Source organism: Kitasatospora sp. NPDC028055 (assembly GCF_040637885.1).
GTDB lineage: Bacteria > Actinomycetota > Actinomycetes > Streptomycetales > Streptomycetaceae > Kitasatospora.
Genome location: NZ_JBEZXE010000007.1, coordinates 170,281 through 227,541, shown reverse-complemented (window position 1 = coordinate 227,541; position 57,261 = coordinate 170,281). Strand labels below are relative to the sequence as shown.

Annotated in this window: 48 protein-coding genes, 3 tRNA genes and 1 pseudogene (2 of these 52 cut by a window edge); 40 read left to right on the top strand and 12 right to left on the bottom strand. The window is 73.5% G+C overall.

Annotation, left to right across the window (positions count from 1 at the left end):
• The 10 genes from AB0F71_RS11835 to AB0F71_RS11790 form a co-directional block, all read left to right on the top strand.
• Positions 1–219 carry the 3' end of a GGDEF domain-containing protein gene (locus AB0F71_RS11835; RefSeq protein ID WP_360231263.1) on the top strand. The gene continues 687 nt to the left of window position 1, outside the view, so the window shows 219 of its 906 coding nt (coding positions 688–906); the start codon falls outside the window, past its left edge; the stop codon is at positions 217–219.
• A 51-nt stretch (positions 220–270) separates the two neighbouring features.
• On the top strand, positions 271–1,191 hold the full coding sequence (galU, locus tag AB0F71_RS11830) for a UTP--glucose-1-phosphate uridylyltransferase GalU (protein WP_270144670.1): 921 nt from the start codon (positions 271–273) through the stop codon (positions 1,189–1,191).
• A 27-nt stretch (positions 1,192–1,218) separates the two neighbouring features.
• A complete protein-coding gene (gene glp / locus AB0F71_RS11825; protein WP_360231260.1) occupies positions 1,219–2,553 on the top strand; it encodes a gephyrin-like molybdotransferase Glp in 1,335 nt (444 codons plus the stop codon).
• Between the two features lie 100 nt (positions 2,554–2,653).
• Positions 2,654–3,154, top strand: coding sequence for a cyclic pyranopterin monophosphate synthase MoaC (gene moaC, locus AB0F71_RS11820; RefSeq protein ID WP_360231257.1), 501 nt, complete (start codon positions 2,654–2,656; stop codon positions 3,152–3,154).
• Positions 3,151–3,669 (top strand): MogA/MoaB family molybdenum cofactor biosynthesis protein, encoded by a 519-nt coding sequence (locus AB0F71_RS11815; RefSeq protein ID WP_360231254.1) that lies wholly within the window; start codon positions 3,151–3,153, stop codon positions 3,667–3,669. Before moaC ends, AB0F71_RS11815 begins: the two co-directional genes overlap by 4 nt.
• Complete coding sequence (locus AB0F71_RS11810; RefSeq protein ID WP_360231315.1) at positions 3,666–4,292, top strand: GNAT family protein; 627 nt, start codon at positions 3,666–3,668, stop codon at positions 4,290–4,292. The genes AB0F71_RS11815 and AB0F71_RS11810 overlap by 4 nt, the downstream gene beginning before the upstream one ends.
• Before the next feature lie 150 nt (positions 4,293–4,442).
• Entirely contained in the window at positions 4,443–5,465 is a 1,023-nt protein-coding gene (locus AB0F71_RS11805) for a hypothetical protein (protein WP_360231251.1), read from the top strand.
• Positions 5,466–5,538: 73 nt separating this feature from the next.
• Positions 5,539–5,612, top strand: a tRNA-Ala gene (locus AB0F71_RS11800).
• 255 nt (positions 5,613–5,867) lie between these two features.
• Entirely contained in the window at positions 5,868–7,214 is a 1,347-nt protein-coding gene (locus AB0F71_RS11795) for a glycosyltransferase 87 family protein (RefSeq protein ID WP_360231248.1), read from the top strand.
• A 40-nt stretch (positions 7,215–7,254) separates the two neighbouring features.
• On the top strand, positions 7,255–8,877 hold the full coding sequence (locus AB0F71_RS11790) for a DUF2079 domain-containing protein (RefSeq protein WP_360231245.1): 1,623 nt from the start codon (positions 7,255–7,257) through the stop codon (positions 8,875–8,877).
• Here AB0F71_RS11790 and AB0F71_RS11785 read toward each other — a convergent pair.
• The 3 genes from AB0F71_RS11785 to AB0F71_RS11775 form a co-directional block, all read right to left on the bottom strand.
• Positions 8,867–9,331 carry a universal stress protein gene (locus AB0F71_RS11785; RefSeq protein ID WP_360231242.1) on the bottom strand — a complete coding sequence of 155 codons (465 nt, stop codon included), beginning with the start codon at positions 9,329–9,331 and terminating at the stop codon, positions 8,867–8,869. The two genes, AB0F71_RS11790 and AB0F71_RS11785, sit on opposite strands and share 11 nt — an antisense overlap.
• Before the next feature lie 82 nt (positions 9,332–9,413).
• Positions 9,414–10,283, bottom strand: a complete 870-nt coding sequence (locus AB0F71_RS11780) for a peptidase (protein WP_360231239.1) — start codon at positions 10,281–10,283, stop codon at positions 9,414–9,416.
• Positions 10,284–10,285: 2 nt separating this feature from the next.
• Positions 10,286–11,608 carry a VWA domain-containing protein gene (locus tag AB0F71_RS11775; RefSeq protein WP_360231236.1) on the bottom strand — a complete coding sequence of 441 codons (1,323 nt, stop codon included), beginning with the start codon at positions 11,606–11,608 and terminating at the stop codon, positions 10,286–10,288.
• 174 nt (positions 11,609–11,782) lie between these two features.
• Here AB0F71_RS11775 and AB0F71_RS11770 point away from each other — a divergent pair, with 174 nt between their 5' ends.
• The 6 genes from AB0F71_RS11770 to AB0F71_RS11745 all read left to right on the top strand — a co-directional run bounded on the left by AB0F71_RS11770 (position 11,783) and on the right by AB0F71_RS11745 (position 19,654).
• Positions 11,783–12,625, top strand: coding sequence for an ATP-binding cassette domain-containing protein (locus tag AB0F71_RS11770; RefSeq protein WP_360231233.1), 843 nt, complete (start codon positions 11,783–11,785; stop codon positions 12,623–12,625).
• Positions 12,625–13,308 (top strand): ABC transporter, encoded by a 684-nt coding sequence (locus AB0F71_RS11765; protein ID WP_360231230.1) that lies wholly within the window; start codon positions 12,625–12,627, stop codon positions 13,306–13,308. Before AB0F71_RS11770 ends, AB0F71_RS11765 begins: the two co-directional genes overlap by 1 nt.
• Before the next feature lie 165 nt (positions 13,309–13,473).
• Positions 13,474–14,859: an FtsW/RodA/SpoVE family cell cycle protein gene (locus tag AB0F71_RS11760; RefSeq protein WP_360231227.1), complete on the top strand. Its 1,386-nt coding sequence runs from the start codon at positions 13,474–13,476 to the stop codon at positions 14,857–14,859.
• Positions 14,859–16,367, top strand: coding sequence for a penicillin-binding transpeptidase domain-containing protein (locus AB0F71_RS11755; RefSeq protein WP_360231225.1), 1,509 nt, complete (start codon positions 14,859–14,861; stop codon positions 16,365–16,367). The genes AB0F71_RS11760 and AB0F71_RS11755 overlap by 1 nt, the downstream gene beginning before the upstream one ends.
• A 246-nt stretch (positions 16,368–16,613) precedes the next feature.
• Entirely contained in the window at positions 16,614–18,101 is a 1,488-nt protein-coding gene (locus tag AB0F71_RS11750) for an amino acid permease (RefSeq protein ID WP_360231222.1), read from the top strand.
• 143 nt (positions 18,102–18,244) lie between these two features.
• Complete coding sequence (locus AB0F71_RS11745; protein WP_360231219.1) at positions 18,245–19,654, top strand: glycosyltransferase 87 family protein; 1,410 nt, start codon at positions 18,245–18,247, stop codon at positions 19,652–19,654.
• Positions 19,655–19,724: 70 nt separating this feature from the next.
• Here the strand turns inward: AB0F71_RS11745 and AB0F71_RS11740 are convergent, their stop codons facing one another.
• A complete protein-coding gene (locus AB0F71_RS11740) occupies positions 19,725–21,485 on the bottom strand; it encodes a penicillin-binding transpeptidase domain-containing protein (protein ID WP_360231216.1) in 1,761 nt (586 codons plus the stop codon).
• 213 nt (positions 21,486–21,698) lie between these two features.
• Positions 21,699–23,522, bottom strand: coding sequence for a phospholipid carrier-dependent glycosyltransferase (locus tag AB0F71_RS11735; RefSeq protein ID WP_360231213.1), 1,824 nt, complete (start codon positions 23,520–23,522; stop codon positions 21,699–21,701).
• Between the two features lie 105 nt (positions 23,523–23,627).
• Here AB0F71_RS11735 and rsmI point away from each other — a divergent pair, with 105 nt between their 5' ends.
• The 7 genes from rsmI to AB0F71_RS11700 all read left to right on the top strand — a co-directional run bounded on the left by rsmI (position 23,628) and on the right by AB0F71_RS11700 (position 31,684).
• Positions 23,628–24,497: a 16S rRNA (cytidine(1402)-2'-O)-methyltransferase gene (rsmI, locus tag AB0F71_RS11730; RefSeq protein ID WP_360231210.1), complete on the top strand. Its 870-nt coding sequence runs from the start codon at positions 23,628–23,630 to the stop codon at positions 24,495–24,497.
• Between the two features lie 235 nt (positions 24,498–24,732).
• Positions 24,733–25,158, top strand: a complete 426-nt coding sequence (locus AB0F71_RS11725; protein ID WP_360231207.1) for a hypothetical protein — start codon at positions 24,733–24,735, stop codon at positions 25,156–25,158.
• 165 nt (positions 25,159–25,323) lie between these two features.
• On the top strand, positions 25,324–26,943 hold the full coding sequence (gene metG, locus AB0F71_RS11720) for a methionine--tRNA ligase (RefSeq protein ID WP_360231204.1): 1,620 nt from the start codon (positions 25,324–25,326) through the stop codon (positions 26,941–26,943).
• Entirely contained in the window at positions 26,943–27,821 is an 879-nt protein-coding gene (locus AB0F71_RS11715; protein ID WP_360231201.1) for a TatD family hydrolase, read from the top strand. The genes metG and AB0F71_RS11715 overlap by 1 nt, the downstream gene beginning before the upstream one ends.
• Positions 27,822–27,921: 100 nt before the next feature.
• Positions 27,922–28,812 carry a 16S rRNA (adenine(1518)-N(6)/adenine(1519)-N(6))-dimethyltransferase RsmA gene (rsmA, locus tag AB0F71_RS11710; protein WP_360231198.1) on the top strand — a complete coding sequence of 297 codons (891 nt, stop codon included), beginning with the start codon at positions 27,922–27,924 and terminating at the stop codon, positions 28,810–28,812.
• Entirely contained in the window at positions 28,809–29,723 is a 915-nt protein-coding gene (locus AB0F71_RS11705) for a 4-(cytidine 5'-diphospho)-2-C-methyl-D-erythritol kinase (RefSeq protein WP_360231196.1), read from the top strand. Before rsmA ends, AB0F71_RS11705 begins: the two co-directional genes overlap by 4 nt.
• Positions 29,724–29,869: 146 nt before the next feature.
• Positions 29,870–31,684, top strand: coding sequence for an ABC-F family ATP-binding cassette domain-containing protein (locus AB0F71_RS11700; protein ID WP_360231195.1), 1,815 nt, complete (start codon positions 29,870–29,872; stop codon positions 31,682–31,684).
• 65 nt (positions 31,685–31,749) lie between these two features.
• Here the strand turns inward: AB0F71_RS11700 and AB0F71_RS11695 are convergent, their stop codons facing one another.
• The gene (locus tag AB0F71_RS11695) at positions 31,750–33,603 is read right to left on the bottom strand and encodes an FUSC family protein (RefSeq protein ID WP_360231192.1); all 1,854 of its coding nucleotides are present in this window, start codon (positions 33,601–33,603) and stop codon (positions 31,750–31,752) included.
• Positions 33,604–33,925: 322 nt separating this feature from the next.
• Between AB0F71_RS11695 and AB0F71_RS11690 the strand changes: the two genes are divergently transcribed.
• From AB0F71_RS11690 to AB0F71_RS11675, 4 genes are all read left to right on the top strand, one after another.
• Positions 33,926–34,516, top strand: a complete 591-nt coding sequence (locus AB0F71_RS11690; RefSeq protein WP_360231189.1) for a hypothetical protein — start codon at positions 33,926–33,928, stop codon at positions 34,514–34,516.
• A 45-nt stretch (positions 34,517–34,561) separates the two neighbouring features.
• Positions 34,562–36,229, top strand: coding sequence for a WXG100 family type VII secretion target (locus tag AB0F71_RS11685; protein ID WP_360231186.1), 1,668 nt, complete (start codon positions 34,562–34,564; stop codon positions 36,227–36,229).
• A gap of 238 nt (positions 36,230–36,467) precedes the next feature.
• Positions 36,468–37,610 carry a type VII secretion-associated serine protease mycosin gene (gene mycP, locus AB0F71_RS11680; protein WP_360231312.1) on the top strand — a complete coding sequence of 381 codons (1,143 nt, stop codon included), beginning with the start codon at positions 36,468–36,470 and terminating at the stop codon, positions 37,608–37,610.
• A gap of 154 nt (positions 37,611–37,764) precedes the next feature.
• Positions 37,765–39,099 (top strand): MFS transporter, encoded by a 1,335-nt coding sequence (locus tag AB0F71_RS11675; RefSeq protein WP_360231183.1) that lies wholly within the window; start codon positions 37,765–37,767, stop codon positions 39,097–39,099.
• Between the two features lie 19 nt (positions 39,100–39,118).
• Here AB0F71_RS11675 and AB0F71_RS11670 read toward each other — a convergent pair whose 3' ends face one another.
• A complete protein-coding gene (locus AB0F71_RS11670) occupies positions 39,119–39,715 on the bottom strand; it encodes a flavodoxin family protein (protein WP_360231180.1) in 597 nt (198 codons plus the stop codon).
• Positions 39,716–39,866: 151 nt separating this feature from the next.
• Here AB0F71_RS11670 and AB0F71_RS11665 point away from each other — a divergent pair, with 151 nt between their 5' ends.
• From AB0F71_RS11665 to AB0F71_RS11645, 5 genes are all read left to right on the top strand, one after another.
• Entirely contained in the window at positions 39,867–40,349 is a 483-nt protein-coding gene (locus tag AB0F71_RS11665) for a helix-turn-helix domain-containing protein (protein WP_360231177.1), read from the top strand.
• 98 nt (positions 40,350–40,447) lie between these two features.
• Positions 40,448–40,523: transfer RNA gene (locus AB0F71_RS11660), tRNA-Thr, on the top strand.
• Positions 40,524–40,711: 188 nt separating this feature from the next.
• Positions 40,712–41,380 (top strand): response regulator transcription factor, encoded by a 669-nt coding sequence (locus AB0F71_RS11655; RefSeq protein WP_360231174.1) that lies wholly within the window; start codon positions 40,712–40,714, stop codon positions 41,378–41,380.
• A gap of 198 nt (positions 41,381–41,578) precedes the next feature.
• Entirely contained in the window at positions 41,579–42,541 is a 963-nt protein-coding gene (gene galE, locus AB0F71_RS11650) for a UDP-glucose 4-epimerase GalE (RefSeq protein ID WP_360231171.1), read from the top strand.
• Between the two features lie 367 nt (positions 42,542–42,908).
• The gene (locus AB0F71_RS11645; protein WP_360231168.1) at positions 42,909–43,862 is read left to right on the top strand and encodes a response regulator transcription factor; all 954 of its coding nucleotides are present in this window, start codon (positions 42,909–42,911) and stop codon (positions 43,860–43,862) included.
• 78 nt (positions 43,863–43,940) lie between these two features.
• On the opposite strand, the gene AB0F71_RS11640 is transcribed toward AB0F71_RS11645, so the two are convergent.
• On the bottom strand, positions 43,941–44,438 hold the full coding sequence (locus AB0F71_RS11640; protein WP_360231165.1) for a MarR family transcriptional regulator: 498 nt from the start codon (positions 44,436–44,438) through the stop codon (positions 43,941–43,943).
• 110 nt (positions 44,439–44,548) lie between these two features.
• Between AB0F71_RS11640 and AB0F71_RS11635 the strand changes: the two genes are divergently transcribed.
• Positions 44,549–45,340: a methyltransferase domain-containing protein gene (locus tag AB0F71_RS11635; RefSeq protein WP_360231162.1), complete on the top strand. Its 792-nt coding sequence runs from the start codon at positions 44,549–44,551 to the stop codon at positions 45,338–45,340.
• A gap of 66 nt (positions 45,341–45,406) precedes the next feature.
• Here AB0F71_RS11635 and AB0F71_RS11630 read toward each other — a convergent pair whose 3' ends face one another.
• Positions 45,407–46,009 (bottom strand): TetR/AcrR family transcriptional regulator, encoded by a 603-nt coding sequence (locus tag AB0F71_RS11630; protein ID WP_360231309.1) that lies wholly within the window; start codon positions 46,007–46,009, stop codon positions 45,407–45,409.
• Between the two features lie 230 nt (positions 46,010–46,239).
• A complete protein-coding gene (locus AB0F71_RS11625; protein WP_360231159.1) occupies positions 46,240–47,241 on the bottom strand; it encodes a fatty acid desaturase in 1,002 nt (333 codons plus the stop codon).
• 267 nt (positions 47,242–47,508) lie between these two features.
• On the opposite strand from AB0F71_RS11625, the gene AB0F71_RS11620 reads away from it, so the two are divergent.
• From AB0F71_RS11620 to AB0F71_RS11595, 6 genes are all read left to right on the top strand, one after another.
• Positions 47,509–47,579: transfer RNA gene (locus tag AB0F71_RS11620), tRNA-Gln, on the top strand.
• A 153-nt stretch (positions 47,580–47,732) separates the two neighbouring features.
• Entirely contained in the window at positions 47,733–49,187 is a 1,455-nt protein-coding gene (gene glmU / locus AB0F71_RS11615) for a bifunctional UDP-N-acetylglucosamine diphosphorylase/glucosamine-1-phosphate N-acetyltransferase GlmU (RefSeq protein WP_360231156.1), read from the top strand.
• 203 nt (positions 49,188–49,390) lie between these two features.
• On the top strand, positions 49,391–50,368 hold the full coding sequence (locus AB0F71_RS11610) for a ribose-phosphate diphosphokinase (protein WP_360231153.1): 978 nt from the start codon (positions 49,391–49,393) through the stop codon (positions 50,366–50,368).
• Positions 50,369–50,680: 312 nt separating this feature from the next.
• Positions 50,681–51,271, top strand: a complete 591-nt coding sequence (locus tag AB0F71_RS11605) for a 50S ribosomal protein L25/general stress protein Ctc (protein WP_360231150.1) — start codon at positions 50,681–50,683, stop codon at positions 51,269–51,271.
• A 112-nt stretch (positions 51,272–51,383) separates the two neighbouring features.
• On the top strand, positions 51,384–51,962 hold the full coding sequence (gene pth, locus AB0F71_RS11600; RefSeq protein WP_355670028.1) for an aminoacyl-tRNA hydrolase: 579 nt from the start codon (positions 51,384–51,386) through the stop codon (positions 51,960–51,962).
• 155 nt (positions 51,963–52,117) lie between these two features.
• Complete coding sequence (locus AB0F71_RS11595; RefSeq protein ID WP_360231147.1) at positions 52,118–52,441, top strand: hypothetical protein; 324 nt, start codon at positions 52,118–52,120, stop codon at positions 52,439–52,441.
• Positions 52,442–52,593: 152 nt separating this feature from the next.
• On the opposite strand, the gene ppc is transcribed toward AB0F71_RS11595, so the two are convergent.
• Positions 52,594–55,389 (bottom strand): phosphoenolpyruvate carboxylase, encoded by a 2,796-nt coding sequence (ppc, locus tag AB0F71_RS11590; protein WP_360231144.1) that lies wholly within the window; start codon positions 55,387–55,389, stop codon positions 52,594–52,596.
• Between the two features lie 260 nt (positions 55,390–55,649).
• On the opposite strand from ppc, the gene AB0F71_RS11585 reads away from it, so the two are divergent.
• Positions 55,650–56,957, top strand: a complete 1,308-nt coding sequence (locus tag AB0F71_RS11585; RefSeq protein WP_360231141.1) for a histidine kinase — start codon at positions 55,650–55,652, stop codon at positions 56,955–56,957.
• An 81-nt stretch (positions 56,958–57,038) separates the two neighbouring features.
• On the opposite strand, the pseudogene AB0F71_RS11580 reads toward AB0F71_RS11585, so the two are convergent.
• Positions 57,039–57,261, bottom strand: a pseudogene (locus AB0F71_RS11580) (SUKH-3 domain-containing protein) (its annotated part continues 269 nt past the right edge of the window); the annotation flags it as partial.

Below are 57,261 nucleotides of genomic sequence, written 5' to 3'. Positions count from 1 at the left end.
GCCGGCGGCGACTGCTGGCGGCTCGCGCCGGGCCCCGGCCGCCCCGCCGGGCCCCGTGAGCAGCCCCCTTCCGCACCGGAGCGGGCGCCGACTCCCGAACGTGACCGTTCGGAAAAGCCGGGTAGTCTGTCCGCCTGTACCGGAGGGGACCCCCTGGCCCAGCCGGTCGCTTCCCATACGCCTGCCACCGTGGCCGTGCCCCGGGACGTGCTGTCCTAGCCGCCCGACCGCGCTCGGCCGGGCGAAAACGTGCCTGAGTAAGGTAAACGCATGACGACGACCACCTCCCGAATTCCGGTAACCAAGGCCGTGGTACCCGCGGCCGGACTGGGCACCCGCTTCCTCCCGGCGACCAAGGCCACCCCTAAGGAGATGCTGCCCGTCGTCGACAAGCCGGCCATCCAGTACGTCGTCGAGGAGGCCTCCGCCGCCGGCCTCTCCGACATACTGATGGTCACCGGCCGCAACAAGCGCGCGCTGGAGGACCACTTCGACCGCGCCTACGAGCTGGAGGAGCTGCTCGTCCGCAAGGGCGACGAGGACCGCCTGCGCCGGGTCCGCGAGTCCGTCGAGCTGGCCAACATGCACTACGTCCGCCAGGGCGACCCGAAGGGCCTCGGCCACGCCGTCTCCGTCGCGGAGCAGCACGTCGCCGGCCAGCCCTTCGCCGTCCTGCTCGGCGACGACCTGATCGACCCGCGCGACCCGCTGCTCGCCCGCATGATCGAGGTGCAGCAGGAGCTCGGCGGCTCGGTCGTCGCCCTCATGGAGGTCGACCCCTCCCAGATCCACCTCTACGGCTGCGCGGCCGTCAAGGCCAACGGCTTCGGCGAGGACGTCTTCCAGGTGACCGACCTGGTCGAGAAGCCCGAGCCGGGCGAGGCGCCCTCCAACTACGCCGTCATCGGCCGCTACGTCCTCGACCCGCTGGTCTTCGACGTGCTGCGCGAGACCCCGCCCGGCCGCGGCGGCGAGATCCAGCTCACCGACGCCCTGCGCGAGCTGACCACCCGCGACGCCGAGGCCGGCGGCCAGGTGCACGGCGTGCTCTTCAAGGGCCGCCGCTACGACACCGGCGACCGCGCCGACTACCTGCGCGCTATCGTCCGACTGGCCGCCGAACGCGAGGACCTGGGCCCGGAGTTCCGCTCCTGGCTGCGGGAGTTCGTCGGTTCCGAGCTGCAGGACTGACCGCACGACACAGAGAGCGAGCCGCCGATGACCGGGTCCACGGAGCACACCACCACCCCCGCAGCCTGCTGCGACGGGTCCGCGGACCGGGCACCGGCGGCTCCTCGCTTCTGGACGGTGGACGAGCACCGCGCCGATGTCCTGGCCGCGGTCGGCCCGCTGCCCGCGATCGAGCTCCAGCTGCTCGACGCCCAGGGCTGCCGGCTGGAGGAGGACGTGGTCGCCGAGGGCGACCTGCCGCCCTTCGACAACAGCTCGATGGACGGCTACGCCGTCCGCACCGCCGACACCCAGGGCGCCACCGAGGAGTACCCCTCGGTGCTCGCCGTGGTCGGCGACATCGCCGCGGGCGCGGGCGAACTGCCCAGGGTCGGGCCCGGCCGGGCCGCCCGGATCATGACCGGCGCCCCGGTGCCGCCCGGCGCCCAGGCGGTCGCCCCGGTCGAGTGGACCGACGGCGGCACCGGCACCGGGACGGCCGCCGCCGCGATGACCGCGCCGGTGCCGGACGAGGAGGTCCGGGTGCTGCGCCCGGTCGCCGAGGGCGCCCACATCCGCCGCCGCGGCAGCGACGTCGCCGCCGGCGCCACCGTCCTGGAGGCCGGCACCCGGCTCGGCCCCACCCAGCTCGGCCTGCTCGCCGCGATCGGCCGGGCCACCGTGAAGGTCCGCCCGCGCCCCCGGGTCGTGGTGCTCTCCACCGGCAGCGAGCTGGTCCAGCCCGGCGAGCCGGTCGGGCCCGGGCAGATCTCCGACTCCAACAGCTTCACCCTCACCGCGGCCGCCCAGGAGGCCGGCGCCATCGCCTACCGGGTCGGCGCCGTCCCGGACGACGCCGACCGGCTGCGCGCCGTGCTGGAGGAGCAGCTCGGCCGGGCCGACCTGATCGTCACCAGCGGCGGGGTCAGCGTCGGCGCGTACGACGTGGTCAAGGAGGTCTTCGAGTCCTACGGGGGAGTCGACTTCCGCAGGCTGCGGATGCAGCCCGGCAAGCCGCAGGGCTTCGGCCGGATCGGCGGCGCGGCCGGGGTGCCGCTGCTCGCCCTGCCGGGCAACCCGGTGAGCGCCTACATCTCCTTCGAGCTCTTCGTCCGCCCGGTGATCCGCACCATGCTGGGCGCGAGCGACGTCCACCGTCCGGTGGTGCGCGCGCTCTGCCCGTCCGCGCTTCGCTCCCCGGCCGGGCGCCGGCAGTTCCTGCGCGGCCGCTACGCGGCGGACGGCACCGTACGGCCGGTGGGCGCCGCCGACTCGCACCTGGTGGGGGCGCTGGCCCGGGCGAACTGCCTGATCACCGTTCCCGAGGAGGTCACCGAGCTGCCCGCCGGCAGCGAGGTCGACGTGGTGCTGCTGGAGTCCTGAGCGCCGCGGGGCGGCGGGTCTGCAGCGCCCGGAGGCGAGCGGGGTGCGGCAGAGCGGTACGGTAGCGCGGTATTCGACCTGCGCGCCCCTGGAGTTACCCGTGACGACACCGAATCCCGGCGACCGCCTCACCCACGTCGACGACCGGGGCGCCGCCCGGATGGTCGACGTCTCGGAGAAGGCCACCACCGCGCGCACCGCCGTCGCGGCCGGGCGGGTCAGGGTCTCGCCGCGGGTGGTGGCGCTGCTGCGCGGCGAGGGCGTGCCCAAGGGGGACGCCCTCGCGGTGGCCCGGATCGCCGGGATCATGGGCGCCAAGCGGACCCCGGACCTGATCCCGCTCTGCCACCCGATCGCGGTCTCCGGCGTCGAGGTCGACCTCACCGTCGGGGACGACGCGGTCGAGATCACCGCAACCGTGCGGACCGCCGACCGCACCGGTGTCGAGATGGAGGCGCTGACCTCGGTGACGGTCGCCGCGCTGACCGTGATCGACATGGTCAAGGCGGTCGACAAGGGCGCGAGCATCGAGTCCGTCCGGGTGCTGAGCAAGACCGGCGGCAAGAGCGGCGACTGGTTCGCGCCGGAGGCCGGCGCATGAGCACCCGGCGCATGAAGGCGCTCGCCGTGACCGTCTCCAACCGGGCCTCGGCCGGGGTGTACGAGGACAGGGGCGGCCCGCTGCTGGTGGCGGGCCTGACCGCGATGGGCTTCACCGTCGACGGCCCGCGGGTCGTGCCGGACGGCGAGCCGGTCGAGACCGTCCTGCGCGAGGCCGTCGCCGCCGGCTACGACGTGGTGCTGACCACCGGCGGCACCGGCATCTCGCCGATGGACCTCACCCCCGAGATGACCGCCCGGGTGATCGACCGGCAGGTCCCCGGCATCGCCGAGGCGGTCCGCGCGTACGGCCGCGACAAGGTGCCGACCGCGGCGCTCTCCCGCGGGCTGTCCGGGCTCGCCGGACGTACCCTGATCGTCAACCTGCCGGGCTCGACCGGGGGCGTCAAGGACGGTCTGGCCGTCCTGGAGCCGCTGCTCGCGCACGCCGTCGACCAGCTCGGCGGCGGGGACCACCCCCGGCCCGACGCACCAGCTTCCGGGAGAGCGCACTGAACGCCGGCTGGCCGGTAGAACTCCACGAGGGGGAGGTCGTGCTGCGCCCGATCCGGGCCCGCGACCAGCGCGAGTGGCAGGAGGTGAGCCGCCGCAACCGGGACTGGCTGCGGCGCTGGGAGGCCACCGTGCCGCCCGGTCCGGCCGGCCAGGCCGCCGGGCCCCGCCCGACCTACCGGCAGATGGTCCGCTTCCTGCGCGGCGAGGCCTCGGCGGGCCGGATGCTGCCCTTCGTGGTGCTCCACAAGGGCCAGCTGGTCGGCCAGTTGACCGTCGGCGGGATCACCTGGGGCTCGATGTGCTCGGCCAACGTCGGCTACTGGATCGACGAGGCGGTGGCCGGCCGGGGCATCATGCCGACGGCCGTGGCGCTTTCGGTGGACCACTGCTTCCGCACCCTCGGACTGCACCGGATCGAGGTCTGCATCCGCCCGGAGAACGGTCCGAGCCGGCGGGTGGTGGAAAAGCTCGGCTTCCGTCCGGAGGGAATGCGCCCGCGCTATCTCCACATCGACGGGGACTGGCGGGACCACCTGGTCTACGCCCTGACCGCCGAGGAGGTTCCGGAAGGGATGCTGGAGCGCTGGCGGGCGATCAGTTCCGGCCACGAACCGCTTAATTGAATATTTGTTCGAAAGAAATATCGATATGGCATCGGCGCGGTGGCGGACCGTCACAAACACCGGCAAAATAGTCGGAGAATCAGCTTGATCACACGACACGCCGCGCCAAATTGCTGCCGGGCCTTCCCCGTCGCCCGTACGGTGTGAATCGTGAGCAGTAGCGGCCTTATCTACGCCGTCATCGTAGGGGCCTGGGCCGCCTATCTGGTGCCGATGTGGCTCCGCAGGCAGGACGAACTCAACGAGGCGCGCCCGACGGAACGCTTCAGCACCGCCATCCGCCTGCTGGCCGGGCGTTCGGCGCTGGAGCGACGGGCAGCCCGGGCCCTGGGTGACGAATCGCGTGACGACGAGCACAGCAACGACGGCCCCCCGGAGCGGGACGCGGCCGACTCCGGCGACCCCGCGGTGCGGGAGCCCGAGCCACCGGTGGAGCGGCCGGCCGAACGGCCGGCCCCGGCGCGGCAGGTCGGATCCGAGCGCCGGGCGCTGCTGCTGGCCCGTCGGCGCCGGATGGTCACCGCCCTCTTCCTGGCCTTCGCGCTCGGCGCGGTGGTCGCCGCGGTGGCGGGCCTGGCCTTCCTCTGGGTCCCGGCCGTGCCGGCGGTCCTCCTCACCCTCTACATCGGCCACCTGCGCAAGCTGGAGCGCCAGCGGTACGAGGTGAAGCTGGACCGCAACCGGGCCGCCCAGGCGGCCGAGCGGCTGCGCCAGCGCGAGCGCCGGCGTGCCGAGGCCCCGGCGGACGACCGGCCGACGGTCGAGGCGCCCGCCCCGGACGACGCCGACCAGGCCGCGCCCGCCGAGCACCGCCCCGGCCGCCGTCCGCACCTGCGGCTGGCCGCCGACCCGGAGCAGGCCACCGTCGCGGTGCCCTCCGCCCCCGCGGTGGCCTCCGCCTCCGCGGTGGCCGAGGCGACCGAGCACGAGGAGTGGGTCGACGGCATGCGCGAGCGCGGTGCGGCCGGCCCTGACTCCTGGGAGCCGGTGCCGGTCCCGCTGCCGACCTACGTCACCGCGCCGGTCGCCCCCCGGGTCTCCCGTGGCCTGGACCTCTCGGCCCCCGGCACCTGGACCGCGGGCCGGCCCGCCGAGTCCCGCAACACCCCGCTGTTCGACCAGTACGCCGAAGCCCCGGCTCCGGAGTCCCGCCCCCGCGCGGCCAACGAATGACCGCCGTGACCGCCCCCCGACCAGGGGGGTGGTCACGGACCCCCTCCGAAAGGTGCTAGAGTTTCTTCTCGTTGGGGCTGTGGCGCAGTCCGGTAGCGCACCTCGTTCGCATCGAGGGGGTCAGGGGTTCGAATCCCCTCAGCTCCACCCAACGGACCGGTTCCGACCGGTCGGGCAGATCCCGCCGGGAGTTCAACTCCCGGCGGGATTTCGCGTTTTGACGCTCCGGAAGCCCCCGGAAGCCCCGGTGACCCGCGCCGTGACCGAGCTCACAGCGCCCTTGCCGGGCGGAATTCGTTGTGCTTGCGGGCCCGGGGGACTCTTAGAGGGGTCGGTTATGGTGGGTGGGCCCAGACGGTGACGAGGGAACGATCTGGTCTATCTCAACGGGGTGCCATCGCGGTGCGCGAGTTCGGTCTGACACGGTGGACGCGACAGGCGGACCCGGAGGGGCCCGACGGCGGCCCGGCGAGCGGAGGACCGAACCCCTGGACCATCGCGGCGGCCTGCGTGGCCGTGGTGTCGGTGGCGGCCTTCGTCCTCCAGCGGCACCTGCACGGGGCGAACATGGTCGACATGCTCGTCTACCGGGCCGAGGGCCAGGCCGTGGTCAACGGCGACGACCTGTACGCGATGCGCCTGCCCGGCTGGGACCTCCCGGCCACCTACCCGCCGTTCGCCGCGATGCTGTTCGTGCCGAGCACCTGGTTCGACGTGAGCCCGCTGCGGATCCTGGTGACGCTCGGCAACTACGCGCTGCTCGGCCTGGCCGTGCACCTGTCGCTCAAGCTGGCGGGCTGGCCCGCCCGGCGGTACCGGACGGCGGCCACGGTCCTCGCCGCCGGCCTCGCGGTCTGGCTGGAGCCGGTCTACACCACCTTCCAGTACGGCCAGGTCAACCTGGGCATCCTCTGCCTGGTGCTGTGGGACCTCACCCGCCCGGACCGTAGCCGGGCCAAGGGCGTGGGCATCGGTCTCGCCACCGCGATCAAGATCACCCCGGGGCTGTTCACCGTCTACCTGTTCCTGACCGGCCGGACCAGGGCCGCCCTGGTCTCCATCGGCACCTTCCTGGCGGCCGGCCTGGTCGGCTGGGCCGTGCTGCCGGACGCCTCGTACGGGTTCTGGACCACGTACCTGTGGGACCCGAGCCGGGTCGGCGTCACCGTGCTGGTCGACAACCAGTCGCTGCGTGGGGCCGTCTGCCGGCTGCTCGACGTCAACGACCCCGGCACGGTCGGGCTGATCGCCTCCGGGCTGGTCGCCGCGCTCGGGCTCGGGGTGGCCGTGCTCGCCGGACGCTCCGCCCGGGTGCTGCGCCGGGCCGACGCCTGGGGCGGCGTCTGCGCCGCCCTCACCGCGCTGCTGGTCTCGCCGATCAGCTGGACCCACCACTGGGTCTGGTGCCTCCCGCTGATCGCCCTGCTGGCCGCCGAGGCCCGGAGCACCGGCCGCCGGGTGCTGCTCGGCGTGACGCTGGCGGTGTTCCTCTCCCACGTGATGTGGGCCGTGCCGCACCGCTGGGGCCGCGGCGTCGCCTGGTACTGGCAGCTGCCCGGCTCGATCTACCCGCCGCTGGCGCTCGCCGTCCTGGTCGCGATCGGCCTGCGGCTGTACCGGGCCCGGAGCCAGGCCGTGGACGCCTCGGCCGGTGCCTGGGCGCTGCTCGGCGCCAGGCTCGACCACGACCATAACCACGACCACGCCCGCGACGACGACCGCGACCCCGCCCTGAGCAACCGGACCTGACGGACCGGGCCTCACGGACCAGAGACGGACCAGAGCCGACGTGACCACCGAGACCGCGACCCCGCCGACGACCCGGGCCGCCGTACCCGCCGCCGCCCGCCGGGCCGCGGCCGTCCTGGGCCCGCCCGCCCGGCGCACCGTGCTGCTCAGCCTGCTGTGCTTCGCGGTGATGTGCGCCATCGGGATGCAGGGCTGGCTCTCCGTCTCGCTCGGCGGCTTCGACCTCGGCATCTTCGACCAGGGCGTGCGCGGCTACGCCCACTTCGGGCTGCCCGTCTCGACGTTGAAGTCCTACCACCACGAGTTCCCGCCCGGGTTCTCGCTGCTCGGCGACCACTTCTCCCCGGTCCTGGCACTGCTCGCGCCGCTGTACTGGATCTGGGACGACCCGCGCTCGCTGATCATCGGGCAGGCGCTGCTGTTCGCGCTCGGGGTGCCGCTGATCCGCCGGATCACCGCGCACTCCTTCGCCGCCGCCGAGCCGCGCACCGCCCGTCGGGCCGCCGACCTGGCCGGGCTGGTCTACGCGCTCGGCTGGCCGCTGCTGGTCGCCTCCCGGGTCGGCTTCCACGAGGTGGCCTTCGCCGTCCCGCTGACCCTGCTGATGCTGGAGCGCGGCCTGGCCCGCCGCTACGGCACGGTGGTGCTCGCCGCGGTGCTGCTGTGCTGCACCAAGGAGGACCTCGGCCTGCTGGTCGGCGCGTACGGGCTGGTGCTGCTGCTGCGCACCCGCCGTACCGGGGACCGGGCGGGGCGGCTCACCGGACTGGGGCTGCTGCTCGGCGGGCCGCTCGCCTCGGCGGTGGCGATCAAGTGGCTGATCCCGGCGATGGGCGGCGAGCCGGGCTACTACTGGAACTACAAGGCGCTCGGCGACGACGGCGGCCAGGCGGTCGGCAACCTGCTGCACAACCCCTTCCTGCTGGTGCAGACCGCCTTCGACCAGCCGTTGAAGCCGCTGCTGCTGCTCTGGCTGTTCGGCACCGTGTTCCTGCTGCCGCTGCGCTCGGCCACCGTGCTGTGCATGCTGCCGCTGCTGGCCGAACGGATCCTCTCCAGCAACCCCAACCACTGGTCGATCGCCCGGCACTACGACTCGATGCTCTGGCCGGTCCTGCTGACCGCGAGCATCGAGGTGCTGGGCCGGCTCAGCAGCGCCGAGCGGCCCGAGCGGACCCGGCGCCGGGCCCGGCTGCTGGGCCTCGGCACGGTCGGGGTGGCGCTGGTGGCGGCGGTGCCGATCGGGCTGCTGCAACTGGCCGTGCCGTCCTCCTGGGAGCCCAGGGCGAGCGAGGCCGCGCTGGTCCGGGCGGCCGCGCTGATCCCGGACGGTGCCTCGGTGGAGGCCGACAACCAGATCGCGCCGCGGCTGACCGCCCGGACGGACGTGGTGCTGGTGGACGGGACGCCGCGCGGGCGCGAGTACGTGCTGACCCGCGCCGACAAGCGGTCCTTCCCGTTCAAGACCGACAAGGAGCAGGCCGACCGGATCCAGCTGCTGCTGGCGCACGGGTACCGGCAGCTCTGGGCCGAGGACGGGGTGGTGCTGCTGCACCGCGAGGGCGACCAGCCGATCCCGGGCGAGCACGTGCCGGGGCCGGGCAGCAAGCCCGTCCAGGACGAGGTGCCGTCCGACGTGGGGCACAACCTGTTCAAGGGCTGATCCGCGCACCGTCCGCCCGGGCGGTGCGTTCGCCGTCCGCCCGGACGACGGCGACCGGGCAGGGCGCGTGGTGCAGGCAGTACTGGGCGACGGTGCCCAGCGGGGCGTCCGGCGGGGTGGAGTGGCCGCGGTTGCCGAGGACGAGCAGGGCGGCCCCGGCCGCGGCGGCGACCAGGGCGGGTCCGGGCGGTCCGGCCCTGAGCCGGCGGCTCAGCGTGAGCCCGCAGTCGGCGGCCGCCTCGTCGAGGATCTCCGCGGCGCGGCGCTCCGGTTCGAAGCCGTCCAGGGCGGGCGGCACCAGGCCGTGCTCGCCGAACAGGCAGGGGAAGTCCCAGACCGCCACCGCCTCCAGCGGGCCGCCGGTGCGGCGGGCCAGGCGGGCCGCCCAGCGGACCGCGGCGCGGGCGGGGGCGGAACCGTCCACGCCGACCACGATCCGGCCGCGCGGCTGCACCTTTCGATCGTAGACGCGTGCGAGGGCCGGCCGGAAGGTGTCCGGCCGGCCCTCGACGGGTGGGGCCACGGGCGGGGTGGGGCTACCGGCGCTCGGCGTGGTCGCCGTGCTGGTGGTACGAGCCCTGGTGCGGGACGGGGCCGTGGTGGCCGGGGCGGTGGCCGCGCGGGTGCCGGGTCAGGTGGTAGCCGAGGACGCCGGCCAGGGCGGCCAGGAAGCCGCCGCCGATGGTCCAGTACCAGCGGCTGTTCCAGCCGGAGAACCAGCCGGTGTACCAGTGCTCCTTCTCGGCGACCGGGGCCGCGGCCCGGGCCGTGCTCGCGCCGCCGCCGACCGGCGGGACCAGCGGGGCCTTGAGCTCGCCGCCCTCGGGCTGGGCGTTGTCGGCGTTGCCCTTGGCGGCGACGTGCAGGTGGGTGGTGGCGGCCAGGCCGAGGTCGGTCTGCGGGGCGTCGGTGACCGAGAGCCGGACGTAGTAGGTGCCGGGCAGCGGGTCGCCGGACCACGGCTCGGCCCAGGTGCGGACCTCGCGCAGGGTGCAGTTCAGCGCCAGCGAGGTGGTGCTCTGGTCGCCGGTGGCGTTCTGGGTGCCGGCGGTGCAGGCCTGGCGGCGGCGCAGCCCGTCGAAGACCTCGACGCTCCAGGTCTGCGGGCCGTGCCGGTCGGCGGCCGGGGCCAGGTTGACGGTCAGGCTGACCGTCGGGGTCTGGCCCTCGGAGGCGCCGAACGCCCAGTAGAGGTAGTCACCGGTGGAGACGGCGACGTCGGCGTCCTGGCCGGGGGAGAGGTTGACCGCGGTCAGGAAGGAGGTGCCGGCCTTGGTGGCCGGGGCCGGGGTGCCGCTCGCGGTAGCCGTCGGGGACGGCGAGGCGGCGGAGGCGGCCGGGGCGCCCAGCGCGAGGGCGGGCAGCAGGGCGAGGGCGGCGAGGGCGCCGCGGATCGTGGTACGCATGATCAGTTCTCCCGCCAGACGGCGATCCGCCAGCGGGCGATCCAGCCGGCGACCAGGCCGAAGAAGAGGCCGGCCAGGGTGAGGGTGAGCAGCAGGATCCAGCCGCGGCCGAGGCCCATCGCGGCGCCCTCGGGGGCGGGCGAGGCGGAGGCGAGGTCCACGGTGAGTTCCAGCGGCATGCCGGGGTCGGCCTGGACGCCGGCCTGCGGGGCCAGCGAGTTGCTGACCACCAGGCAGACGGTGGTGTCCGGCCTGTCCTTGGCGGAGGTGGTCGGGCTGGCGGTGACGTAGCCCTTGGAGTCGTCGGTGGACCAGCGCAGGCCGGTGGAGATCACGTCGGTGCGGGCGCTGCCGGCGTCGGTGCCGCGGACCAGTTCCTGGCCGGTGGCGCTGGTGGCCTGGAGCAGGACGCCGTAGTCCCGGGCCACCGCGCGGTCGAGGCCCACGCTGACCGAGGCGCGCAGCTCCTGGCCGGACTTGACCGGGACCTTGTAGACGCGGTGCTCGGAGAACTTCTCCCGGTCGCTGTAGACGCCGGGGGTGAGCACCGGGGCGCTCTCGCACTTGTCGGTGCCGGCGGTCTTGGACGGGGTCACCGTGTAGGTGTCATTGGAGCGGTCGACCAGCTGCTTCACCTTGTCGGTGAGCTGCTGCGGGGTGCGGACGTCGGTGTAGGTGCCGCCGGTGGCGTTGGCGATGCAGAGCAGCTGCTGGCGGGTCTTCTCGTCGTGCGCCAGGCCGAGGGTGTCGACCACCAGGTGAATGCCCTGGGAGGCGAGTTCGCGGGCGACGTCGCACGGGTCGGGCGGGGTGCAGGTGTCCTCGCCGTCGGTGATCAGGACGATCCGGCGGGTGGCGTCGCCCTTGCCGAGGTCCTGGGCCGCGCCGCGCAGGGCGAGGCCCATCGGGGTCCAGCCGGTGGGGCGCAGGGTGGCGACCGCGGTCTTGGCCTCGACCTTGTTGGTCTTCCCGACCGGGAAGAGCTGCTTGGTGTCCTGGCAGCCGATGTTCTTGTCGTTGCCGGGGTAGGTGGCGCCGAGGGTGCGGATGCCGAACTCGGTCTCCGCGGGCAGGGCGTCGATCACCTCGTTCAGCGAGTTCTGGGCCACCGAGATGCGGCTCTTGCCCTGGATGTCGGCGGTGTTCATGGAGCCGCTGACGTCCAGGATCAGGTCGACCTTGGGGGCCTCCTTCGGGGCGGGGGAGGCGCCGGCTGAGGGTTCGTCGGCGTGGGCGGGCAGGCCGAGGAGCAGCGAGGCGCCCGTTATCGCCAGGGCGGCCAGCAGGCTGCCGAGCCTGGTCTTCGGTCGTCGTCCGGTATTCACCCGGCCGATCCTAGGGATCATCAGTTCGTCAAGGCCAAACGGGACCGGACGGTGCACCCCGCCCGCCCCGGTGTGAACTCCGGCGTGCGGGGAGGGGTTTGCCGGGCGCGGAGCTGACGGCGGCCTTACCCGTGCCGGATAGCCTGCGGGGGAGGGGACGGAGGCGGGGTGCGGATGGAGCTGACCGCGGTCGGCAAGCGGTACGGGCGGGGCGGGCGGTGGATCCTGCGGGACGTCGGACTGGCCGTCGGGCCGGGGGAGTTGGTGCGGATCGCCGGGGCGAACGGGAGCGGCAAGTCGACCCTGCTGCGGCTGGTGGCCGGGATCGAGCGGCCGAGCGCCGGCCGGGTGGTGCGGCCCGGGGCGGCGGCGTACGTGCCGGAGCGCTTCCCGCCGGCGTTGCCGTTCGACGCCGCTTCGTACCTGCTGCGGGTGGGCCGGGTGCACGGGCTGTCGGCGGGGGAGGCGCGGCGGCGGGCGGGGGAGTGGCTGGACCGGTTCGGCATCGCGGACCGGGCGGGCACCCCGTTGAGCCGGCTGTCCAAGGGCACCTGTCAGAAGGTGGCGGTGGTGCAGGCGCTGATCGCCGAGGCCCGGGTGCTGCTGCTGGACGAGGCGTGGACCGGGCTGGACCCGCAGGCGCGGGCGGTGCTGGACGACGCGGCCGCCGAGCGGGCGGCGGCGGGCGGCACGGTGCTGTTCGTGGACCACGACCCGGCCCGGCTGGCCGGGCGGACCAGCGCCGCCTACCGGGTGGGCGCGGACGGCGGGCTGCGGCCGGCCGAGGAGGCGGCGCCGGTGGTGGACGGCGGCCCGGTGGTGGAGGTCGAGGTGGACCTCCCGGACGGCGCCCCGCTGCCGGAGCGGCTGCCCGGCGCGCCGGTGGTGACCGCGCTGGGTGGCACGGCGGTGCGGCTGGAGGTGCCGGCCGGGCACTCGGACGCCCTGCTGCGCGGGCTGCTGCTGGGCCGTCCGGGGCTGCGGGTGCTGGCGGTGCGCCGGCGGGAGGAGGGGTGATGAGGCAGGTCGGGGCGCTGACCCGGTACCACCTGGAGCTGCTGGTGCGCTCGCACGCCTGGCTGCCGCCGTTCCTGGCGTTCGCGCTGGTGCTGGTGGTCGGGGTGACGCCGGGTGATCCGCTGCTGGGCGGGCTCGGGTTCGGGGCGGGGCTGCTGGTGCCGGTGAGCGCCTGGTACGTGCGCGGTGTGCTGACCGCCGAGCCGCCGGCCTCGCGGGCCTGCCTGGTCGCGGTGGCGGGCCCGGTGCGGGTGCACCTGGGGGCGCTGCTGGCGGCGTTGACGGTGGGGCTGGTGCTGGCGGTGGGCGAGGTGGCGGCGGTGTGGTGGGCGGGCGGCGCGGTGGCCGACCCGGGGGCGGGGCGGGAGCCGGGCGTCGGCCGGGCGCTGCTGGCCGGGCTGGCGGCCTCGGTGGTCTGCGTGCTGCTGGGGACGCTGGCCGGGGTGCTGGGCAACCGCCCGGTGCTGGTCCGCTCGCCGTACGGGATCCTGGTGGCGCTGGGGCTGGCCGCGGCGATGCTGGTGCTCCCGGGTTCGCCGGCCAACGCGGCGGTGCGCGGGGTGGTGACGGCGGCCCGGACCGGGCAGGTGGCCGTGCCCTGGGGTGAACTGCTGTGCTCCGTCGTGTTGTTGGCCGCGGTCGGGGCCGGGGCGGCGGTGCTGGCCGGGCGGCGGCCGGAGTGAGCTGCGGCGGGTGCGGTCGCGGCAAAGGCGGACACACCGTGGCGAAGAGCCGATAAATATGGATAGCGCTCGTTAGGGTGACGAACCGGGGCACCGGTGTCCGGACCCGGTCGGCCCCTTCGACTCCCGCCTCCCCCAGGACGGTCCGTGGCGACACCCTCCGCCGTGACGAGATCCGCGGCCCGGCCGGTTCGGCCGGTGCGGCCCCGGCGCACCACCGAGCTGGTGCTGGTGCTGGCCGCCGTCCTGACCGCCGTGTTCGGCTACGTCGAGGTCGGGGTGAACCTCGACGGCGAGGCGCCCGCCGACGCCGCCCAGTACGGGGCGGCGCTCGGCGTGCTCGCCCTGGTGGCGCACGGCGCGGTCCGCCAGCGGGCCCGGTACGCGGACCCGCTGCTGCTGCCGATCGCGGTGCTGCTGAACGGGATCGGCCTGGTGGTGATCTACCGCCTGGACCGGGCCACCCCCGGCCGGGAGGCCGCCTCCGCCCAGCTGCTCTGGTCGGCCCTGGGGGTGGGGCTGTTCACCGCCGTGCTGCTGCTGGTGCGCGACCACCGGCGGCTGCGCCGCTACGCCCACGTCGGGGCGCTGCTGGCGCTGGTCCTGCTGGTGCTGCCGATCCTCTTCCGGCCGGTGTACGGCTCGCGGATCTGGATCGTGCTCGGGCCGCTCTCCTTCCAGCCGGGGGAGTTCGCCAAGGTCCTGCTGGCGGTGTTCTTCGCCGCCTACCTGGCGGTGCACCGGGACGCGCTGGCGCTCACCGGCCGCCGGGTCTGGCGCTGGCAGCTGCCGCGCGGGCGGGTGCTCGGGCCGGTGCTGCTGATCTGGGCGGCCTTCGTCGGGGTGCTGGTGCTGGAGACCGACCTCGGGACGGCCCTGCTGTACTTCGGGCTGTTCGTGGTGATGCTCTACGTGGCCACCGCGCGCACCGGCTGGATCGCGATCGGGCTGGTCCTGGCGGCGGTCGGCGCGGTGACGGTGGGCTGGCTGTCGCCGCACGTGCACAGCCGGGTGGTGGACTGGCTGGACCCGCTGGGATCGATCGCGGCGGGCCGGGGCGCCAACCAGATCGCCCAGTCGCTGTTCGCCTTCGCCTGGGGCGGTGAGCTGGGCACCGGGCTGGGCGAGGGGCACTCGGTGCTGATCGGCTTCGCCGCCAAGTCGGACTTCATCCTCGCCACCATCGGCGAGGAGCTCGGGCTGACCGGGCTGATCGCGGTGTTCCTGCTGTACGCGGTGCTGGTCTCGCGCGGCTTCAAGGCCGGCATCGCGCTGCGCGACCCGTTCGGGCGGCTGCTGGCGATCGGGCTGGCCGCGATCGTCGGCCTCCAGGTGTTCGTGGTGGCGGGCGGGGTGCTGGCGCTGATCCCGCTGACCGGGATGACGATGCCGTTCATCGCCCAGGGGGGTTCGTCGGTGGTGACCAACTGGATCATCGTGGCGCTGCTGGTGCGGATGAGCGACGACGCCCGGCGGCCGGTGCCGGTGCCCGTATCGGTGCCGGTGCCCGTGCCCGGGGTGGCGTCCGGGCCCGGGCCGGAGGTGCGGTGATGGTCGGCCCCGGGGCGCGGGGCAACGGACCGCAGGGGCTGCCCGGGATCTCGGTCACCGGTCGCCGGGCGGCCACCTTCTGCCTGCTGCTGGTCGTGGCGCTGTGCGTGCAGGCCACCCGGGTGCAGGTCTTCGAGGCCCGGGACCTCGACCGCAACAGCGCCAACCAGCGGCTGGTCATCGAGCGCTACGCCCAGCCGCGCGGGGACATCCTGGTCGGCGGGCAGCCGGTGACCGGCTCCGGGCCGACCGGCGGCCGGTACGCCTACAAGCGCACCTACACCGACGGAACGACGTACGCCGCCGTCACCGGTTTCGCCTCCCAGGCGTACGGCAACAGCCAGCTGGAGGGCACCGAGGACGGCCTGCTGAACGGCACCGACGGCCGGCTGACCGGCTGGTCGCTCCGGGACGCGCTCACCCGCCGGCGCAGCCCCGGCGGGAACGTCCTCACCACGATCGACCGGGCCGCCCAGCAGGCCGCGGTGCGCGGGCTCGGCGACCAGAAGGGCGCGGTGGTCGCGATCGAGCCGGCCACCGGGCGGATCCTGGCGCTGGCCAGCACCCCCTCCTACGACCCGGGTGACTTCGCCGGCTCGGCGGGTGCCGACCAGACGGCCTGGAACCGCCTGCAGACCGACCCCGACCGGCCGATGCTCAACCGGGCGCTGCGCCAGACCTACCCGCCGGGCTCGACCTTCAAGGTGGTCACCGCCGCCGCGGCGCTGGCGGCCGGGGTGGTGACCGACCCGGACGCGCCGACCGACGCGCCCTTCCCGTACGTGCTGCCGGGGACGACCACACCGCTGGTGAACGACAGCGCGGCCTGCGACCGGCCCGGGCTGTCGCTGGACGCGGCGATGACCGCCAGCTGCAACAGCGTGCTGGGCCACCTGGGGGTGCGGACCGGGCTGGAGAAGCTGGTGGCGACGGCCGAGGGCTTCGGCTTCAACGACCCGAGGCTGGACGTGCCGGTGCGCCCGGCCCGGTCCAACGTCGACACCGCGATGGACCCGGCGCAGCTGGCGCTCTCCTCGATCGGGCAGTTCGACACCGCGGCCACCCCGCTGGTGATGGCGATGGTCGCGGCCGGGGTCGCCAACGACGGGACGGTGATGCGGCCACGGCTGGTGGACCGGCTGACCAGGAGCGACGGCACCGAGGTCGAGGTGCGCGGGCCGGCCGTGTACCGGCAGGCGCTGACCCCGGCGGTGGCCGGGCAGCTGCGGAAGCTGATGACGGACGTGGTGGAGAACGGTACGGGCGGCAACGCCCGGATCCCCGGGGCGGTGGTCGGCGGCAAGACCGGTACCGCCCAGCACGGGGTGGACAACAGCGGGACGCCGTACGCCTGGTTCATCTCCTGGGCCAGGCCGGCCGCTTCGACCGCCGTGCCGCCGGTCGCGGTCGCGGTGGTGGTGGCGGACAGTGACGCCACGGACGTCACGGGTGGCGCGCTGGCGGCCCCGATCGCCCGCTCGGTGATGCGGGCGGTGCTCGACCGCTGACCCGGACAGGGGCGCTGACCTGGCCTTTTAATCGATGTCCGGAAGATCCGCCGCGTGCGAAGTGTCCGGTTTGTGAGCTCTGATGCGCCGATTCGTACAATGCGCCGATCAGTATTGTTTGTTTGCGACACTGGTGTCTTTGCCGGGTACTGTCCCATGTTTGTTCGGTTGGTCCCGACGGCACCCCCCAGTGCCCAGAGTGACCGGCCACTAGGACACCCTCCCCCGCCTAGAAGGACAGCAGTTTTGGCCAGCAACACCCTCGGTGCGCGTCTGCTGCGCCGCAAGCCCGTCTCGACCCTGATCGCCGAGAGCGAGGGCCACGGCCTTCCGGCCGGCGCACCCGAGGAAGGCGGCCGCTCCGGCATCCACCTGCGCCGCTCGATCGGGCTCTGGCAGCTGTCCGCGATCGGCATCGGCGCGACCATCGGCACCGGCATCTTCTTCGTGCTCCGGGATGCCGTCCCGGCGGCCGGGCCGGCCGTCATCCTGTCCTTCGTGGTCGCCGCGGTCACCGCCGGGCTCACCGCGCTCTGCTACGCCGAGATGGCCTCCGCGATCCCGGTCTCCGGCTCCTCGTACTCCTACGCCTACGCCACCCTCGGCGAGGGCGTCGCCTTCGGCGTGGGCATCTGCCTGCTGATGGAGTACGGCGTCTCGGCCTCGGCGATCGCGGTCAGCTGGGCCGAGTACCTGAACAAGTTCCTCGACCTGGCCTTCGGGTTCAGGATCCCCGAGCAGCTCTCCGGCGCCCCCGGCGGCGGGCACTGGTTCAACCTGCCGGCGCTGCTGCTGGTCGCCATGGTCTGCTTCCTGCTGGTCCGCGGGGTCAGCGAGTCGGCGAAGGTCAACGCGGCCATGGTCGGGATCAAGATCCTCATCCTGGTGCTGTTCGTCGGCGTCGCGCTGACCGGCTTCCACTCCGGCAACCTGACCCCGTTCCTGCCGCTCGGCATCGGCGGCGTGCAGACGGCCGCCTCCAGCATCTTCTTCTCCTTCATCGGCCTGGACGCCGTGTCCACCGCCGGTGAGGAGGTCAAGAACCCGCGCCGCACCCTGCCGCTGGCGATCATCATCTCGCTGGTCGTGGTGACCCTGATCTACATCCTGGTCGCCCTGGCCGGCATCGGTGCCCAGCCGTGGACCAAGTTCGACGGCCAGGAGGCCGGGCTCGCCCAGATCATGCAGGACATCACCGGCCAGGGCTGGCCCGCGATGATCTTCGCGGTCGGCGCGATCATCTCGATCTTCAGCGTCACTCTCGTGGTGATCTACGGCCAGACCCGCATCCTGTACTCGATGGGCCGCGACGGCATGCTGCCCAAGCGCTTCGCCCAGCTCTCCCCGCGCACCGGCACCCCGGTCTGGAACACCCTGGTGGTCGGTGTCGGCGTGGGCGCGCTGGCCGCGTTCATCCCGCTGAACGTCCTGGCCGACATCACCAGCCTGGGCACCCTGATCGCCTTCTCGGTGGTCTCGATCGGCGTGATCGTGCTGCGCCGCACCCAGCCCGACCTGCCGCGCGGCTTCAAGGTCCCCGGTTACCCGGTCGTCCCGCTGCTCAGCGTCGGCTTCTGCGTCTACCTGATCACCGGCCTGCACGCCGACACCTTCCGGGCCGGGGCGATCGCCCTCGCCGTCGCCGTGGTCGTCTACTTCGGCTACAGCGTCAAGCACTCCCGGCTGGAGCGCGCCGAGCGGCCGGCCGTCCCGAGCGAGGCCGGCACCGGCTGACCAGGGCGTCGGCCGCCGGGCCGTTATCCAATCGTGAAGGGCCGCCGCGTGGTACGACACCCGGCGGCCCTACGCGCGTAGCGTGCCGATCCGCGCCCGCGGCGGTGGCGACAGGGCCCGGTTCGCCGCCATAACCTTCCACCATGGTGAGCACCCGCACGCCCGGCTTCTCCCGCCCGCGCGGCCGCTTCACCGGCCGCGCCAGAACGCCGGCCCCGACCATCGACGCCGAACCTCCGGCCAGACCCGGACGGCCGCCGGCGGGCTTCACGAGCCGCCCGTTCCCCCGTCAGCGTGGTGAGAGCACCTTCCCGCCCACGCCCGTTCGGTGGAATCCCGCCCGGCTCGCCGCGCTGCGCTGGGTGCAACTGCTCGGCTGTCTGATCGCGGCCGGCTGGGCCGCGGCCTTCCCGCTCGTCTCCGACCTGGCCAACCAGCGGCTGTGGGGCCTCGTCGCGGCCCCCGCCTACGTGGTGGCCGGACTGCTCTGCCTCACCCTGCCGCGCCGCTTCGCGGCCGAGGCCGCCGCCGTGGTCGCCCTGCTCGGGGCCGTGCTGGCGCCGCTCGGGCTGCTCGCGGTGACCGGCCGCCACCAGTCCGAGGTGATGGTGGTCGAACGCTCGGCCCACCTGATGCTCACCACCGGTGACGTCTACCTCCCGCACCCGGTGGTGGTCACCGACTACAACCCCTACCTCCCGGCGATGTCCCTGTTCGGGCTGCCGCGCCAGCTGCTCGGCAGCTCCACCGCCTTCGCCCGGGTCGCCGGGGACGCCCGGATCTGGTTCGCCCTCACCTTCGTGGTCTGCCTGCTGGCCGCCTGGCGGCTGCTCCGGCCCACCCGCGACCGGGCGCCGCTGCTGCCGCTGGCCGTCCTCACCGCCTCGCCGCTGATAGCGCTGGCCCTGGTGGTCGGCGGCGTCGACCTGCCGCTGATCGGGGTCTGCTGCCTGGCCATGGCGCTCGCCGAGCGGGACCGCACCGTCGCGGCCGGGCTGGTGCTCGCCCTCGCCTGCAGCCTCAAGTGGACCGCCTGGCCCGCCCTGCCGGTGGCCGTCCTGCTGCTGTGGCGGCTGTACGGCCGGCGGCCCGCCGCCCGGACCGCGCTGATCGGGGCCGGGGCGAGCGCGGCGGTGCTGCTGCCGTCCGTCCTGGCCCAGCCGCAGGCGCTGCGCGACCAGGTGGTGCGCTTCCCGCTCGGGATGACCGCGATCCGCACCCCTGCGGGCAGTCCGCTGCCCGGCAAGGTGCTGGCCGGCTTCGGGCCGACCGGGCACAGCGTCTCACTGGCGCTGATGACCCTCGCCCTGGTCGGGGTGGCGATCTGGCTGGTGGCCCGGCCGCCGGTCTCCGCGATCGCCGCCGCCGACCTGCTGGCGGCCGGGCTGGCGATCGCCTTCACGCTCGCCCCGGCCGGGCGGTTCGGGTACCTGGCGCTGCCCGCCGTCCTGGTGATCTGGCCCCGGCTGGCGGCCCGGCGCTGGAGCAGCCGGCGCCCGGTGCCGCCCAGGCCCGCGCCGGAGGCGCCGGCGCCCGCCCTGCCGAGGAGCTGAGCGGGGCCCGGACGCACGGGAGCCCGCCACGTCGTCCGTGGCGGGCTCCGCGCGTACCGGCCTCAGGCGGTCACTTGTTGCCGGACTTGAGCAGCGAGGCCACGGCCGGGCCGGCCGCGTCCACGCCGTGGCCGCCGCCCTGGACCTCGGCGGCGACCGCGAGGTTGCCGCGGAAGGCGGTGAACCAGCTGTTGGTGGTGGACGCGCCCTGGACCTCGGCGGAGCCGGTCTTGGCCCCCGCGTTGTCGGTGATCCCGGCCATCACCTGGCTGGCCGTGCCGCTGACGGCGGTGGCGTTCATCATCGCGCGCAGCTTGGCGGCGACGTCCGGCGAGATCTGCCGGGCCGCCTGCTGCTGGGGCAGGCCGGCGACCAGGATCGGCTGCTTGAACGCGCCGCTCTGGACGGTCGCCGTGATCGAGGCGATGGCCAGCGGGTTCATCTGGACCTTGCCCTGGCCGATGTAGTTCATCGCCTGCTCGTCCTTGCTGCCCGGGGTCGCCGGGATCTTGCCGTCGGCGTTCGGCAGGCCGGTCTTCCACTCCAGGCCGATGCCGTACACGTCCTTGGCGGTGCCGGACAGCGTCTCGGGCTTGAGGCTGGTCAGGCCCTGGTTGATGAAGGCGGTGTTGCAGGACACCATGAAGTCCTTCTGGAGCGTGTAGTCCGGGAAGGCGCCGGGGAAGTCGTTCGGGATCGCCACCGGGTTGCTGCTCTTCTCCGGGCAGGCCACGTTGCTGTCCGGGGTGAGCCCGGCCTCCAGCAGGGCCGTCGAGGTGACGATCTTCATCGTCGAACCGGGGGCGAGCAGGCCGGTGAAGGCCCGGTTCTGGCCGGTGGCCGGGGCGTTGGCGAAGGCCAGCACCTGGCCGGTGCTGGGCTCGACGGCCACGATGGAGCCCTGCTTGCCGCCCAGGTCGGTCATCGCCTTCTCGGCGGCGGCCTGGAGGGTGTTGTCGATGGTCACCTTGAACGGCTTGCCGGGCTTGGGCTCGACGATGGTGAACAGCTTGTCCGCGGCGGTCTTGCCGGCCGGGTCGGTGATCACCACGGCGCTGCCCGCGTCCTGGTCCTTGTTCGGGTCCGGCGGCAGCAGCTTGCGGGCGTTGTCCTGGAGGGTGGCCATCAGCGCCGGGGTGAGCGAGGCGCCCTGCAGCGCCTTGCCGTTGCGGTCCACCACGGTGGACGGCGGGGCGAAGACCTGCTGGGTGGCGATGGTCTCGTTGCCGGACAGGTGCGGGTGGATCACCGAGGGCGCCCAGTGCACGGCCGGGGTGTTGTCGCTCATCTTCACGACGCCGAGGAAGCCGTTGTAGTCCCAGACCCGGCTGGTGCCGGCGAACTCGGCGCGGGCCTTGAAGCCCATCAGCACGCCGGTCGGCCCGGAGGCGGTGGCGGACGGCGATTCGGTGGCGCCCGCGCTGGCGCCCGCCGACGGGGTCGCCGAGGCCGCGCCGGTCGGCTTGGCCGGGGTCGGGGTGCCGGTCGCCGAGGCGAAGGCCTGCGGGGTGGCCGGGCCGGCCGGGGTCAGGGTCAGCGCGCTCGGCTTCACCTGGTCCTTGAAGGCCGTCAGCGCCGTGGTGGCCGCGGCCGGGTCGTCGGTCAGCGAGGCCGCCTTGGCGATGTCGCCGGAGGCCCAGGCCGCCAGGAAGTCCTTCGCACCGTTCGCCGCCTGGTCGGCCGTGGGCGGCTCGGCGACCACCGTGCGGGGCTTCTTGTCGCCGGACGCGGAGTCCGACCCGCCCATCAGGCTGTAGGCCCCGTAGCCACCGCCGGCGAGGACGGCGATGGACACGCCGGTGATGATGCCGATCTTCGCGCCACTGCGCATGGTGCAAATCCCCCAGGGGTCTCGCGGCCGGGCGCAACCGGCGGGGCCGGAAACGCGGTACTCCCCCCACCCTAGGCAGGGCGGATCGGTGCGCCGACGGAACCCCGGGGACTTGTGACGGATCTGGTACGTGTCGTGGACCGGGTACGGACGGTTCGGGGGGAGGGTGTGCGCGCGCTCCCCGGACGCTTCCCCCGCTGGTCGCGGGGGGTCTCAGATCCAGCTGTTGAACCACATCCGGGCACGCCAGTCGCTCAGCGGGATGGTCTGCCCGGTGAACAGCGGATAGAAGTACAGGAAGTTCCAGATGATCAGCAGCACCAGCAGCCCGGCCGCGGCCGAGCCGATGATCCGGCGGTCCCGGGAGGCGCCGGCCGGCCCGATCAGCGCGCCGATCAGCATCGTCACGGCGAGCACCAGGAACGGGACGAAGACCACCGCGTAGAAGAGGAAGATCGTCCGCTGCTGGTAGAGGAACCACGGCAGGTAGCCGGCGGCCAGGCCGCACAGCAGCGCGCCGGCCCGCCAGTCCCGGCGGAAGGCCCAGAGCCACAGGCAGTAGACCAGCGCCAGCAGGGCCGTCCACCAGAGCAGCGGGGTGCCGATGCCCAGCACCTCGCGGGCGCAGTCGGCGACGGTGCAGCCGTTCTGGCCGAGCTTGGGGGACTCGTAGTAGAAGGACACCGGGCGGCCCAGCACCAGCCAGGACCACGGGTTCGACTGGTAGGTGTGCGGGTCGGTCAGGTGGGTGTGGAACTCGTAGACCGTCGAGTGGTAGTGCCACAGGGCCCGCAGGCCCTCGGGTATCCACGGGTAGTCGGTGGAGCGGCCGACCGCCCAGTCCCGGCCCCAGCCGCCCTGGCCGGGCGCGTTGCTGCTGGCGAACCAGCCCCACCAGGACGCCACGTACACCGCCACCGAGACCACGACGACCGACACGAACGCCGGCACCACGTCCCGGGCCAGCACCGCCAGGTACGGGCGCGGGGCGCCGGCCAGCCGGCGGGCGCCGACGTCCCACAGCACGGTCATCAGGCCGAACGCGGCCGCGACGTACAGGCCGCTCCACTTGGTGGCGCAGGTCAGGCCGACGCAGACGCCGGCCGCGATCCGGTACGGGCGCCAGCCCAGGTTGAGCCGCTGGGCGAGCAGCGCGTCTTCGACCCCGCCGAGCCTCGCCGCGAGCCGGGCCCTTGTGCGGTCCCGGTCCAGGACCAGGAAGCCGAAGGCGGCGAGGATCCAGAACATCACCACCAGGTCGAGCAGGGCGGTCCGGCTGAGCACCAGGTGCAGGCCGTCCACCGAGAGCAGCAGGCCGGCCACGCAGCCCAGCAGGGTGGAGCGGAACATCCGGCGGGCGATCCGGGCCAGCATCAGCACCGACAGGGTGCCGAGCAGGGCCACCGCGAACCGCCAGCCGAAGGGGTTCATGCCGAACAGCTGCTCGCCCGCGCCGATGATCCACTTGCCCACCGGCGGGTGCACCACGTACGACGGCGTCGGGCGGTACGGCACGGCCGCGCCCGGCGTCATGATCGTCGTGTTGGCGTCCTCCGGCCAGTTGATCTCGTAGCCGCCGTGCCAGAGCGCGTAGGCGTCCTTGGCGTAGTACGTCTCGTCGAAGATGATCGCGTGCGGCTGGCCGAGGCCGGTGAACCGCAGCAGCCCGGCGAACACCGCGACCGCGACCGGGCCCAGCCAGCCGGACCAGCGGCACAGGAAGTACCAGAGGCCCTGCGGCAGCCGCAGACCCAGCCGCAGCAGCAGCGGGGACTGCGCGACGTCGGGCCGGGTCACCCCGGGGCCGTCCGGCATCGGCGGGACGAGGCGTTCGGTGAGCGTGCCGCTCGGGCGGGCCCGGTAGCCGAAGGCGGCCAGGCGCTCCCGCCAGCCCGTGGGGGCCCAGGGGGACTCCGGTGGGCGGGGCGACTCCGGTGAGCGGGAGGACTCCGGTGGGCGGGGGGACGGCAGGTCGGCACCGCCCCGTGCGGAGTGGTCCTTCACCGTGGGCGTCTGCGCCGCCGTGTCGCCGTTCATCCGCCACATCGTAGGGGCGGTCCTCGTACGTGTGACCGGTCCCTCGGAAGCTGACCGAATCGTCACCAAACGCCCCGGCGGCCCGGAGCTGCGAGGATGGGGCCCGTGACAGGAGTACTCGTTCTCGCAGGCACACCCATCGGCGACGTCTCGGACGCCCCGCCCCGGCTGCTCACCGAGCTGGCCACGGCGGACGTCATCGCGGCCGAGGACACCCGGCGGCTGCGCCGGCTCACCCAGGCGCTCGGGGTGACCCCGGCCGGGCGGGTCGTCTCCTACTTCGAGGGCAACGAGGTCGGCCGCACCCCCGAACTGGTCGAGGCGCTGCTCGGCGGCGCCCGGGTGCTGCTGGTCACCGACGCCGGGATGCCGTCCGTCTCCGACCCCGGCTACCGGCTGGTGGCCGCCGCCGTCGAGGCCGACGTCAAGGTCACCGCCGTCCCCGGGCCGTCCGCGGTGCTCACCGCGCTCGCGCTGTCCGGCCTGCCGGTCGACCGCTTCACCTTCGAGGGCTTCCTGCCGCGCAAGGCCGGTGACCGGGCCCGGCAGCTGGCCACGGTCGCCGCCGAACCGCGCACCATGGTCTTCTTCGAGGCGCCGCACCGGATCGCCGAGGCGCTGGCCGCGATGGCGGAGGCCTTCGGGCCGCAGCGCCCGGCCGCCGTCTGCCGCGAGCTCACCAAGACCTACGAGGAGGTCAAGCGCGGGCCGATCGGCGAGCTGGCGGCCTGGGCCGCGGACGGCGTCAAGGGCGAGATCACCGTCGTGGTCGCGGGCGCCCCGCCGGCCGCGCCGCAGGAGCTGACCCCGGCCGAGCTGGCCCGGCTGGTGGCCGTCCGGGAGGAGGCCGGGGAGCGGCGCAAGGAGGCCATCGCGGCGGTCGCGGTCGAACTGTCCGTGCCCAAGCGGGAGGTCTTCGACGCGGTCGTCGCGGCGAAGAAGGAAGGCCTGGACGGGGCTTTGAAAAAGGGGTGAATTCCGGGGGTTGCGTGGCGGGCGGGGAGTCGTACCTTGGAGTGAAGGCCCGGCTAAACGCCCGCTGCGATGAAGGTTCGACCCCGGATTCCGGTTCCCGACGCGCCCTTTGTATAGGGCTCGCCAACCCGCATCCAAGTCTTCACAAGAAAGGCGTCAGCCAGGGCGGTACGGGCATTTCCTTGAACGGAAAGACCCAGCCGGGCGAGCGCCCGACGGGCACTGGGAGTTGGCTATGAGCGACACGATCGGTAGCCCCCGCAGTGGCAACGCGCTGAACGCCCCCGGCCTGGCGGGGCGGGCGCACACTCCCGTCGAGACCGTGCGGGAGGCCTACTCCTTCGCCTGCCTGCGCTGCGGGTACGGCTGGGAGCAGGCGTACGACATCGAGCACCACGTCGCCCGGGACGGCCACATCGTGTTCGAGTACCACGCCAACGGTGTCCGGGTGCCGTCCCCGCTGCTCAAGCCGACCTGCCCGGGCTGCGGTGGGCACACCGTCCGGATCATGCGCGAGGGTCGGGTGGCCAGCGCCGACCAGCCCCTGAGGCACGCCCCCGGCTACCCGGCGCACGCCGAGCCGGCCCGGCCGGCCCCGGCCACCCGGCCCGCCGAGCCGCAGGGGCGCTGGGCCCGGTTCTGGTCGCGGCTCCTGGGCTGACGGGGCGGACGGGTCCGGTTCCGGCTCCTGGGGCGACCGGGCCGACGGGTCCGGGGGAGCGCGGGCGGGGCCGCCCGCCGCGAGCAGTGCGGCAGGCGGCCCCGCGGTACGCCGGGGCGATATCCGGTCGAGGGGTGCGTTCGGGCCCGACTAAGCTTTCCGACCATGGCGGCCACTGCAGACCACAGCACCACCGGGACGAGCGCCCCGGCGTACTACGTTTCCACTCCGATCTACTACGTCAACGACCGTCCCCACCTGGGCCACGCGTACACCACCGTGGCGGGCGACGTCCTCACCCGCTGGCACCGCCAGCGCGGCGAGAAGGTGTGGTACCTGACCGGCACCGACGAGCACGGTCAGAAGATCATGCGGACCGCCGAGGCCAACGGCGTCAGCCCGCAGGAGTGGTGCGACAAGCTGGTCGAGGAGGCCTGGAAGCCGCTCTGGCGGCACCTGGAGATCGCCAACGACGACTTCATCCGCACCACCGAGGAGCGGCACACCGCCCGGGTGCAGGAGTTCGTCCAGGACCTGTTCGACAAGGGCGAGATCTACAAGGGCGGCTACTCCGGCCCGTACTGCGTCGGCTGCGAGGAGTTCAAGCTCCCCGCCGAGCTGCTCGACGGCGCCACGGAGGACGAGAAGCTCTGCTCCGTCCACAAGAAGCCGGTCGAGTGGCTGGAGGAGGAGAACTACTTCTTCCGCCTCTCCGCCTACGCCGAGCGGCTGCTGGAGTTCTACGCCGCCAACCCCGACTTCATCCAGCCGGCCTCGGCCCGCAACGAGGTGCTGCGCTTCGTCGAGCAGGACCTCAAGGACCTCTCGATCTCCCGCTCCACCTTCAACTGGGGCGTGCCGCTGCCCTGGGACGAGAAGCACGTCCTCTACGTCTGGGTCGACGCGCTGCAGAACTACATCACCGCGGCCGGCTACGGCAGTGACCCGGAGCGCTTCGCCGAGCTCTGGCCGGCCTCCGTGCACCTGGTCGGCAAGGACATCCTGCGCTTCCACGCGGTGATCTGGCCGGCCATGCTGATGGCGGCGGGCCTGCCGCTGCCCAAGCGGGTCGTCGCCAACGGCTGGCTGATGGTCGGCGGCGAGAAGATGTCCAAGTCCAACCTGACCGGCATCGCGCCCACCGACCTCACCTCGCACTTCGGCGTCGACGCGTACCGCTACTACTTCCTGCGGGCGATCCCGTTCGGCACGGACGGCTCGTTCTCCTGGGAGGACTTCACCGCCCGCTACACCTCCGAGCTCGCCAACGACTTCGGCAACCTGGCCTCCCGGGTCGCCGCCATGGTCGGCAAGTACTTCGGCGGGACGCTGCCGGCCGCCACCGCCGCGGGCGAGGCCGAGCAGGCCGTCGCGGACGGGCTGGCCGCGGCCGTCGCCGCCGCCGACGCCAAGATCGGCGAGGAGCTGGACTTCGCCGGCGGCCTCGCGGCGATCTTCGAGTTCGTCAAGCAGGTCAACGGCTACCTCACCACCCAGGAGCCGTGGAAGGTCGCCAAGGACGAGTCCGAGGAGGGGCAGGCCCGCCTCGCCACCATCCTCTACACCGCCGCCGAGGCGCTGCGCGGCACCGCCGTGCTGCTCAACCCGGTGATGCCGTCCACCGCCGAGAAGTTGTGGGCCTCGCTGGGCGCCGCCGAGGGCCTCGGCGCACTCGCCGACCAGCGCGTCGCCACCACCGGTGACTGGGGCCGGCTGCCCGTCGGCGCCACCGTCACCAAGGGCGAGATCCTGTTCCCGCGCCTCGAAGAGAAGCCCGCCTCCTGATGGCGAGGAAGGACGACGACCGGTCGACCCCGCCGCCGCTGCCGGAGCCCCTGGCCGTGGCGGTGGCCGACTCGCACACCCACCTCGACATGCAGGCCGGCACCCCGGCCGAGGGGCTCGCCCGGGCCGCCTCGGTCGGGGTCACCACGGTCGTCCAGGTGGGCTGCGACGTGCCCGGCTCGCGCTGGGCCGCCGAACTGGCGGCGCAGTACGAGCAGGTGCACGCGGCCGTCGCCCTGCACCCCAACGAGGCGCCGCGGATCTTCCTCGGCGACGCCGACGGGTGGTCCGGGCAGCAGCGGCACGCGGGCGGGCAGGCGGCGCTGGAGGAGGCGCTCGCCGAGATCGACGCACTGGCCGCGCTGCCCCAGGTCCGCGCCGTCGGCGAGACCGGGCTGGACTACTTCCGCACCGGGCCGGAGGGCGTGGAGATCCAGAAGGAGTCGTTCCGCCGCCACATCGAGATGGCCAAGCGGCACGGCAAGGCACTGGTCATCCACGACCGCGACGCCCACGAGGACGTCATCGCCGTCCTGCTGGCCGAGGGCGCCCCGGAGCGGACCGTCTTCCACTGCTACTCCGGCGACGCCGAGATGGCGAAGGTCTGCGCCGAGCACGGCTGGTACCTGTCCTTCGCCGGCCCGGTCACCTTCAAGGCCAACCAGCCGCTGCGCGACGCCCTGCTCGCCACCCCGCTCGACCGGATCCTGGTCGAGACCGACGCCCCCTTCCTCACCCCGCACCCGTACCGGGGGCGGCCCAACGCGCCGTACCTCATTCCGGTCACGGTGCGGTCGATGGCGGCGACCCTGGGGCTGCACGAGGACGAGCTGTCGGCGGCGATCGCGGCGAACACGGCGCGGGCCTTCGGGTACTGAGCGGTTCGCGGGCGCCGTTGCGCGTGCGGGGGTCGTCCGGAGGCGGGTGTTCCGGTTCCGCGCGTCCGGGTGGCGGCGCCCGCGCCCGTATCCTTGGCGCGTGAGCACCACCGACCCCACCCCTGACAGCCACCTGCTGGGCGCCGCCGACATTCGCGAGCTGGCGGCCGCGTTCGGCGTGAAGCCGACCAAGCAGCGCGGGCAGAACTTCGTCATCGACGGCAACACCGTGCGGCGGATCGTCCGCGCCGCCGACGTGACGGAGCAGGACGCGGTGGTGGAGGTCGGGCCCGGGCTCGGCTCGCTGACGCTGGCGCTGCTGGAGGTCGCGCGGCACGTCACCGCGGTCGAGATCGACCCGGTGCTCGCGCAGCACCTGCCGGACACCGTCGCGGCCCGGATGCCCCGCAAGGCGGACGCCTTCGCGCTGGTCCTCAGCGACGCCATGGAGGTCACCGAGCTGCCGGGGCCGGCGCCCACCGCGCTGGTCGCCAACCTCCCGTACAACGTGGCCGTGCCCGTCCTGCTGCACATGCTGGCGACCTTCCCCAGCATCGAGCGGACCCTGGTGATGGTGCAGAGCGAGGTCGCCGACCGGCTCGCCGCCAAGCCCGGCAACAAGGTCTACGGCGTCCCCTCGGTCAAGGCCAACTGGTACGCCGAGGTGAAGCGGGCCGGTGCGATCGGGCGGAACGTGTTCTGGCCCGCCCCCAACGTCGACTCCGGGCTGGTCTCGCTGATCCGCCGCGAGCCGCCGAGGACCACCGCCAGCCGCGAGGAGGTGTTCGCGGTGGTCGACGCCGCGTTCGCCCAGCGCCGCAAGACCCTGCGCGCCGCGCTGGCCGGCTGGGCCGGCTCCGCCGCCGGGGCCGAGCAGGCGCTCGCGGCGGCCGGGATCGACCACAAGCTGCGCGGCGAGATGCTGACGGTGGAGCAGTTCGCCGCGATCGCCGAGCACAAGCCCGCCAAGCCTGCCGAGGACAGCGAGTGATCACCGTACGGGTACCGGCCAAGGTCAACGTCCAGCTCGGGGTCGGCGGACTGCGCGCCGACGGCTTCCACGACCTGGCCAACGTCTTCTTCGCGGTCGCGCTGGGCGACGAGGTCACGGCGAGTGCGGGCGAGGGCGTGACGCTCTCCTGCTCGGGCCCCGACGCCGACGCCGTCCCGCTCGACGACAGCAACCTCGCCGCCCGCGCCGCCCGGCTGCTCGCCGCCCACCACGGGATCGCCGACCCGGGCGTCCACCTCCACATCGCCAAGGCCATCCCGGTCGCCGGCGGCATGGCCGGCGGCAGCGCCGACGGCGCCGCCGCGCTGGTCGCCTGCGACGCGCTGTGGAAGCTCGACACCCCGCTCCCGGTGCTGCTGGACCTGGCCGCCGAACTGGGCTCCGACGTGCCCTTCGCCCTGATCGGCGGCGTCGCGCTGGGCCGCGGCCGGGGCGAGATCCTGGAACCGCTGCCGGTCGAGGGCGCCTTCCACTGGGTCTTCGCGGTCGCCGAAGGCGGCCTGTCCACCCCCGCCGTCTTCCGCGAGTGCGACCGGCTCCGCGAGGAGGCCGGCACCGGCTCCAGCGACCTCCAGGTGCCCACCCCCGACGCCGACCCGGCCCTGCTCGCCGCCCTCGCCGACGGCGACGCCGTCGCCCTGGCCGGCGCGCTCACCAACGACCTCCAGGCCGCCGCGCTCTCCCTGCGCCCCGCGCTGGCCGCCACCCTGCGGGCCGGCACCGAGGCCGGTGCGCTCGGCGCCCTGGTCTCCGGCTCCGGACCGACCTGCGCCTTCCTGGCCAAGGACGCCGAGGCGGCGGCCGCCGTCGCGCGGGCGCTGCTGGCCTCCGGCACCTGCCGGGCCGCGCACGCCACGTACGGGCCGGTGCCGGGGGCGTCGGTCGTCTGACCCGGCGGGGGTGCTCGAGGCGGTGGGGGCGCTCGACGCGGTGAGGGCGTTGCGGCCCGCCCATTAGGCTGGGGTGATCGGGTCGTCCCCGAGAGAGGGGCGGGCTGGGCCCGCCCCCGACCGCCGAACCCAGGAGCGCAGCACACGTGGCCGTCAACCTCGCCACCATCGAGTCCGTCACGAAGGTCTACGGCACCCGCACCCTGCTGGACGCGGTCAGCCTGGGCGTGAGCGACGGTGACCGGATCGGCGTCGTCGGCCGCAACGGCGACGGCAAGACCACCCTGATCCGGATGCTCGCCAAGCTGGAGGAGCCCGACGGCGGCCGGATCACCTGGAACGGCGGCCTCGAACCGGCCGTCCTCACCCAGCACGACTCGCTCGACCCGAAGGCCACCATCCGGCACGAGGTCATCGCCGACCGCGCCGACCACGAGTGGCTCGGCGACGCCCGGATCCGCGACATCATCGAAGGCCTCTTCGGCGGCCTCGACCTGCCCGGCTTCGCCGACGGCCTCGACACCGTCATCGGCCCGCTCTCCGGTGGCGAGCGCCGTCGGATCGCCCTCGCCAAGCTGCTGCTCGGCTCCCCCGAGCTGATCATCCTCGACGAGCCCACCAACCACCTCGACGTCGAGGGCATCAACTGGCTCGCCCAGCACCTGCAGAAGCGCCGCTCCGCACTGGTCTGCGTCACCCACGACCGCTGGTTCCTCGACCAGGTCTGCACCCGGATGTGGGACGTCCAGCACGGCGAGGTGCACGAGTACGAGGGCGGCTACTCCGACTACGTCTTCGCCCGCGCCGAGCGCTCCCGGATCGAGGCCGTCGAGGAGCAGAAGCGCCAGAACCTCGCCCGCAAGGAGCTCGCCTGGCTGCGCCGCGGCGCCCCCGCCCGCACCTCCAAGCCGCGCTACCGGATCGAGGCGGCCAACGCCCTGATCGCAGACGTGCCGGACCCCCGGGACAAGAGCGAGCTGATGAAGTTCGCCAACGCCCGGCTCGGCCGCACCGTCTTCGACCTGGAAGGCGTCACCGTCAAGGCCGGCCCCAAGCTGCTGCTGGAGAACCTCACCTGGCAGCTCGGCCCCGGCGACCGGATCGGCCTGCTCGGCGTCAACGGCGCCGGCAAGACCTCGCTGCTGCGCGCCATGCGCGACGCCTACGCCAGCGAGGGCGACATCCAGCCCGCCTCCGGCGTGATCAAGGTCGGCAAGACCGTGCGCCTGGCCTACCTGTCCCAGGAGGTCGCCGAACTGGAGCCGACGACCCGGGTGCTGCAGGCCGTCGAGCAGGTCCGCTCCCGGGTCGACCTCGGCAAGGGCCGGGAGATGAGCGCCGGCCAGCTGTGCGAGCAGTTCGGCTTCGGCAAGGACAAGCAGTGGACGCCGGTCGGCGACCTCTCCGGCGGCGAGCGGCGCCGGCTCCAGCTGCTGCGGCTGCTGATGGACGAGCCCAACGTGCTGTTCCTCGACGAGCCGACCAACGACCTGGACATCGAGACCCTCAACCAGCTGGAGGACCTGCTCGACGGCTGGCCCGGCTCGATGGTCGTCATCAGCCACGACCGGTTCTTCATCGAGCGGACCACCGACGTCGTCCACGCGCTGCTCGGCGACAAGAAGATGCGGATGCTGCCGGGCGGCGTGGACGAGTACCTGGAGCGGCGGGCCCGGATGGCCGCCGCCGCGGCGCAGGCCGCCCCCGTGGCCGCGGCCCCGGCCGTCGACCCCGCCGCCGGGCTCTCCGGCGGGGACCTCCGGGCGGCCAAGAAGGAGATGCAGAAGATCGAGCGCCAGATCGCCAAGCTGGACGACAAGGAGTCCAAGCTGCACGCCCAACTCGCCGAGCACGCCGCCGACTTCTCCAAGGTCGCCGAACTGGACGGGCAGCTGCGCGCCGTCCGGGAGGAGAAGGAGGAGCTGGAGATGACCTGGCTGGAGCTGGCCGAGCAGGTCTGAGCTGCCTCCTCCCTGAGCTGCCTTCTTCCTGAGCTGCCTTCTTCGGGGGTTGTCCTCTTCCTGAACTACCGCTGCCTGAGCAGGAGTTCCAACTCGTCCGCCGCACGGCCCAGCGCACTGAGCGCCGGGTCGTGCGGTGCGTCCGGCCGGGCCGCCGGACCGACCGGCGGACGGTGCTCCCGGGCGGCGGCCGTCAGCTCGTCCAGGGCCCGCCGGACCCGCTCGGTCTCCACCGGATCCGGTACCCGTCCCCCGTACCGGATCTGCGCGGCGAACGCCGCCACCGCCCCGCCCAGCCGCTCCAGCGCCGCCGTGGCCGGCAGCCACTGCTCGGCCAGCCGGCCGGTGGGCGGCGGCTCGGCCAGCCCCTGCCGCACCTCCTGCCGGGCGTCCGCCAGGGACCGGTAGGCCGTACGGCGCAGCCACACCTCGCCGGTCCGGTGCTCCGTCACCGCGTCCAGGTAGGCGCGCAGGGCGGTCGTCGCGGTCACCAGCCGCGGCTCGATCCGGTGCCGCGGGCGCTCCGGCCACAGCAGGTAGCCGAGGAGCAGCACGATCGCGCTCGCCAGGACGGTGTCCAGCACCCGCGGCCAGAACTCGGCCGCACTGCTCCGGCCGCCGAGTTGGAGCAGCACCAGCGCCATCGGCGTCATCGCCACCGTGGTCAGCCCGTAGTGCGCCGCCGTCGCGTACGGCAGCAGCGCCACGCACAGTGCCGCCACCGCCGTCAGCACCCACTCCTCGGTGGTCGACGCCAGCAGCGCCGCCGTCACGGCCACACCCAGCACCGTGCCGACCGCCCGGCTCACCGCCCGCAGGAACACCGAACCCAGATCCGGCTTCAACACGAACGCGATCGTCATCGGCACCCAGTAGCTCTTGCTCAGCGGGTAGTTGGCCGTCACCGCCGAACCCACCGCGATGCACAGCGCCACCCGCAGCCCGTACCGCGCCGACGCGGCGGACCACAGCCGCCCCCGGAGCCGCCACGGGTCGGGCGGCGGCGCGGGCGCCGCGTCGATCCGGGTAGGCCGGCCCGCGACCGCGTCCGCGGCGGCCCGCAGCGCCACGTCCAGGGCCTGCCGCGCCGGGGTGTCCGGCCGCCACTGCGGCACCACCACCTCGCCGCCGCCCCGCCGCACCGCGGCCGCCAGCTGCCCCGGCACCGCCGCCACCTCCGCGGGCACCGGCCGCCACGCCCACAACAGGCCCGTCGCCGCCTCGGTCGCCGCCAGCGCCGCCTCGTACACCGGGCGCAGGGCCGTCCGGCCGTGCCCGGGGAACAGGTCCTGCACCTGGTTCAGCCGGGCCGTCAACACCCGGCGGGACTCCGCGCCCCGCGCCGTCCCCAGATCGCCGAGCGTCCGGCCGAGCGCCTCGTACGCCGCCGCCAACGCCCGGACGCGCGGGTCGGCCGCACGACCGGGCAGACCCAGCAGTACCACGAGCGCCGCACCCGCCGGCATCATCGGCGCCGCCGCCCACCACGGCTCCGGCAACGGCATCCCACTGCCCAGCGCCGCCGACACCAGCAGCAGCATCCCCGCCGCCGATCCGCGCGGACCCGTCGCACTCAACGCACCCGACACGAACGCCGTCAGGGTCAGCCCGGCACCGAGCGCCAGCACGCCGGCGTGGACGTGCTGCAAGGCCGTACCGACCAGCATCCCCACCGCCGAGGCCGCCACCGCCGACCCGATCCGGACCACCCGCAGCCCCGCGGGCTCGACCCGGTCGTTCATCGTCGCGTGCATCGCCCCCAGGGCGGCGAACACCCCCAGGTCCAGCCGGTGCGCCCACAGCCCCAGGACCAGCGGCACCGCCATCCCCAGCGCGGCCCGCACCATCAACACCACCGGCACCGGCGGCCGCTCCGGCCGCACCGCCCGGGCCCACCAGGGCGTCCTCTGCTCAGGCATGTCGTCACACGTCCGTTTCTGCGGCCACGGCTCGCTGCTGAGCGACATTGCACGGCAGATGGGGCGTACCGGGGCAGTCTATCCAGCGGCCCGACCCCGGGCTGTACGTGTCAAGTTCGTACCGATCGCGCCCGCGCAGGCCAAGGTCCCTGCCGGGCCGACAGGGGCGGTGGCTACCATGACAGAGGCGGGGGCCGCCCTCAGGGCGGGCGGCCGAACCGACCAGGACGGTAAGCCTTAGAAGTTGACGGTGCGTTGCGGCGCGACGGGGCCCGGGACACGCCCGGGACGCGCGGGCCGTACGGGGGAGAGGTGGATTGCTGTGGGAGAGCCGACGACCACGCCGAGCGCGGGATCGACGCCGGCACCGGGGACGCCGGGGGCACCGGACGCGACGCCGTTCATGCTGGACGGGCCGACGATCCCGCTGCCGTGGGGGCACGGGATCAAGATCGCCCCCGTGGTCAGCACCGTGCAGACCAACGTCAGCGCCGGGGACCTGGTGGCGGCCTTCGGCAAGCACGATGTCCAGGTTGAGCTCGACACCCTCACGGAGTTCGCCAGGAAGATCGAGGCCCTGCTCGCGGCGATGGAGGGCTCGGAGGCCGCGCCGTACAAGCTCGAGGCGCAGAAGGTGTCCCAGAAGAGCTTCGTCAGTGGGAGCCAGCCTCACCAGTTCGTGGAAGCAGTCGCGCTGTCCTCGACCTACGAGAAGGTCCACACCCAGCTCGTCAAGCTGCACAAGGACTTCACGTCCCAGATCAAAGCGATGCAGAGCGCGGTCACGTCCACGGCACACAACTACTCGACCAATGAGGACAACGCGACAGCCGCTCAGAACGCGGTCGCGCAGAGTTCGGGTCAGAGCGGAACGAACGGCCCGGGGGCGCGGACCGGCGCCAAGAGCTTCTGACATCGGTCGACGGAGACGGTTCACGGGGAACGGGGAGAGAGAGTAGTGGCAGTCCAGTCGAAGTTCGAAGGCATGGATCATCAAGTCCTCGCGGACATGGTTGGGGGAACCGATCCCGCGACGGTCCTGAGTCGCGCCGCGAAGCTGCAACAGGCCGGCGGCGTCCTCAAGGAGTTGGGTGAGGCACTCAAGTCGCACCTCTCCAAGGTCACCTGGGAAGGTCAGGCAGCAGAGAACTTCAAGACGTGGGCCGGGAATCTGCAGCAGTCCGCCGAGAAGCTGGGAGCCTATTCGGCGGGCGCGGGCGATGCCATGAACCAGGCCGGTGAGGCACTCAGCACGGCCAAAGCCGCGATGCCCAAGGTGCCGACGGAGGCCCTCGGCTGGGTGAACGGGCGGGTGAAGCAGGGGGCACCTGACCCCGATGTGGTCAGGCAGCTGAAGACGGTCGGCTGGAACCCGAACGGTCCTTCCACCGCGGACATCGATGCAGCCATGAAGCGGAAGAACCCGGACTGGGTCTCCGAGACGCAGGCGATGGCCGGAACGAAGGAAGTCTACGACGCACACCAGGAAGCCATCCGCCAGATGGAGAAGCTGGGCGAGGCTTACGCTGCTGCGACGACGACGCTGAACGGGCTGGGCGACAACGTGGTGCTGCCCGGGACGCCTGAGACGAGCCGGGACACGGCGTCCGACTATTCGGGTGGTGGCACTACTGGCGGGAGTTACCGCGGCACCCTGCCCGGCCCACGATCTTCCGGGGGCAGTGTCAAGGGGAGCTACAACTCGCCCGGAGGCAACTACGGTGGCGTTTCCATGACGCCCCGCGACCCGGCTGCGGGCCGGCAGGAATCGACCTACCCTGGCCACACTGGACCGGTCCCTCCGCACAGTGGCGGTCAGCTGCCGCCCCCGCCTCAGGACCCGGGCACCCCGGCCCCGCCGTCCCACCCGTCGGACCCGGTCACCCGCCCTGGTACCGGCCTCGACAGCATCCCGACCCTGCCGGACCAGACCACCCCGGTCGGCCCCGGGGGCGGCCCGGTGCTGCCGAGCGGGCCGGGTGGAACTCAGGGCTACCCCGGTGGTCCCGACGGTCGCGGTGGGCTGCCCGGCGTGCCGGGCAGCGGCCCGATCTCCGGCTTTCCGGCGGGCACCGGTGGCGGTTCCGTTCCGACCAAGGGCATCGGCAGCATCCCCGGCAAGGGCGGCGGTTCGGTTCCCCTCCGTACCGGCCCGTTCAACGGTGGCTCGACCCCTGGCAAGGCCGGTACCCCGGGACTCCCGAGCGGGACGGTCTTCGGGCGTGAGGGCGCGCCGGGCGGCGGCCGCGTCGGCGGTTCGCCCATGGGCGGCGGAATGGGTGGCATGCACCCGGGCATGGGTGGCGGCCACGGCGTCGTCGGCGGCAGCGGCGGCTCGCGCGGCCGAGGCCTGACCTCGACCCCGGGCGGCACGGTCGGTGGCCGAAAGGGTCCTGCTGCCGGTGGGGAGTTCACTCCCGGCGGCACGGGCCTGCGGAACCGCGCGGCGGCGGGAGCCGCCGAGGGCGGTGCCCGGTCCGGGCAGAACGGCATGATGGCCCCGGGTGCGGGCGGCCACGGCGGTAAGAAGGAACGCGACCGCCGCGACCGCGCAGACTACCTCCACGAGGACGAGGAGACCTGGATCAGCGGTACGCCGCACAGCAACCCGGACGTGATTGAGTAGGACGCCATTGACTGCCCGGCCACTGGGCTCGCCCAGTGGCCGGGCAGAACTGTTTGGGGCACGCTTTCCCGGCCTGCGGGGAGACAGACGAGGAGTTGTGATGGGGCGGACGGAAACGCGAGCACGTCTGCGAGCGCTCGCAGCGGCAATGATCGCGCTTGGAATCGTTGTCGGCCCAGTCGCAACCTCTGCGATTGCTGATGGTCCGATTCGGCCCGATCAATGGCACTTGGATGCCATGCACGCCCCAGAGATGTGGAAGACCTCAAAGGGGGACGGGATCACCGTTGCGGTGATCGACGGTGGTTTCAAGCTGGATCATCCGGATCTGGTGGGCCAGTTCCTGCCCGGGCAGGACTACAGCGGTGGTTCCGGTGGTGCCGGTTCATACGCCGACGGGCATGGTACGCAGATGGCCAGTCTGATCGCCGGGACCGGTAAGGCCAACGGTGGAACGGGCGCTTATGGGCTCGCGCCAGGCGCCAAGATCCTGCCGCTGAAGATCAACAATGGGACTGTCGGGCCAGTGGTTTCCACCGACTTCCTTGGCCAGATCGGGCAGGCCGTTACGTATGCGGTCGACAAAGGCGCGAAGGTCATCAACATCTCGCAAGGAATTCCTGCCGTGTCCACCTCGCCTGACGATGTGGATAAGTTGAGCAAGACCTTGGCGTGGGCCCGCGAGAAGGGGGTGCTGGTCGTATCCAGTGTCGGCAACTCGGCTCAGTCGGGGAATCTTGCCGAGTATCCCAGTGCACTGCCCAATGTTGTTGGAGTGGGTGCCGTTGGTCGTGATGTCATTGCGACTACGGAATCCCAGCAGGGGCCGCAGGTGACACTCGTTGCGCCTGGTACGGACATGATTGAGGCTTGTACGGGAAACACCGGGTATTGCAAGAGTCATGGCACGTCGGACGCGGCCGCCCTGGTGTCGGCGTCGGCGGCTCTGGTCTGGGCCGTCCACAAGGACTGGACGGCAAATCAGGTCCTTCGAGTGCTCATCAATACAGCAGGGAAGCCCACTGACGGTTCTGTTCGCAATGACGGCGTCGGTTATGGGGTTGTGCGGCCGCGGATCGCGTTGACGGATCCGGGGGATCCGGGGCCGGCGGATGTGTCGCCGCTTCCGGCTGATGCGGCTACGCCTTCGGCTGCCCCTTCGCCCTCGGCGACTGCGTCCGCGCCGGTGTCGTCGGCGCCGAGTCCGGCCGGGGCGGCGGCTGGTGCGCCGACGGGGCAGCCGAAGGCTGAGGCGTCGTCCGGGTCGGGCAGTGCGCTCCCGATCGTGGGTGGGGTGATGGCCGGGCTGGCTGTGGTGGCCGGGGTGGTGGTCGTCGTGGTGCGGAGGCGGAGGGTGGGGGCGCCGCCGTACGGGCGGTAGCGGTACCGGTAGTGGCAGGTGAGGGGTGCGGTGGGCCCGGGCGTCGTGGTGGCGGCGCTCGGGCTTTTTGGTGGGCGCTGGGGGCCGGGGTGTGCGCCGGGGTCACTCGGGTGGGGGCTGGCGGGGTGGGGCGGGGGGTCGGGAGGGTGGTGGTATGGATGCGGAGGGTGCCCCGCGGGCTGGGCAGTTGAGGCGGGCCGCGGCTGCGGCGTTGATCGGGACGGCGATCGAGTTCTACGACTTCTTCCTGTACGGGACGGCGGCGGCCCTGGTGTTCGGGCCGGTGTTCTTTCCCGGGTTGGGTGGGACCGGGGCGTTGCTGGCGGCGTTCTCGGTGTACGCGGTGGCGTTCCTGGCCCGACCGTTGGGGGCGGTGGTGTTCGGGCACTTCGGGGACCGGGTGGGGCGGAAGGCGACGCTGGTGGTGTCGCTGTTGCTGATGGGGTTGGCGACGGCGGCGGTGGGGCTGTTGCCGGGGTTCGCGGTGTGGGGGTGGTGGTCGCCGGTGCTGCTGGTGGTGCTGCGGGTGTGCCAGGGCGTCGGGTTGGGCGGGGAGTGGGGCGGGGCGGCGCTGCTGATCGCGGAGAACGCGCCGGCCGGGCGGCGCGGGCGGTACGGCGGGTTCCTGCAGTTGGGGCCGTCGGGCGGGTTCGTGTTGGCGAACGGGGCGTTCCTGGTGCTCCAACTCACCCTGGACGAGGGGTCGTTCCGGGCGTGGGGCTGGCGGGTGCCGTTCCTGGCCTCGTTGGCGCTGGTGGCGGTGGGGCTGTTCGTGCGGCTGCGGCTGGCGGAGACGCCGTTGTTCCGGGCGGACGAGCGGCGGGACCGTCCGCCGGTGGTGGAGGTGCTGCGGGAGCACTGGCGGCCGGTGCTGGCCGGGGGTGGGGCGATCACGCTCGGGTACGCGTTGTTCTACCTGACCACCACCTACGCGCTGGCGTACGCGACGTCCGGCCTGGGGGTGGCGAGCACGGTGGTGCTGGCGATGCTGCTGGTCGGTGCGGTGGGCGGGGCCGTGACGGTGTGGCTGAGTGCGGCGCACAGTGACCGGTGGGGGCGGCGGCGGACGCTGCGGTGGGCGGCGGGCCTGGCGGCGGGCTGGTCGCTGGTGCTGTTCCCGCTGTTGGAGACGGTGCGCCGGCCGTTGATGTTCCTGGCCCTGGCCGGGGCGATGGTGGTGCTGGGGTGTCTGATGGGCCCGGTGGCGGCGTTCCTGCCGGAGCTGTTCCCGACCCGGGTGCGCTACACGGGCGCCGCGTTGACGTACAACCTGGGCGGGGTGGTCGGCGGGGCGTTGACGCCGTTGGTGGCGACGCGGCTGACCGGCGCGTACGGGACGGCGCAGCCGGTCGGCTGGTACCTGGGGGTGCTGGGGCTGTTGGCGCTGGGCTGCCTGTGGCTGCTGCCGGACACCACGGGTGCGGAGTTGGCGGCGGTGGACGGCGGACGCCGCCGGGCGCCCGTGCTGGGGGCGGACCCGGCGGCGTAGCCGTGCGGCGGGGGCGGTCTCAGCCGGCCAGGGCGGCGCGGCCGGCCAGGACGACGGCGGTGTGCCGGGCGACGCGCTCGCCCAGGTGCTCGGCGGTGGCGATGTCGGCCTTGTGGACGGCCTCGGGGCCGGCGTCGGCGGGGGAGGAGGCGGCGGCGCCGGTGAAGAAGCCGAGGCGGTTGAGGTCGTCCTCGGAGGCGGTGGTGGCGTTCCAGCCGGGCTTGAGGCCGAGGTTGACCCAGTTCATGCCGTGCTGGGCGGCGAGGGTCTGGAAGAAGCCGAGGGTGCCGGCCTTGTCGCCGCTCTTGGAGGCGGAGTTGGTGAAGCCGGCCGCGAGCTTGTCCTTCCAGGCGTCGGCGAACCAGCGCTTGCTGCTGGCCTCGGCGAAGACGTGGAAGGCGCCGGAGGCGGTGCCCATGTAGGTGGGGGAGCCGAAGACGATCGCGTCGGCGGCGTCCAGCTGGGCCCACTGCTCCTCGGTGATGGTGTCGACGGCGATCGTGACGACCTCGGCGCCCGCTGCGGCGGCGCCGCGGGCGACGGCCTCGGCGATCACGGCGGTGTGGCCGTAGCCGGAGTGGTAGGCGAGGGCGACGGTCGGGCGGATGGCGGTCATGCGGGCACTCCTGGGGACGGGATGGCGTGAGAGCGGGAGGGCAAGGGCGACGGAGCGGGGCGGGCCCGCTCCGTCGAACGGTCTCCAATATAGACCAGGTCTCCAGAAGAGACCAGGTGCGGATCGGAGACCGCAGGTCTACCCTGGGCGTATGACGACGGAGGAAGCGGCCCGGGCCGAGGTCGAGCGGCGGGCAGAGGGCGTCGGGGTCGAGCGCCAGGCGGGAGGCGGCGGGCCGGAGCAGGAGCGGGAGCAGGGGCAGAAGCCGGAGCTGGACGTCTTCGCCCAGCTCTGCCCCAGTCGCGAGCTGTTCGCCGAGCTCGCCGACAAGTGGTCGATGCTGATCCTGATGAGCCTGTCCGCCTGCGGGCCGCAGCGCTTCTCCGAGCTCCAGCGCGCGGTCGGCGGGGTCAGCCGCAAGATGCTCACCCAGTCGCTGCGGAGCCTGGAGCGCAGCGGGCTGGTGCTTCGCACGGTCTTCCCGGAGACGCCGCCGCGAGTGGTCTACGACCTGCTGCCGCTCGGTCGCGAGCTGGCCGGGCTGGTCGCCCCGCTCGGGCGCTGGACGGAGCGGCGCGCCGGGCAGATGCTCGCGGCCCGCGAGGAGTTCGACGCGGCGCACGCCGGGGGCTGACGGCCCGCGGGGCCCGGGGTGGAGCCGATTTCCCTTCCGGGCCGACGGCCGTGTAATGTCTTCCTTGTTCGACCGGCCCGGCGGAAACGCAAGGCCAAGCCCCTATAGCTCAGTCGGTAGAGCGTCTCCATGGTAAGGAGAAGGTCTGCGGTTCGATTCCGCATGGGGGCTCCACCGAAAGACCCTCGCCTCGCGGCGGGGGTCTTTCGCGTTCTGTGCACCGGGGTTCGCCCCGTTCCGCCGCTGGTCCCGCGATCCTCGGTGGCCTAGCGGGTCGGGTACGGAATGCGCTGTGATGGTGCGTCATCGGCCGCCCGCCCGCAGGGTGCGGGCACGAGCCGGGCCCCGACCGGGAGGGCGTCATGGGTGTTCGACTCGTGGTGGTCGACGACCACCGGCTGCTGGCCGAGGCGCTGGCCACCGCGCTGCAACTGCGCGGCCACCGGGTGCTCGCGGTCGGCTCGCCGGCCGGTGTGGCGGCCGATCTGGTGGCCGGGCGACGGCCCGAGGTGTGTCTGCTGGGGGTGTCCGCGCCGGGCGAGCCGGGGGCCTTCGACGGGCTGCGCCGGATCCGCCGGGAGCGGCCCGAGGTGGCCGTGATCGTGCTCGGGCCGGTGGGTGAACTCCGGGGCGTGGCCTGCGCGTTCGCGGCCGGGGCGGCGGGGTACGTGCCCAGCGACGAGCGGATCGAGGTGGTCGAGCGGGCGATCGGGCGGGCCCGGGCGGGCGAGGCCGCGGTGGGGGTGGACGTCCTGCGCGGGGCCTTCGACCAGTTGCTGCGCCCGGTGGCCGAGCCGGACGACGAGGCGGTCCGGCTGCTGCGGCTGCTGACCCGCCGTGAGGTGCAGGTGCTGGCCCGGATCGCGGACGGCGAGGACACCGCGGCGATCGCGGCCGGGATGCGGATCGCCGCGAGCACCGCCCGTACCCATGTGCAGCGGGTGCTGATGAAGCTGGGCGCGCGCACCCGGCTGGAGGCGGCCGCGGTGGCCGCGCGCACCGGTCTGCTGGAGCGGATGGCCGAGGGCTGACCGGCTCCCCGGGGTGTCGGCGGGGGCGCGGGGCGGCCCGGCCGTGGAGGTCGGCCGAGGAGTGGGTGAGAAAGCCGGGGAGCGAGCGCCCCGGTGGTCGGGAGCACCCCGGCGGGCAGGGACAATTGAGCGCAGTCGTACGCATTCCGTCGATGGCGCCGCCGACCGCGCGGACCATCGCCCGCTGGAGGTCTCATCATGAGTAAGTACCTGGTCACGGGTGGCGCCGGCTACGTCGGCAGCGTGGTGGCCGCCCACCTGCTGGAGGCGGGCCACCAGGTGACCGTCCTGGACGACCTCTCCACCGGCTTCCGCGAGGGCGTCCCGGCCGGTGCCGAGTTCGTCGAGGGCCGGATCCAGGAGGCCGGCCGGGTGCTGGACGGCTCCTTCGACGGCGTGCTGCACTTCGCCGCCTCCTCGCAGGTCGGCGAGTCGGTCGTGGACCCGGAGAAGTACTGGCGCAACAACGTGGCGGGCTCGCTGGAGCTGATCACCGCGATGCGCGCCGCGGGTGTGCGCAAGCTGGTGTTCTCCTCGACCGCGGCCGTGTACGGCGAGCCGGAGGTCGTGCCGATCGCCGAGACCGCCCGGACCTCGCCGACCAACACCTACGGCGCCAGCAAGCTCGCCATGGACCACATGATCACCAGCGAGGCCGTCGCGCACGGCCTGGCCGCCGTCTCGCTGCGCTACTTCAACGTGGCCGGCGCGTACGGCGCCTACGGCGAGCGGCACGACCCCGAGTCGCACCTGATCCCGCTGGTCTTCCAGGCCGCGCTCGGCCGGCGCCCGCACATCGCGGTGTTCGGCGACGACTACCCGACCCCGGACGGCACCTGCATCCGCGACTACATCCACGTCGCGGACCTGGCCGACGCGCACCTGCTGGCGCTGGACGCCGCCAAGCCGGGCGAGCACCTGATCTGCAACCTGGGCAACGGCAGCGGCTTCTCGGTGCGCGAGGTGATCGAGTCGGTCAAGCGCGTCACCGGCCGGGAGATCCCGGTGCAGGTGGTCGGCCGCCGCGCGGGCGACCCGGCCGTGCTGGTGGCCTCCGCCGAGCGGGCCCACCAGGAGCTGGGCTGGACGCCGCGCCGCCCCAACCTGGACGACATCGTCGCCGACGCCTGGAAGTTCACCCTGGAGCAGGCCGGCGAGTAGGCCGGCGAGTAGAGCGGACAGTAGGTCCGCGAGTGGACCGGCGGGTGGGTCGGCGACGGCCCCGCCGGCCGTACAGCGGAACGGGACGGCCCCCGGGAGGCGCTCCAGCGCGAGCGCACCCCCGGGGGCCGTCCGCCCGTTCAAGTCCACCCCCTGACCCACCACCTGACCCACCACCTGACGAAACTTCACCGAACCGCCACGGGAGCGTTTCCCGGCCCGTACGCTGAGTGCGGTACCGGTGGGGGCCGGCGCCCTTTCGGCTTCACCGGCCACCGGTGGGCGGGCGGAACGGCGGGTCCGGAACGCGGACGCCGGACCGGCCCCCGTCCCCGGGCTCGGGCGCTCTGAGCAGGGGGTAGTGACGATGGGGCGGATCCGGGTCCTGGTGGTCGACGACCACCGGATCTTCGCCGAGGCACTGGCCGCGGCGCTCGCCGCCGAGCCCGACGTGGAGGTGGGCGCGGCCGGTAGCGCGGCCGCCGCCGAGCGCGCGCTGGAGCGGGCCGCGGCCGAGGGGCGGGCCTACGACGTGGCGCTGATCGACGCCGACCTCGGGGTCGAGGCGGGCGGTCCGGCGGCCCGGGCCCGGCCCGGGCCGGAGGCGGCCGACGAGGCCCGGCGCCGCCCGGCCCCGGGGGCACCCGCCGCCCGCAGGCCGGGCGGCTCCCCGCTCGCCCCGCCCACCCCGGCGACCGCCGCCGCCCGCCCCGCCGAGCAGCTGCGCCCCGCCGACCAGCTCCGTCCCGTGGACCAGCTCCGCGCCGCCGACCAGCTCCGCGCCGAGCAGCTGCGGCCCACGGCCCCGCTACCGGACGGCATCACCCTGCTGGGCCGGCTCCGCCGGGCCCATCCGGGGCTGCGCGGGGTGGTGCTGGCCACCGCGGACGACCCGCACCGCGCCGCCCGGGCGCTGCACGCGGGCGCCACCGGCTGGGTGGCGAAGGAGAGTTCGCTGGCCCGGCTGCTCGCGGTGGTCCGGGGGGTGCTGCGGGACGAGACCCATCTGCCGCCGGCGCTGCTCACCGGGGTGATCCGCGAGCTCACCACGGCCCGGCGGGACCGCACCGAGAGCGAGCGGCTGGTGGACGCCCTGACCCCGCGGGAGAAGCAGATCCTGCGCTGCATGGTGGCGGGCCTGGGCCGGCAGGCGGTGGCGGAGCGGCTGTACCTGTCGCCGCACACCGTCCGCACCCACATGCAGAACGTGCTGGGGAAGCTGGGGGTGCACTCCACGCTGGCCGCCGTCGCGGTGGCCAGGCGGGCCGGGGTCAGTCCGGCGGAGCCGGCCGCGCCGCCCTCGATCGCCTCCACGCCGTAGCCGGGTGCCAGCCGGGTGCCGTAGCGAAGCCGTCGGGGCCGTTCGGCTCGCTCAACCCGCTCGGCCCGAGGGGCCCGTTCAGCCCGGGATGTTGTCGAACGGGGCGACCAGCAGCCGCAGCAGGCCGGCGAGTTCGCCCTGCTGGCCGGAGCTGAGCTGGGCCAGCAGTTCGCGCTCGTGGGCGAGCAGGCCGGCCAGGGCCTGGTCGGCGCGGTCGCGGCCGTCGTCGGTGAGCCGGACGAGCACGCCGCGCCGGTCGTCGGGGTCGGGCAGGCGCTTGACCAGGCCCTTGCCGGTGAGGCGGTCGATCCGGTTGGTCATGGTGCCGGAGGTGACCAGGGTCTGGGTGAGCAGCTGGCCGGGGGAGAGCTGGTACGGGGAGCCGGCCCGCCGCAGGGCGGTCAGGACGTCGAACTCCCAGGGCTCCAGCCCGTGCTCGGCGAAGGCGGTGCGGCGGGCGCGGTCGAGGTGGCGGGCGAGCCGGCTGACCCGGCTGAGCACCTCCAGCGGCTCCACGTCGAGGTCGGGGCGCTCCCGGCGCCACGCTGCGACCAGCCTGTCGACCTCGTCCTCCATGACGATCAGTGTATCGGTGGATGTGTCGATGTGAAGTCTCTTGACATCGAGAAATGTGCCAGCGAGGCTTTCGGAGATATCTTGATATCGAGATACCTGTGAGGTGAGCCATGACCGGCCCCGTCTGGGACCCGGCGCAGTACCTGCGCTTCGCCGACGAACGCACCCGCCCGCTGCGTGAGCTGCTCGCCCGGGTCCCCGCCCTGCCGAACGAACCCGCCCCGACCGTCCTCGACATCGGCTGCGGCCCCGGCAACTCCACCGCCGTCCTGCGCGAACGCTGGCCGAAGGCCCGGCTCACCGGCCTCGACAACTCCGCCCCGATGCTGGCGGCGGCCCGCACCGACGGCGAGCCCACCGCCGACTACCTGCTCGCCGACGCCCGCGACTACGACCCGGCCCCGGCCGCGCCCGACCTGATCGCCTCGAACGCGACCCTCCAGTGGGTGGACGGCCACCTCGCGGTGCTGGCGCGCTGGGCGGCCGCCCTGGGGCCCGGCGGGGTGGTCGCCGTCCAGGTGCCCGGCAACTTCGAGGCGCCCAGCCACACCCTGCTCGCCGACCTGCGCCGCAGCGCCCGCTGGCGCGACGCCCTCGGCGCCGACGCCGTCCGGGGCGGTGTCCACCCGCCCGGGCGGTACCTGGACGTCCTCGCCGGGGCCGGCTGCGCGGCCGACGTCTGGGAGACCACCTACTGCACCCTGCTGCCCGGACCGGACCCGGTGCTGGAGTGGGTCAAGGGCACCGCGCTGCGGCCCGTCCTCGGCCGGCTCACCGACCCGGCCGACCGGGCCGCCTTCCTCGCCGAGTACGGGCGGCTGCTGCGCGAGGCCTACCCGGCCGGGCCGTACGGGACGGTCTTCCCGTTCCGGCGGATCTTCGCGGTCGGGGTCAGACGGTAGCCGGTGGCCCGCGGTGCGGCGTTCGGCCGGAAAGGCGGACGGACGGACGGTCGGACGGAAGGGCGGTCAGCCCTGGCGGTCGCCGACCAGCCGAGGGTGCCGCTCCAGGCCCTCCAGCCCGTGCCAGGCGAGGTTCACCAGGTGCGCCGCCACCGTGGCCTTGTCCGGCTTGCGGACCTCCAGCCACCACTGGCCGGTCAGTGCGACCATCCCGACCAGCATCTGCGAGTACATCGGGGCCAGCCGGGCGTCGAAGCCCCGGGACTTGAACTCCAGGCCCAGGATGTCCTCGACCTGGGTGGCGATGTCGCTGATCAGCGAGGCGAAGGTGCCGGTCGACTGGGCCACCGGGGAGTCCCGGACCAGGATCCGGAAGCCGTCCGTCGAGGTGTCGATGTAGTCCATCAGCGCGAACGCCGCCTGTTCCAGCAGCTCGCGCGAGTGCCCGCCGGTCAGCGCCCCGGTCACCATGTCCAGCAGCAGCTGCATCTCGCGGTCCACCACCACCGCGTAGAGCCCCTCCTTGCCCCCGAAGTGCTCGTACACCACGGGCTTCGACACCCCGGCGCGCTCGGCGATCTCCTCCACCGAGGTGCCGTCGTAGCCGCGCTCCGCGAAGACCGTCCGGCCGATCTCGAGCAGCTGCTCCCGGCGCTGCTTGCCGGTCATCCGGACCCGGCCGCCCCGGCGGCGCGGGGTCGGGGCGGCCGCGGACCGGTCGGCGGGGCCGTCCGCGGTCCGTTCGCCGCCGCCGCCGTCGGAGGCCGCGCCCGGCGCCGCAGCGGCCCGCGGACGGGCCGGCGCCGTTCCGGGCGCCGCGTCCGTCCGCGTGGTGTGGTGACCGCCTGTGCTGTCTGCGCTGCTCCCGTTCACCCCTACATCATGCTGGAAGCGCCGCCTCATGCGGCGCGGCGGGCGGCGATCCGCTCCGCGTCCGGCCAGCGGACGTCCCGGACCCAGCCGGCCAGCTCGAACCAGCGGATCAGCCGGGCCGAGGAGTCGATCTGTCCGCGCAGGACGCCGTGCCGGGCCGAGGTCGGGTCGGCGTGGTGCAGGTTGTGCCAGGACTCGCCGCAGGAGAGCACCGCGAGCCACCAGACGTTGCCGGAGCGGTCCCGGGAGCGGAACGGGCGCCGGCCGACGGCGTGGCAGATCGAGTTGATCGACCAGGTGACGTGGTGCAGCAGGGCGACCCGGACCAGCGAGCCCCAGAAGAACGCGGACAGCGCGCCCTCCCAGGACAGGCTCACCAGCCCGCCGACCAGCGCGGGCAGCAGCAGCGAGATGGTGGTCCAGAGCCAGAACAGCCGGGAGATCCGCCGCAGCGCCGGGTCGCGGACCAGGTCCGGGGCGTACTTGAGCTGCGGGGTCTGCTCCTCGTCGAACATCCAGCCCATGTGGGCCCACCACAGGCCCTTGATCAGGGCCGGGACGCTCTCCCCGTAGCGCCACGGCGAGTGCGGGTCGCCGTCCTTGTCGCTGAACCGGTGGTGCTTGCGGTGGTCGGCCACCCAGCGCACCAGCGGGCCCTCGACGGCGAGGCTGCCGACGACGGCGAGGGCCAGCCGCATCGGGCGGGGGGCCTTGAAGGCGCCGTGGGTGAAGTAGCGGTGGTAGCCGACGGTGATGCCGTGACAGGTGAGGAAGTACATGGCGACGGTGACCGCCACGTCGGTCCAGCCGAGCCCCCAGCCCCAGGCCACCGGTACGGCGGCGACCAGCGCGGCGAACGGCACGAGGATGAAGAGCACGAGCGCGATCCGCTCGGCGGCCCCCTGCTTCTCGCCGCCGCGGGTGGCGGACAGCCGGGTCGCGGCCTCGGCGGAGGGGTCGGGGGAGTCGGGGGAGGGGTCGGGGAGCGCGGTGGCCCCCGCGCGCGCCTCGTCGGCCTGGATGGTCATGGGCGTCCCTTCGCAGCGTCCCGGTACGGGACAGAGCGGACCTACGTTGGCGTAACCTACGGCATCGTAGGTTGCGCTCCGTGTCCAGGGGAACACATCGCCGCGCGGCGCTCGAGTGAATTCACCCGACTGGATGGATGAACCCCGGGCCCCTCCCGTGCCCGGATCGGACGGGCCAGGAGGGTCGGCATTGGTGGTAGATGTGAAGCGCGCTACCCCGTAGTCTTGGCCCAGCGCGTCGCCGGGCCTCCGGCGGCGGAGCTCCGGTCCCGGATCGTCTAAGGGCAGGACAGCTGGTTTTGGTCCAGCTTATGGGGGTTCGAATCCTCCTCCGGGAGCACTGAGTACGGCCGCGGGCGGGCATGCGCGGGCCGGGCGTCTGGCGTTTCGGCTCGCCGCCCCGCACTATCCTCGAACTGCCAGAGCACATGTGCGGACCGCGTTCTGGCCTGCTCTGCCCTCTCTTTGAACCTAATGAGGAGCCTCCCCGCATGGGTGCCAATTCGCTTGCCGCCGTTGTCGTGCTCGCCGCCGGTGGTGGGACCCGGATGAAGTCGAACAAGGTGCCCAAGGTGCTGCACGAGGTGTGCGGGCGCACGCTGGTGGGTCACGCGGTGTCGGCGGCCGGGGAACTGATGCCGGGGCAGCTCGTCGTGGTGGTCGGCCACCAGCGCGAGCAGGTCGAGGAGCACCTGGCGGCGCACTACCCGGCCGTGCGCCCGGTCGTGCAGGAGCAGCAGAACGGCACCGGCCACGCGGTCCGCACCGCGCTGGAGTCGCTGGCCGCCGACGGCGTGACGCTGGACGGCACCGTGATCGTCACCGCTGGGGACTCCCCGCTGCTCACCGGGGACACCCTGCGCCGGCTGGCCCGCTCGCACGAGGCCCAGCAGAACGGCGTCACCGTGCTGACCGCCGTCGTCCCCGAGCCCTTCGGCTACGGGCGGATCCTGCGGGACGAGGACGGCACCGTCGCCGCGATCGTCGAGGAGCGGGACGCCACCGACACCCAGCGCGCCATCGCCGAGATCAACTCGGGCGTGTTCGCCTTCGACGCCAAGCTGCTCACCGAGGCGCTGGCCGAGCTGACCACGGACAACTCGCAGGGCGAGGAGTACCTGACCGACACCCTGTCGATCCTGCGCGAGGCCGGGCACCGGGTCGGCGCCGTGGTGGCCGAGGACCACCGGGACATCCTGGGCATCAACGACCGGGTCCAGCTGGCGCAGGCCCGCCGGCTGCTGAACGACCGCCTGCTGGAGCGGGCGATGCGCGCGGGCGTCACCGTGGTCGACCCGGCCAGCACCTGGATGGACGTCCAGGTGACGTACGAGCCGGACGCCGTGGTGCTGCCGAACACCCAGCTGCAGGGCGCGACCCACCTGGGCGAGGACTGCGAGGTGGGCCCGAACTCCACCCTCCGGGACACCCTGGTCGGCGCCGGCGCCCGTGTGAGCAACACCACGGCCGACCGCGCCGAGATCGGCGAGCTGGCCTCCACCGGCCCGTACGCCTACCTGCGGCCGGGGGCGAAGCTGGCCCGCAAGGCGAAGGTCGGCACCTACGTCGAGATCAAGAACTCCGAGCTGGGCGAGGGCGCCAAGGTGCCGCACCTCTCCTACATCGGCGACGCCACGATCGGCGAGGGCACCAACGTCGGCGCGGCCTCGGTCACCGTGAACTACGACGGGGTCAAGAAGCACCGCACCGTCATCGGGGCGCACTGCCGCACCGGCTCGGACAACATGTTCATCGCCCCGGTGACCGTCGGTGACGGCGCTTACACCGGCGCGGGCTCGGTGATCACCACCGACGTCCCGCCCGGCGCACTCGGCGTGAACCGCGCGCAGCAGCGCAACATCGAGGGCTGGGTGGAGCGCAAGCGCCCGGGCACGGTGTCCGCGCAGGCCGCGCAGGCCGCGACCGACGGCGCTGCCGAGGCCTGACGCGCCCGCCGGGGACCGGTCGGCCGGTCCCCGGGGCGGACGGTTTCTCCGCGGGCGCGTAACCTGGGGGACATACGTGCGCCACTGGGCCTACCGCCCGTGTCCAGGCGTACCGACAATTCCCCGATCCCCTCGTGAGTGCGGGCTGCGCCTGCCCTCCTCGGGGCCGGGGTTCAGCGTCCGCAACGCGAGGAGACGGTGCAGTGAGCGGGATCACGACGTCGGGTGAGAAGAAGCTCAAGCTCTTCTCCGGCCGTGCCCACCCGGAGCTGGCGAAGGAGGTTGCCGAAGCGCTGGGGACCGAGCTGGTCCCGACCAAGGCCTTCGACTTCGCCAACGGCGAGATCTACGTCCGCTTCCTGGAGTCGGCGCGTGGCGCGGACTGCTTCGTGATGCAGAGCCACGCGGCTCCCATCAACCAGTGGATCATGGAACAGCTGATCATGATCGACGCTCTCAAGCGGGCCTCCGCCAAGAGCATCACCGCGATCCTGCCGTTCTACGGGTACGCCCGCCAGGACAAGAAGCACCTCGGCCGCGAGCCCATCTCGGCCCGTCTGATCGCCGACCTGCTGCGCCAGGCCGGCGCCGACCGCCTGATGGCCGTGGACCTGCACACCGCGCAGATCCAGGGCTTCTTCGACGGCCCGGTGGACCACCTGTTCGCGCTGCCGCTGCTGGTCGACTACATCGGCGAGAAGGTGGACCGCTCCAAGCTGACCGTCGTCTCGCCGGACGCCGGCCGGGTCAAGGTGGCCGACCAGTGGTGCGACCGGCTGGACGCCCCGCTGGCGATCATCCACAAGCGCCGCGACACCACCCAGGCCAACACCATCCTGTCGGCCGACGTCGTCGGTGACGTCAAGGGCCGGGTCTGCGTCCTGGTCGACGACATGATCGACACCGCCGGCACGATCTGCGCCGCCGCCGACGCGCTGTTCGAGAACGGCGCCGCGGACGTCGTGGTGGCCGCCACCCACGGCGTGCTCTCCGGTCCGGCCGCGGACCGGCTCAAGAACTCGCGGGTCAGCGAGTTCGTGTTCACCAACACGCTGCCCACCCCGGCCGAGCTCCAGCTGGACAAGATCACCACGCTGTCCATCGCCCCGTCGATCGCCGCCGCGATCCGCGAGGTCTTCGAGGAGGGCTCGGTCACCAGCCTCTTCGAGGGCGTGCACTGACGAAGCCCCGCGCAGGCGGCCCCGGACCACCCCGGTCCGGGGCCGCCGCCGGTTCCGGCGGGGGGCGTCGGCCAGGGGCCCGATTTCGCCGGAGCGGGCCGGTGCGGTTAGACTCGTGAAACTGCTCGGCGAGGGATGTCGTGTGCCCGCTCGACGGACACCGACTCCGTGATCGACGCGCTGCCGGTGGCGGATTCCGTCCGTCGGCAGAAGTCGTTGCCGCCGAGTGACCCCCGAACGTACTGAGGGTGTGGTCCCGGCGGTTTTTCGCGTTGCCTGCACCCCCGCGCCATTCTTCCGAGGAGTGCAGTCGTGTCCGAGATCCGCCTTGCCGCTGAGACCCGTTCCGAGTTCGGCAAGGGTGCCGCCCGTCGCGCCCGCCGCGCCGGCTTCGTCCCCGGTGTCGTCTACGGCCACGGCCACGCCCCGGTTCACCTGAACCTGCCCGGCCACGACCTGATGATGGCCCTCAAGACCCCGAACGCCCTGCTGGTCGTTCCGATCGAGGGCAAGGACGAGTACGTCCTGCCGAAGGCCGTCCAGCGCGAGGCCATCAAGCGCACCATCGAGCACGTCGACCTGCTGCTGGTCAAGCGTGGCGAGAAGGTCACCGTCGAGATCCCGGTCCACACCGAGGGCGAGCTGGCCCCCGGCGGCAACCTGCTGGAGCACGTCCTGCAGGCCCTGCCGATCGAGGCCGAGGCCACCCACCTGCCCGAGGCCGTCACCGTCTCGGTCGAGGGCCTGGAGGCCGGCGCCTCGATCACCGCCGGCGACATCGAGCTGCCCAAGGGCACCACGCTGGCCGTCACGGCCGACACCGTCGTGCTGCAGGTCATCGGCGCCCAGGCCTCGCAGGCCGACGCCGACGCCGAGGCCGCCGAGGCCGGCGCCGAGGCCTGAGCCTCGCACCCCTAGTTGAGGCCGCTGCCCCGGTCGCTCCCGCAGGAGCGCCCGGGGCAGCGGTGTGTCCGGGATGATGGCGACGAGCGCGCAGACGAGGAGTGAGAGCGGCATGGCGGAGGAGTACGACGGGCCCTGGCTCGTGGTGGGGCTGGGCAACCCGGGCGAGCAGTACGCCCGGAACCGGCACAACATCGGTTTCATGGTGGTCGACCTGCTGGCGCAGCGGATGGGCGCCAAGTTCAAGGCGCACAAGAGCCGGGCCCAGGTGGCCGAGGGGCGGTTGGCGGGCAAGCGGGTGGTGCTCGCCAAGCCGATGTCCTTCATGAACCTCTCCGGCGGGCCGGTGACGGCGCTGCGGGACTTCTACAAGGTGCCCGCCTCGGCGCTGATCGCCGTCCACGACGAGCTGGACGTCGACTACGCGGCGCTGCGGCTCAAGCTCGGCGGCGGGGACAACGGCCACAACGGGCTGAAGTCGATCACCAAGTCGCTGGGCCCGGACTACCACCGGGTGCGCTGCGGGATCGGCCGGCCGCCGGGCCGGATGGAGGTCGCCGACTTCGTGTTGAAGGACTTCTCCTCGACCGAGCGCAAGGAGCTGGAGTGGTTCGTGGACCGCTCGGCCGACGCGGTGGAGGCGCTGCTGTCCGAGGGGCTGGAGCGGGCGCAGGGCACGTACAACTCCTGAACCGGGCGGCGCCTGACGTGACGTCATGGGCACGGTGTGCCGGGTACACAACAGTCGTACAACGCTTGCCCGGTAAACCTGAATCCATGTGAGAACCCTGTGCGGGATCGGATAGCGTCGGCCCTGGTACGCGAACGGGTCCTGGGGAGTTCTCGATGCGGAGATTGCGTCCGGTCCGCCGACTTCGGCGGCTCCGGGTGGTCCGGCTCAAGCGGTTCGGACGACGGCTCGGCACCGCCGGTGCCCTGGGGGCGGCCGGGATGCTGCTGTCCAGCGGCGCGGTGGCGCACGCCGATCCGGTGGCCGAGCCCGATCCGGCGGTCACGCCGGAGCCCGCGGCGGCGCAGCTCGGTCCGGTGCTGGGCGAGTCGGTCGGCCCCGACGCGGGGCTGCTGGCGGTCGGCGGCGGCCTGGTGGTCGCGTCCGGCGGAGCCGCCCTGTGGCTCAAGCGCCGGCGCGCGGGCGAGCCCGCGGAGTAGGAACGTGGGGTGAGGGGCCGGTGTCCACGGGAGTGGGCGCCGGCCCCTCCTGCGTCCCCTGCCGCCGTAGCCCGCCACCACCCGGACGGGCAAGGGGCCCTTGCCCGTCCGGGTGGACGGGCAAGGGCCCCTGCGTCGCGTTCGGCCGGCCGTCAGCCGGTGTTGCGCAGGCCGGCCGCGATGCCGTTCACGGTCAGCAGCAGCGCGCGGGCGCGCAGCGGGTCCTCCGGGCGACCGCTCGCGACCTCCTCGCGCTGGCGGCGCAGCAGCGCGACCTGGAGGTAGGAGATCGGGTCGAGGTAGGCGTCCCGGACGGTGAAGGTCTGCTTCAACACCGGGTTGTGCTCCAGCAGTTCGTTCTCGCCGGTGAGCCGCAGCACCTCGCGCAGGGTGAGGTCGTGCTCGGCGACGATCTGGTCGAAGACGTGCCGCAGCTCGCCGGGCACCAGCTGCTCGACGTAGTGGCGGGCGATCCGCAGGTCGGTCTTGGCCAGCGTCATGGCGACGTTGGACAGGAAGTTGCGGAAGAAGTGCCACTGGCCGTACATCTCGTCCAGCACGTCGCCGAGGCCGGCCGCGCGGGCGGCGGCGAGGCCGGAGCCGACGCCGTACCAGCCGGGGACGATCTGGCGGGACTGGGTCCAGCCGAACACCCACGGGATGGCCCGCAGGCCGTCCAGGCCGGCGCCGGAGTCGGGGCGCCGGGACGGGCGGGAGCCCAGGTGCAGCGAGGCGAGCTGGTCGACCGGGGTGGAGGCGAAGAAGTACTTCGGCAGGTCCTCCTGGTCGACCAGGGCGCGGTAGGAGGTGTGGGCGGCCTCGGAGACCCGGTCCATCGCGGCGTCCCAGCGGGCCAGTTCCTCGGGGGCCTGGCGCGGGGCGGTGTGCAGCGCGGAGGCGGCGAGGGTGGCGGAGAGGGTCAGCTCCAGGTTCTCCCGGGCGAGGGAGGGGAGCAGGTACTTGTCGGAGATGACCTCGCCCTGCTCGGTCACCTTGATCTCGCCCTCCAGGGTGCCCCAGGGCTGGGCCAGGATGGCCTCGTGGGAGGGGCCGCCGCCGCGGCCGACGGTGCCGCCGCGGCCGTGGAAGAGGCGCAGCCGGATGCCGTAGCGGTGGGCGACGTCGCGCAGTCGGCGCTGGGCGCGGTGGATCTCCCACTGGGAGGTGGTGATGCCGCCGAACTTGGAGGAGTCGGAGTAGCCGAGCATGACCTCCTGGACGTCGCCGCGCAGCGAGACGAGCAGCCGGTAGGAGGGGTCGGAGAGCATCTCGTCGAGGATGCGGTCGGCCTGCTGGAGTTCGTCGGTGGTCTCCAGCAGCGGCACGATGCCGATCTTGGCGATCCCGGCGTGCAGGTCGATCAGGCCGGCCTCGCGGGCCAGCACGGTGGCGGCGAAGACGTCGTCGGCGCCCTGGCACATCGAGATGATGTAGCTCTCGACGATCTCGTCGCCGAAGCGCTCGAAGCCCTGGCGGATGGTGTTGAAGACGCCGAGGGTCTTGGTGCCGGCCTCGTCCAGCGGGGCCGGGGTGGGGGCCAGCGGGCGGCGCGAGCGGAGCTCCTTGGCGAGCAGCTTCTGCCGGTACTCGCGGGGCATGTCGGCGTAGCGCCAGGCCTCCTCGCCGAGCCGGTCGAAGAGCTGGCCGAGGGCGTGGTGGTGGGCCTCGGCGTGCTCGCGGACGTCCATGGTGGCGAGCTGGAGGCCGAAGGCCTCGATGGTGCGGATGGCGCGGGCCAGCCGGCCGTCGGCGATCAGCTCGCCGCGGTGGGCGCGCAGCGACTCCTGGATGAGCCGCAGGTCGGCGACGAGTTCGCGGGTGCCGAGGTAGTCGCGGCCGTCGACGTGCGGGGTGCCGCCGGCCAGGCGCTCGCGGGTGTTCTCCAGCTTGAGCCGGATGCAGGTGGCCTTGAGGCGGTAGGGCTCCTCGGCGTTCATCCGCTTGTAGCGGGGGCTGAGTTCGGGGAGCCGGTGCAGGTCGGTGTTGAGCGAGGCGAGCAGTTCGACCGAGGCGCCGGCCAGCCGCTCGGAGGTGGAGAGGGTGTTGCGCAGGTCGTCGATCGCGGCGAGGGCGTCCTGGATGCCGTACTCGTGCTGGAGGTTGAGGACGTCCCAGGTGACCTGCGGGGTGACGTTGGGGTTGCCGTCGCGGTCGCCACCGATCCAGGTGCCGAAGGTGAGCGGGCGCACGCCGTCGGGCAGGCTCAGGCCGACCCGGGCGAGTTCCTCGTGCAGCTCCTCCAGCACCTCGGGGACGGCCTCGCGGTAGAGCTCGTCCAGGTAGTAGACGGCGTTGCGGGCCTCGTCGGTGGGCTCGGGGCGGGCGATGCGCAGTTCGTCGGTCTGCCAGAGCAGGTCGATGACCTCGGCGAGGCGCCGGTCGGCGGAGCGCTTGGCGCTGCTGGTGCGGGCCGGGTCGGCGGCGGCCAGGCCGTTGCTGAGCTCCTCGCGGTGGATCCGGTCGAGGAGTTCGCCGATCCGGCGCAGCTTGTTGAGCACGCTGCGGCGGGCGGCCTCGGTGGGGTGGGCGGTGAAGACCGGGCGGACCGCGAGGTGGGCCAGGGTGTCCTGGAGGTGCTTGGGGTCGGCCTCGGTGAGCTGGTCGGCGGTCTGGGCCAGCAGCGAGCCCTCGCGGGCGCGGCGGGTGGCGAACTCCCGGCCGCGGTGCACCTGCTCGGTGACGTTGGCGAGGTGGAAGTAGGTGGAGAAGGCGCGGACCAGCTTGGCGGCCGTGTCCAGGTCGATGTCGGAGAGGAGTTCGGCGGTGGCCTCGCCGTCGGTGCGGCTGAGCAGGCGGACCTGTTCGACCAGGCCCAACAGCTGGGGGCCCTCCTGGCGGACCAGCGTCTCGCCGAGCAGGTCGCCGAGGCGGCGGATGTCCGCGCGCAGGGCGGCATTGTCGGCGATGGCGGTGGGGCTGTCCGCCGGGGTGGGGACCGGAGCGGTCACGGCTGGCTCCCTCTGGTGGTGGGGTTCGGCAACGGCTCATCGTCACAGGTCCACGCGCAGTGTGGCGGGTGTGACGCGTGCGGACCGCGCTGTCCGACGCGACCAGCATAGGTGTCGGGGCGGTCGCTGTCCGCGAGGTGGCCGGATGGCGGACAGGGCTGCCGAGAACCACCTGTGGTCTGGACCACTTGAGGGGGGTCGGGGGTGTACCGGGCAATCCGGGTGGGGAAGGGAGAGGGTTGCGGCTTAATCTGTCACGCATGAGCAAGTCGCCTGGGGAGCGCGTGCCGGTCCGGTCGTTCTGGTGGTGGAAGCGGCGGCGCAGCGCCCTCCTCGACATCGGGCTGGCGCTGCTCGCCGCGGTCGAGTGCTCGGCCAGCACGATCGCCTTCTTCTCCGCCCGGATGCACGTGAGCGCCCTCGGCGCGGTCGGGATCGCCCTGCTCGGCACGCTGGCCGGCGGTTCGCTGGTGGTGCGCCGGCGGTGGCCGGCCGTGCCGGTGGTGGCGACCCTGCTGGTGCTGCCCGCGATGCTGGGCGTGCTGCTGCTGGTGGTGTCGCTGTACACGCTGGCGGAGACCTGGGAGTGGCCCTCCCGGCGCCGCCGGGTGGTGGCGCTGTCCGGACTGGCCTTCGCCGAGGCCGGCGCCGTGATGGCGTTCCAGGTGATGACCCCGGACGACTCGGTGGCGGCGGAGCGGACTCCGCTGTGGGGCCTGGTCGTGCTGTCGCTGCTGGTCGCGGTCGGACTGACCGTCGCCCCGGTGGTGACCGGACTGTACGTGGGGGCGCGGCGGCGGCTGATCGAGTCGCTCAAGGACCGTGCGCACGGCCTGGAGACCGAACTGGACCTGCTGGCCGAGCAGGCCCAGGAGCGCGCCCGCCGGGCCCGGTTGGAGGAGCGCACCCGGATCGCCCGAGAGATGCACGACGTGGTCGCCCACCGGGTCTCGCTGATGGTGGTGCACGCCGGGGCGCTGGAGCGAATAGCCGTCAAGGATCCGGAGAAGGCCGCGCAGAGCGCCAGGCTGATGGGCGAGGTGGGCCGGCAGGCGCTGAACGAGCTGCGCGAGATCCTCGGCGTGCTGCGGATGGACGACGAGCGGCCCCAGGAGCCGGACTCGCTGGCCGGGCTGCCCCGGCTGGTCGACCAGTCCCGCGCGGCCGGGATGGCCGTGACGCTGACCGTCAGCGGCAGTCGGCAGGAGTTCACCGGTGAGGCCGAGCAGACCGCCTACCGGGTCGTCCAGGAGGGGCTGACCAACGCCCACAAGCACGCGGGCGGGGCGCAGGTGTCGGTGCTGCTGGCGTACGCGCCGAACGGGGTGCGGGTCAGCGTGGTGAACGCCTGCCCGGGCGGGGAGCGCGGGGCGGCGCAACTGCCCAGCGGGGGCAACGGGCTGGTCGGGATGCGGGAGCGGGTGATCGCGCTGGGCGGCACCTTCTCCTCCGGGCCGGAGGCGGACGGCGGCTTCCGGGTGGAGGCGGTGCTGCCGTCCCGGCTGGCCGTCCGCGGGGACCGGCTCGGCCGGCCGGGCGCCGCGCGGCCCGGCGAGGACGGGCCGTAGCCCCGGCGGGGACGAACGCTAGCCCGGTGAGGACCGCCCCGGGCTCGGTGAGAGCGGATCCTGGCCCGGCGGGGGCGGCTCCTAGCCGTACGCGCGGCCGTACTCCTCGGCGGTGCGCAGCCGTTCCGGGGCGGTGCCCAGGACCAGGGTGCTGATCGCCTGGTCGATGCCGTGGCCGAGGAACCACTCGCCGGCGTGGTCCAGGCTGTAGACCCGGGCCTCCTCGTCGACGGCCAGCAGCGCCTGCCCGTACGCCTCCTCGCCGAGCGGGGCGAGCCGGCTGCCCAGCGCCCGGCCGAGGTCG

Coding starts and splice junctions, on each gene's coding strand:
- galU (WP_270144670.1), top strand. CDS start 271: ATGACGACGACCACCTCCCGAATTCCGGTAACCAAGGCCGTGGTACCC.
- AB0F71_RS11670 (WP_360231180.1), bottom strand. CDS start 39,715: ATGACCGCCATCCGCCCGACCGTCGCCCTCGCCTACCACTCCGGCTAC.
- AB0F71_RS11645 (WP_360231168.1), top strand. CDS start 42,909: ATGGGGCGGATCCGGGTCCTGGTGGTCGACGACCACCGGATCTTCGCC.
- AB0F71_RS11635 (WP_360231162.1), top strand. CDS start 44,549: ATGACCGGCCCCGTCTGGGACCCGGCGCAGTACCTGCGCTTCGCCGAC.
- glp (WP_360231260.1), top strand. CDS start 1,219: ATGACCGGGTCCACGGAGCACACCACCACCCCCGCAGCCTGCTGCGAC.
- AB0F71_RS11675 (WP_360231183.1), top strand. CDS start 37,765: ATGGATGCGGAGGGTGCCCCGCGGGCTGGGCAGTTGAGGCGGGCCGCG.
- galE (WP_360231171.1), top strand. CDS start 41,579: ATGAGTAAGTACCTGGTCACGGGTGGCGCCGGCTACGTCGGCAGCGTG.
- AB0F71_RS11780 (WP_360231239.1), bottom strand. CDS start 10,283: ATGCGTACCACGATCCGCGGCGCCCTCGCCGCCCTCGCCCTGCTGCCC.
- AB0F71_RS11755 (WP_360231225.1), top strand. CDS start 14,859: ATGGTCGGCCCCGGGGCGCGGGGCAACGGACCGCAGGGGCTGCCCGGG.
- AB0F71_RS11630 (WP_360231309.1), bottom strand. CDS start 46,009: ATGACCGGCAAGCAGCGCCGGGAGCAGCTGCTCGAGATCGGCCGGACG.
- AB0F71_RS11665 (WP_360231177.1), top strand. CDS start 39,867: ATGACGACGGAGGAAGCGGCCCGGGCCGAGGTCGAGCGGCGGGCAGAG.
- AB0F71_RS11655 (WP_360231174.1), top strand. CDS start 40,712: ATGGGTGTTCGACTCGTGGTGGTCGACGACCACCGGCTGCTGGCCGAG.
- mycP (WP_360231312.1), top strand. CDS start 36,468: ATGCACGCCCCAGAGATGTGGAAGACCTCAAAGGGGGACGGGATCACC.
- metG (WP_360231204.1), top strand. CDS start 25,324: ATGGCGGCCACTGCAGACCACAGCACCACCGGGACGAGCGCCCCGGCG.
- AB0F71_RS11815 (WP_360231254.1), top strand. CDS start 3,151: ATGAGCACCCGGCGCATGAAGGCGCTCGCCGTGACCGTCTCCAACCGG.
- glmU (WP_360231156.1), top strand. CDS start 47,733: ATGGGTGCCAATTCGCTTGCCGCCGTTGTCGTGCTCGCCGCCGGTGGT.
- AB0F71_RS11770 (WP_360231233.1), top strand. CDS start 11,783: ATGGAGCTGACCGCGGTCGGCAAGCGGTACGGGCGGGGCGGGCGGTGG.
- AB0F71_RS11695 (WP_360231192.1), bottom strand. CDS start 33,603: ATGCCTGAGCAGAGGACGCCCTGGTGGGCCCGGGCGGTGCGGCCGGAG.
- AB0F71_RS11725 (WP_360231207.1), top strand. CDS start 24,733: ATGAGCGACACGATCGGTAGCCCCCGCAGTGGCAACGCGCTGAACGCC.
- AB0F71_RS11765 (WP_360231230.1), top strand. CDS start 12,625: ATGAGGCAGGTCGGGGCGCTGACCCGGTACCACCTGGAGCTGCTGGTG.
- AB0F71_RS11595 (WP_360231147.1), top strand. CDS start 52,118: ATGCGGAGATTGCGTCCGGTCCGCCGACTTCGGCGGCTCCGGGTGGTC.
- AB0F71_RS11715 (WP_360231201.1), top strand. CDS start 26,943: ATGGCGAGGAAGGACGACGACCGGTCGACCCCGCCGCCGCTGCCGGAG.
- pth (WP_355670028.1), top strand. CDS start 51,384: ATGGCGGAGGAGTACGACGGGCCCTGGCTCGTGGTGGGGCTGGGCAAC.
- AB0F71_RS11735 (WP_360231213.1), bottom strand. CDS start 23,522: ATGAACGGCGACACGGCGGCGCAGACGCCCACGGTGAAGGACCACTCC.
- AB0F71_RS11625 (WP_360231159.1), bottom strand. CDS start 47,241: ATGACCATCCAGGCCGACGAGGCGCGCGCGGGGGCCACCGCGCTCCCC.
- AB0F71_RS11740 (WP_360231216.1), bottom strand. CDS start 21,485: ATGCGCAGTGGCGCGAAGATCGGCATCATCACCGGCGTGTCCATCGCC.
- AB0F71_RS11585 (WP_360231141.1), top strand. CDS start 55,650: ATGAGCAAGTCGCCTGGGGAGCGCGTGCCGGTCCGGTCGTTCTGGTGG.
- AB0F71_RS11745 (WP_360231219.1), top strand. CDS start 18,245: ATGGTGAGCACCCGCACGCCCGGCTTCTCCCGCCCGCGCGGCCGCTTC.
- AB0F71_RS11640 (WP_360231165.1), bottom strand. CDS start 44,438: ATGGAGGACGAGGTCGACAGGCTGGTCGCAGCGTGGCGCCGGGAGCGC.